General features: G+C 66.2%; 52 protein-coding genes (2 of these 52 only partly in view). 7 read left to right on the top strand and 45 right to left on the bottom strand.

Features of this window, described 5'->3' with window-relative positions:
- The 10 genes from uvrC to A9973_RS07090 form a co-directional block, all read right to left on the bottom strand.
- On the bottom strand, window positions 1–1,036 hold the 5' portion of the coding sequence (gene uvrC / locus A9973_RS07135) for an excinuclease ABC subunit UvrC (protein ID WP_183013026.1). The gene continues 794 nt to the left of window position 1, outside the view; 1,036 of the gene's 1,830 nt are visible here — the first part of the coding sequence; the start codon lies at window positions 1,034–1,036; the stop codon falls past the left edge of the window.
- Window positions 999–2,057, bottom strand: a complete 1,059-nt coding sequence (gene nagZ, locus A9973_RS07130) for a beta-N-acetylhexosaminidase (RefSeq protein ID WP_183013025.1) — start codon at window positions 2,055–2,057, stop codon at window positions 999–1,001. The genes uvrC and nagZ overlap by 38 nt, the downstream gene beginning before the upstream one ends.
- A gap of 82 nt (window positions 2,058–2,139) precedes the next feature.
- Window positions 2,140–2,571, bottom strand: a complete 432-nt coding sequence (acpS, locus tag A9973_RS07125) for a holo-ACP synthase (protein WP_183013024.1) — start codon at window positions 2,569–2,571, stop codon at window positions 2,140–2,142.
- Window positions 2,572–2,592: 21 nt separating this feature from the next.
- Window positions 2,593–3,333, bottom strand: coding sequence for a pyridoxine 5'-phosphate synthase (locus A9973_RS07120; protein WP_183013023.1), 741 nt, complete (start codon window positions 3,331–3,333; stop codon window positions 2,593–2,595).
- Complete coding sequence (locus A9973_RS07115; protein WP_183013022.1) at window positions 3,330–4,847, bottom strand: efflux transporter outer membrane subunit; 1,518 nt, start codon at window positions 4,845–4,847, stop codon at window positions 3,330–3,332. Before A9973_RS07115 ends, A9973_RS07120 begins: the two co-directional genes overlap by 4 nt.
- Complete coding sequence (locus A9973_RS07110; protein WP_183013021.1) at window positions 4,844–8,080, bottom strand: efflux RND transporter permease subunit; 3,237 nt, start codon at window positions 8,078–8,080, stop codon at window positions 4,844–4,846. The genes A9973_RS07115 and A9973_RS07110 overlap by 4 nt, the downstream gene beginning before the upstream one ends.
- Before the next feature lie 65 nt (window positions 8,081–8,145).
- Window positions 8,146–9,405 carry an efflux RND transporter periplasmic adaptor subunit gene (locus A9973_RS07105; RefSeq protein ID WP_183013020.1) on the bottom strand — a complete coding sequence of 420 codons (1,260 nt, stop codon included), beginning with the start codon at window positions 9,403–9,405 and terminating at the stop codon, window positions 8,146–8,148.
- 205 nt (window positions 9,406–9,610) lie between these two features.
- Window positions 9,611–9,952, bottom strand: a complete 342-nt coding sequence (locus tag A9973_RS07100; protein ID WP_183013019.1) for a helix-turn-helix domain-containing protein — start codon at window positions 9,950–9,952, stop codon at window positions 9,611–9,613.
- 146 nt (window positions 9,953–10,098) lie between these two features.
- The gene (locus A9973_RS07095) at window positions 10,099–11,292 is read right to left on the bottom strand and encodes a patatin-like phospholipase family protein (protein WP_183013018.1); all 1,194 of its coding nucleotides are present in this window, start codon (window positions 11,290–11,292) and stop codon (window positions 10,099–10,101) included.
- 14 nt (window positions 11,293–11,306) lie between these two features.
- A complete protein-coding gene (locus tag A9973_RS07090; protein WP_183013017.1) occupies window positions 11,307–11,912 on the bottom strand; it encodes a DUF4136 domain-containing protein in 606 nt (201 codons plus the stop codon).
- 166 nt (window positions 11,913–12,078) lie between these two features.
- Here A9973_RS07090 and A9973_RS07085 point away from each other — a divergent pair, with 166 nt between their 5' ends.
- Window positions 12,079–12,873: a TOBE domain-containing protein gene (locus A9973_RS07085; RefSeq protein WP_183013016.1), complete on the top strand. Its 795-nt coding sequence runs from the start codon at window positions 12,079–12,081 to the stop codon at window positions 12,871–12,873.
- 19 nt (window positions 12,874–12,892) lie between these two features.
- Here the strand turns inward: A9973_RS07085 and A9973_RS07080 are convergent, their stop codons facing one another.
- The 8 genes from A9973_RS07080 to A9973_RS07045 form a co-directional block, all read right to left on the bottom strand.
- Window positions 12,893–13,579: an ATP-binding cassette domain-containing protein gene (locus tag A9973_RS07080; protein WP_183013015.1), complete on the bottom strand. Its 687-nt coding sequence runs from the start codon at window positions 13,577–13,579 to the stop codon at window positions 12,893–12,895.
- On the bottom strand, window positions 13,576–14,262 hold the full coding sequence (modB, locus tag A9973_RS07075; protein ID WP_183013014.1) for a molybdate ABC transporter permease subunit: 687 nt from the start codon (window positions 14,260–14,262) through the stop codon (window positions 13,576–13,578). The genes A9973_RS07080 and modB overlap by 4 nt, the downstream gene beginning before the upstream one ends.
- Before the next feature lie 23 nt (window positions 14,263–14,285).
- Window positions 14,286–15,044, bottom strand: coding sequence for a molybdate ABC transporter substrate-binding protein (modA, locus tag A9973_RS07070; RefSeq protein ID WP_183013013.1), 759 nt, complete (start codon window positions 15,042–15,044; stop codon window positions 14,286–14,288).
- A gap of 115 nt (window positions 15,045–15,159) precedes the next feature.
- On the bottom strand, window positions 15,160–15,510 hold the full coding sequence (gene speD, locus A9973_RS07065; RefSeq protein WP_183013012.1) for an adenosylmethionine decarboxylase: 351 nt from the start codon (window positions 15,508–15,510) through the stop codon (window positions 15,160–15,162).
- On the bottom strand, window positions 15,507–15,674 hold the full coding sequence (locus tag A9973_RS07060; protein ID WP_183013011.1) for a hypothetical protein: 168 nt from the start codon (window positions 15,672–15,674) through the stop codon (window positions 15,507–15,509). Before A9973_RS07060 ends, speD begins: the two co-directional genes overlap by 4 nt.
- Window positions 15,675–15,678: 4 nt before the next feature.
- The gene (locus tag A9973_RS07055) at window positions 15,679–17,148 is read right to left on the bottom strand and encodes a DUF4178 domain-containing protein (protein ID WP_183013010.1); all 1,470 of its coding nucleotides are present in this window, start codon (window positions 17,146–17,148) and stop codon (window positions 15,679–15,681) included.
- A 6-nt stretch (window positions 17,149–17,154) separates the two neighbouring features.
- The gene (locus A9973_RS07050; protein ID WP_183013009.1) at window positions 17,155–18,168 is read right to left on the bottom strand and encodes an SPFH domain-containing protein; all 1,014 of its coding nucleotides are present in this window, start codon (window positions 18,166–18,168) and stop codon (window positions 17,155–17,157) included.
- Window positions 18,169–18,211: 43 nt separating this feature from the next.
- The gene (locus A9973_RS07045; protein ID WP_183013193.1) at window positions 18,212–18,598 is read right to left on the bottom strand and encodes a DUF350 domain-containing protein; all 387 of its coding nucleotides are present in this window, start codon (window positions 18,596–18,598) and stop codon (window positions 18,212–18,214) included.
- An 89-nt stretch (window positions 18,599–18,687) separates the two neighbouring features.
- Between A9973_RS07045 and A9973_RS07040 the strand changes: the two genes are divergently transcribed.
- From A9973_RS07040 to A9973_RS07030, 3 genes are all read left to right on the top strand, one after another.
- Window positions 18,688–20,199, top strand: a complete 1,512-nt coding sequence (locus tag A9973_RS07040; RefSeq protein WP_183013008.1) for a polyamine aminopropyltransferase — start codon at window positions 18,688–18,690, stop codon at window positions 20,197–20,199.
- Window positions 20,199–21,839: an NAD(P)/FAD-dependent oxidoreductase gene (locus tag A9973_RS07035; RefSeq protein ID WP_183013007.1), complete on the top strand. Its 1,641-nt coding sequence runs from the start codon at window positions 20,199–20,201 to the stop codon at window positions 21,837–21,839. The genes A9973_RS07040 and A9973_RS07035 overlap by 1 nt, the downstream gene beginning before the upstream one ends.
- Window positions 21,840–21,921: 82 nt before the next feature.
- Window positions 21,922–23,178 carry an FAD-binding oxidoreductase gene (locus A9973_RS07030; protein ID WP_183013006.1) on the top strand — a complete coding sequence of 419 codons (1,257 nt, stop codon included), beginning with the start codon at window positions 21,922–21,924 and terminating at the stop codon, window positions 23,176–23,178.
- A 58-nt stretch (window positions 23,179–23,236) separates the two neighbouring features.
- Here A9973_RS07030 and gabT read toward each other — a convergent pair whose 3' ends face one another.
- From gabT to A9973_RS06985, 9 genes are read right to left on the bottom strand one after another with little or no spacing between them, the layout of a single operon-like run.
- The gene (gene gabT / locus A9973_RS07025; protein ID WP_183013192.1) at window positions 23,237–24,541 is read right to left on the bottom strand and encodes a 4-aminobutyrate--2-oxoglutarate transaminase; all 1,305 of its coding nucleotides are present in this window, start codon (window positions 24,539–24,541) and stop codon (window positions 23,237–23,239) included.
- Between the two features lie 55 nt (window positions 24,542–24,596).
- Window positions 24,597–24,815: a hypothetical protein gene (locus A9973_RS07020; RefSeq protein WP_183013005.1), complete on the bottom strand. Its 219-nt coding sequence runs from the start codon at window positions 24,813–24,815 to the stop codon at window positions 24,597–24,599.
- A gap of 2 nt (window positions 24,816–24,817) precedes the next feature.
- Entirely contained in the window at window positions 24,818–26,515 is a 1,698-nt protein-coding gene (locus tag A9973_RS07015; RefSeq protein WP_183013004.1) for a hydantoinase B/oxoprolinase family protein, read from the bottom strand.
- Between the two features lie 11 nt (window positions 26,516–26,526).
- Entirely contained in the window at window positions 26,527–28,557 is a 2,031-nt protein-coding gene (locus tag A9973_RS07010) for a hydantoinase/oxoprolinase family protein (RefSeq protein ID WP_183013003.1), read from the bottom strand.
- A 42-nt stretch (window positions 28,558–28,599) separates the two neighbouring features.
- On the bottom strand, window positions 28,600–29,304 hold the full coding sequence (locus A9973_RS07005) for a GntR family transcriptional regulator (RefSeq protein ID WP_183013002.1): 705 nt from the start codon (window positions 29,302–29,304) through the stop codon (window positions 28,600–28,602).
- 7 nt (window positions 29,305–29,311) lie between these two features.
- A complete protein-coding gene (locus tag A9973_RS07000) occupies window positions 29,312–30,358 on the bottom strand; it encodes a branched-chain amino acid ABC transporter permease (protein WP_183013001.1) in 1,047 nt (348 codons plus the stop codon).
- Complete coding sequence (locus tag A9973_RS06995; RefSeq protein ID WP_183013000.1) at window positions 30,358–31,272, bottom strand: branched-chain amino acid ABC transporter permease; 915 nt, start codon at window positions 31,270–31,272, stop codon at window positions 30,358–30,360. Before A9973_RS06995 ends, A9973_RS07000 begins: the two co-directional genes overlap by 1 nt.
- A 9-nt stretch (window positions 31,273–31,281) precedes the next feature.
- Complete coding sequence (locus tag A9973_RS06990; RefSeq protein WP_183012999.1) at window positions 31,282–32,037, bottom strand: ABC transporter ATP-binding protein; 756 nt, start codon at window positions 32,035–32,037, stop codon at window positions 31,282–31,284.
- A gap of 23 nt (window positions 32,038–32,060) precedes the next feature.
- Window positions 32,061–33,242: an ABC transporter substrate-binding protein gene (locus tag A9973_RS06985; protein ID WP_220805365.1), complete on the bottom strand. Its 1,182-nt coding sequence runs from the start codon at window positions 33,240–33,242 to the stop codon at window positions 32,061–32,063.
- 246 nt (window positions 33,243–33,488) lie between these two features.
- Between A9973_RS06985 and A9973_RS06980 the strand changes: the two genes are divergently transcribed.
- Entirely contained in the window at window positions 33,489–34,220 is a 732-nt protein-coding gene (locus A9973_RS06980; protein WP_183012997.1) for an ABC transporter ATP-binding protein, read from the top strand.
- 91 nt (window positions 34,221–34,311) lie between these two features.
- Here A9973_RS06980 and A9973_RS06975 read toward each other — a convergent pair whose 3' ends face one another.
- The 3 genes from A9973_RS06975 to A9973_RS06965 form a co-directional block, all read right to left on the bottom strand.
- Window positions 34,312–35,106: an ABC transporter ATP-binding protein gene (locus tag A9973_RS06975; protein WP_183012996.1), complete on the bottom strand. Its 795-nt coding sequence runs from the start codon at window positions 35,104–35,106 to the stop codon at window positions 34,312–34,314.
- 1 nt (window position 35,107) lies between these two features.
- Window positions 35,108–35,998 (bottom strand): ABC transporter permease, encoded by an 891-nt coding sequence (locus tag A9973_RS06970; protein ID WP_183012995.1) that lies wholly within the window; start codon window positions 35,996–35,998, stop codon window positions 35,108–35,110.
- Window positions 35,999–36,304: 306 nt separating this feature from the next.
- Complete coding sequence (locus A9973_RS06965) at window positions 36,305–37,276, bottom strand: ABC transporter substrate-binding protein (RefSeq protein WP_183012994.1); 972 nt, start codon at window positions 37,274–37,276, stop codon at window positions 36,305–36,307.
- A 279-nt stretch (window positions 37,277–37,555) separates the two neighbouring features.
- On the opposite strand from A9973_RS06965, the gene A9973_RS06960 reads away from it, so the two are divergent.
- Window positions 37,556–38,512, top strand: coding sequence for an aldo/keto reductase (locus tag A9973_RS06960; protein WP_183012993.1), 957 nt, complete (start codon window positions 37,556–37,558; stop codon window positions 38,510–38,512).
- Window positions 38,513–38,524: 12 nt separating this feature from the next.
- On the opposite strand, the gene A9973_RS06955 is transcribed toward A9973_RS06960, so the two are convergent.
- The 14 genes from A9973_RS06955 to A9973_RS06890 form a co-directional block, all read right to left on the bottom strand.
- Window positions 38,525–40,966: a TonB-dependent receptor gene (locus A9973_RS06955; RefSeq protein ID WP_183012992.1), complete on the bottom strand. Its 2,442-nt coding sequence runs from the start codon at window positions 40,964–40,966 to the stop codon at window positions 38,525–38,527.
- A 93-nt stretch (window positions 40,967–41,059) separates the two neighbouring features.
- Window positions 41,060–42,028 (bottom strand): FecR domain-containing protein, encoded by a 969-nt coding sequence (locus A9973_RS06950; protein ID WP_183012991.1) that lies wholly within the window; start codon window positions 42,026–42,028, stop codon window positions 41,060–41,062.
- The gene (locus A9973_RS06945; protein WP_183012990.1) at window positions 42,025–42,525 is read right to left on the bottom strand and encodes a sigma-70 family RNA polymerase sigma factor; all 501 of its coding nucleotides are present in this window, start codon (window positions 42,523–42,525) and stop codon (window positions 42,025–42,027) included. Before A9973_RS06945 ends, A9973_RS06950 begins: the two co-directional genes overlap by 4 nt.
- Window positions 42,526–42,603: 78 nt before the next feature.
- Entirely contained in the window at window positions 42,604–43,575 is a 972-nt protein-coding gene (locus A9973_RS06940) for a tripartite tricarboxylate transporter substrate binding protein (RefSeq protein WP_183012989.1), read from the bottom strand.
- A 161-nt stretch (window positions 43,576–43,736) separates the two neighbouring features.
- The gene (locus A9973_RS06935; RefSeq protein ID WP_183012988.1) at window positions 43,737–45,278 is read right to left on the bottom strand and encodes a malonyl-CoA synthase; all 1,542 of its coding nucleotides are present in this window, start codon (window positions 45,276–45,278) and stop codon (window positions 43,737–43,739) included.
- Between the two features lie 5 nt (window positions 45,279–45,283).
- Window positions 45,284–46,075 (bottom strand): enoyl-CoA hydratase/isomerase family protein, encoded by a 792-nt coding sequence (locus A9973_RS06930; RefSeq protein WP_183012987.1) that lies wholly within the window; start codon window positions 46,073–46,075, stop codon window positions 45,284–45,286.
- Between the two features lie 46 nt (window positions 46,076–46,121).
- Complete coding sequence (locus tag A9973_RS06925) at window positions 46,122–47,438, bottom strand: malonyl-CoA decarboxylase domain-containing protein (protein WP_183012986.1); 1,317 nt, start codon at window positions 47,436–47,438, stop codon at window positions 46,122–46,124.
- On the bottom strand, window positions 47,389–48,141 hold the full coding sequence (locus A9973_RS06920; RefSeq protein WP_183012985.1) for a GntR family transcriptional regulator: 753 nt from the start codon (window positions 48,139–48,141) through the stop codon (window positions 47,389–47,391). The genes A9973_RS06925 and A9973_RS06920 overlap by 50 nt, the downstream gene beginning before the upstream one ends.
- Window positions 48,142–48,306: 165 nt before the next feature.
- Complete coding sequence (locus tag A9973_RS06915) at window positions 48,307–49,077, bottom strand: spermidine synthase (protein ID WP_183012984.1); 771 nt, start codon at window positions 49,075–49,077, stop codon at window positions 48,307–48,309.
- Window positions 49,078–49,135: 58 nt separating this feature from the next.
- The gene (locus tag A9973_RS06910; protein ID WP_255469047.1) at window positions 49,136–50,185 is read right to left on the bottom strand and encodes an acyl-CoA dehydrogenase family protein; all 1,050 of its coding nucleotides are present in this window, start codon (window positions 50,183–50,185) and stop codon (window positions 49,136–49,138) included.
- A gap of 1 nt (window position 50,186) precedes the next feature.
- Window positions 50,187–51,380, bottom strand: a complete 1,194-nt coding sequence (locus tag A9973_RS06905; RefSeq protein ID WP_183012983.1) for an acyl-CoA dehydrogenase family protein — start codon at window positions 51,378–51,380, stop codon at window positions 50,187–50,189.
- Between the two features lie 5 nt (window positions 51,381–51,385).
- On the bottom strand, window positions 51,386–52,354 hold the full coding sequence (locus tag A9973_RS06900) for a tripartite tricarboxylate transporter substrate binding protein (protein ID WP_183012982.1): 969 nt from the start codon (window positions 52,352–52,354) through the stop codon (window positions 51,386–51,388).
- Between the two features lie 54 nt (window positions 52,355–52,408).
- Window positions 52,409–54,493: an acetate--CoA ligase family protein gene (locus A9973_RS06895; RefSeq protein ID WP_183012981.1), complete on the bottom strand. Its 2,085-nt coding sequence runs from the start codon at window positions 54,491–54,493 to the stop codon at window positions 52,409–52,411.
- Entirely contained in the window at window positions 54,490–55,293 is an 804-nt protein-coding gene (locus A9973_RS06890) for an enoyl-CoA hydratase (protein WP_183012980.1), read from the bottom strand. The genes A9973_RS06895 and A9973_RS06890 overlap by 4 nt, the downstream gene beginning before the upstream one ends.
- Before the next feature lie 113 nt (window positions 55,294–55,406).
- Here A9973_RS06890 and A9973_RS06885 point away from each other — a divergent pair, with 113 nt between their 5' ends.
- Entirely contained in the window at window positions 55,407–56,180 is a 774-nt protein-coding gene (locus A9973_RS06885) for an IclR family transcriptional regulator (RefSeq protein ID WP_183012979.1), read from the top strand.
- Window positions 56,181–56,236: 56 nt separating this feature from the next.
- On the opposite strand, the gene bktB is transcribed toward A9973_RS06885, so the two are convergent.
- Window positions 56,237–56,669: the end of a beta-ketothiolase BktB gene (bktB, locus tag A9973_RS06880; protein WP_183012978.1), read on the bottom strand. Its footprint extends 749 nt past the window's final position; only the last 433 of its 1,182 coding nucleotides appear in the window; the start codon falls outside the window, past its right edge; its stop codon occupies window positions 56,237–56,239.

The raw sequence follows: 56,669 nt of genomic DNA, 5'->3' as shown, positions 1-56,669 counted from the left end.
CGCCCTGCGGACGCGTCAGCATCCGGGACGGCCGCCCGCCCGCCTGTTCGACCAGCAGGCCGATCAGGTCCGGGTCGGGCAAGGCGTGCGAACAGACCAGCACGGGCGGCATGGCGTTGTCGGTGTAGTGCTGGGCGATGAACGCCTCCAGCACCTGGGGCGCAGCTTCGCCTTCGGCATGCGACGGAAAGAACGGCTTGTCGCCCAGGTGGCGGCCGCCGCGCACCATCGCCAGGTTGACGCAGACTTTGCCGCCCGCCACGGCCACCGCGATGATGTCGGTGTCTTCGCCGCTGGTGTTCTCCATGGTCTGCTGGTGCAGCACGCGCGCCAGCGACCCCATCTGGTCGCGCAGCGCCGCGGCTTCCTCGAAGCGCAGTTCGCCCGCCGCCTGCTGCATGCGGGCCTCGATCTCGCCCATCACGTCCTTGGCTTCGCCGTTCAGGAAGCGCACGGCGCGCTGCACGTCGCGTTCGTATTCCGAGGCCTCGATGGCGCCCACGCATGGGGCCGAGCAGCGCCCGATCTGATGCAGCAGACAGGGCCGCGAGCGGTTGGCGAAGACGGTGTCCTCACAGGTGCGCAGGCGGAAGACCTTTTGCAGGATCTGGATGGTCTCGCGCACGGCCCAGGCGTTGGGGAACGGCCCGAAATACTGGCCCCGCTTGTTCGTCGCGCCGCGGTAGTAGGCGATGCGCGGCCAGTCATGGCCCGTGATCAGCAGGTAGGGATAAGACTTGTCGTCGCGGAACAGGATGTTGTAGCGCGGCTTCAGGCTCTTGATGAGGTTGTTTTCCAGGATCAGCGCTTCGGCTTCCGAGCGCGTGACCGTGACCTCAAGCCGTGCCACCTTCGACACCATCTGGGCGATGCGGGGGCTGGCGAGGTTCTTCTGGAAATACGACGAGACGCGCTTCTTCAGGTCGCGCGCCTTGCCGACATACATGACTTCGCCCGCTGCATCCAGGTGCCGGTAGACACCAGGAAGATGCGGCAGGTCAGCCAGGAACGATTTTAGATTGAAGTCGTCGGGCATTCTGATAACGGCTTTCCGCTTGCAAGGTATCCCAGTCGGGCGCATCGAAACGCGGCATCAGGCGGCGAATGCGTTCGACCGATTCGGGCGCATGGTCGAACTTCAGGCGCGACAGCAGTTCGTCGGCCAGGTCCGGCCGGTTGCACACCAGCACCATGTCGCAGCCGGCGCGCAGGGCGGCGTTGGCACGGTCCAGGATGTCGCCGGCCACCGACGCGCCTTCCATCGTCAGGTCGTCCGAGAACACCACGCCGTCATAGCCCAGGCGCTTGCGCAGGATGTCCTGCACCCAGCGCTTGGAGAAGCCGGCCGGGTGCTTGTCGACCTTGGGGTAGATCACGTGGGCAGGCATCACCGACGGCAGCACCGCGTCGCCCAGCCAGGCGTACGGGGCGGCGTCGTCCTTGAGGATCTCGTCCAGCCCGCGCGGATCCACAGGGATCTCGTGGTGCGAATCCGCCCCCACGAATCCATGGCCCGGGAAGTGTTTGCCGCAGGCCGACATGCCGGCCAGGGCCAGCCCCTGGATCAGCGCGCGCGAGAGCATGGCGACAACGCGGGGATCCGCGTGGAAAGCGCGGTTGCCGATCACCTTGCTCACGCCGTAATCCAGGTCCAGCACGGGCGTGAAGCTCATGTCCACGCCGCAGGCGCGCAGCTCGGCGGCCAGTACGTAGCCGGCTTCGGTCGCCAGGCGCATGGCCTGCAACGGGTCGCGGTCCCAGAGTTCGCCCAGCGCATGCATGGCCGGCAAGGCGGTGAAACCGTCCTCGCGGAAGCGCTGCACGCGGCCGCCTTCGTGATCCACCAGGATCAGCAGCGGCTCCTTGCGGGCCTTGTGGATCTGGCGCGTCAGCTTGGTCAGCTGCTTGCGGCTTTCGAAATTGCGGGCGAAGAGGATCACGCCGCCCACCAGCGGATGACGCAGGCGGACCTTCTCTTCCTTGGTCAGCGCGAATCCCGCCACATCGACCATCACGGGGCCGGGGGGCAGGACCGCCTTGGATTTTTTCTTGGCCATGAGGCTGTCCTTGTATTTAAGTCAGGAGAAGCCCGTGCCGGGCGGGCTCCGTCAACCGGAGGCCGGTTCGGGGCACGGGGGCTCAGGGCTTGCGTTCGACCACCACGTAAGCGGCGGCCATGTCGGATTCGTCGGTAATCGAGACGTGCGCCGCGCCGAAGCGCTGGTTGTACCAATCCAGCAGCTCGGGCGCGATCACCAGCACCGGACGTCCGCCCGGGGCATTCAGGGTCTGGACGCGGCGCCACGTCATGGGCATGCGCATGCCCAGGCCGATCGCTTTCGAGAACGCTTCCTTGGCGGCAAAGCGCGTCGCCAGGAAGCGAACGCCGCGGACCGGATCCCGGGCGCGGCGCGCATGGAACTTCTGCAATTCTTGCACGCCCAGGATCTTCTCCGCAAAGCGGTCGCCGTGGCGTTGCAGCGCGCGCTCGATGCGGTCGATGCGCAACAGGTCCATGCCGATGCCAGCGATGGCGCCAGCGGGCGCGGGAGTCTTGGGCGTGTCAGACATGGGTTTGCCCCAAGGGCGTCATCACCGGCCGCGCAGCGCTTGCAGGCGGGCCTGCACCATCAGCGCCTTCATGTCGCGAACGGCCTTTTCCCAACCGTCGAACACCGCTTGCGCCACGATGGCGTGGCCGATGTTCAATTCGGCAATGCCGTCGATCGCCGCTACCGGCGACACGTTGCCGACATGCAGGCCGTGCCCGGCATTCACGCGCAGGCCATGGCGCAGGCCTTCCGTGACGGCCAGGCGGATGCGTTGCAGTTCGGCCGGGACGGCGTCGCCTTCGGCTTCGGCATAGGCGCCCGTATGCAATTCAATCACCGTCGCGCCGGCCTTGGCCGCAGCAGAGATCTGCACCGGGTCAGGATCGATGAACAGCGACACGCGAATGCCGGCTTCCGCCAACAGGCCCACGGCGTCCGTCACCGGCCCCATCGCGCCCGCCACTTCCAGGCCGCCCTCGGTGGTCAGCTCGGTGCGTTTTTCGGGCACCAGGCAGACGTCGCTGGGCTTGACCGCGCAGGCGATCTCAAGCATTTCCGCGGTGATCGCGCATTCCAGGTTCATGCGCGTGCGCAAGAGCGGACGAATCGCATAGACGTCCGCGTCCTGGATGTGGCGCCGGTCTTCGCGCAGATGCAGCGTGATCAGGTCGGCACCGGCGTCCTCCGCGCGCAACGCGGCGGCCACCGGATCCGGGTACGCCGTGTGGCGCTGTTGCCGCAACGTGGCAACGTGGTCGATATTTACACCAAGTTCAATCATTGCGCAGTCGTCGTCACTTTGGTCGGTTCTTTCGTGGTTTCTTCCCAGCCGCCGCCCAACGCCTTGTAGAGCTCCACGCGGTTGATCAACGCGGCCAAGCCGGTCTGCACCAGCGACAACTGGGCATTGAAGAAGTCCACCTGTGCCGTCTGCACCTGCAGATAGCTGTCGATGCCATTGGTATAGCGCAGGTTCGACAATTCCAGCGTGCGCGCGGACGAATCCTGCAATGCGCGCTGGGCGTCAAGCTGCGCGCCGTAGGTGGCTTCGCCCGCCAGCGCGTCGGACACTTCCCGGAACGCCTGCTGGATGGACTGTTCGTATTGCGCCACGGCGATGTTGTCGCGCGCTTTCGCCAGGTTCAGCCCTTCGCGGATGCTGCCGCCCGCGAACAACGGGGTCGTGATCGACGGCGAGAAGCTCCAGTAGCCCTGGCCGCCCTTGAACAGGTCGCCCAGCGACGGGCTGGCCACGCCCAGCAGGCCGGTCAGCGAAATGGTCGGGAAGAACGCCGCGCGCGCCGCGCCGATGTTGGCGTTGGCCGCCTTCAACTGGTTCTCCGCCGCGACGATGTCGGGGCGACGCTCCAGCAGGTCGGACGGCAGGCCCGACGGCACCGTGGCCAGCAACTGGTCGCGGCCGAAGGTCGCCGCCGCCGGCAGGTCTTCCGGCAACGGGGCGCCCACCAGCAGCACCAGCGCGTTCAGCGCTTGCGCACGGGCACGGGCCAATTGCGCCAGGTCGGACGATGCCGTGTCCAGCAAGGTCTTGGACTGGTTCAGGTCCAGCTCGGATGCCACGCCGCCGTCGAAACGGCGCTTGACCAGGTTGTAGGACTCCTGGCGCGAGGCCAGCGTGCGCTGCGTCAGTTCCAGCTGGACTTCGGCGGCGCGCAGGTTGAAGTACGACTGGGCGATTGAACCGACCAGCGTGATCTGCACGCTCTTCTGCGCCTGTTCGGTCGACAGGTATTGCTGATACGCCGCCTCGGACAGGTTGCGCAAACGGCCGAACAAATCGATCTCGAAGGTCGTCAGGCCGATGCCGGCCTGGTACGAACTGCTGATCGAGCTGGAATCCGGACCGCCTGCCCGCATATTGCTCGGCAGGTGCTGGCGCTGGCCCTGGATGCCGGCGCCGATGCTGGGCCATTGCGCGCCGCGCTGCACGCCGTACTGGGCGCGCGCTTCTTCGACACGTTGCACGGCCACGCGCAGGTCGCGGTTGTTGACGAGCGACAGCGAGATCAGGCTTTGCAGGCGCGGATCGCGGAAAAATTCACGCCAGCCCAGGTCGGCGGCGGGCGTGCCGTCCTGCGGCATCACCGACGTCGAAGGCTGCGACCCCAGCGACGTGGGATTGGCATAACCGCCGTACTGGACCTTGGGCTGGTCGGGCCAGGCGCCCGTCACCGGGGCGTCGGGTCGCTTGTAGTCAGGAGCCAGCGAGCAGCCAGCCAACGCCACCGCCACGAAGGCGGACATGGCGGTCTGTTTGAACATCAGGGCTTTCATACCTTGCCCTCCGGGCCACCGTTAGGTTGTGCGGGAGTGTGGGGAGCGCCGGACGCCTCAGGCGTCGATTCGCCGGCAGCCTTCTTGGCCGCCTGCTCTTCTTCCCAGGCGCGCAGTTCGGCGCCCAGCAGACGCGGACGGGTCTTGAACAGCCCCAGCACCACGACGAAGAACGTCGGCACGAAGATCACGGCGAACGGCGTGGCGGCCAACATGCCGCCCAGCACGCCCAGACCCACCGCGCGCTGGCTGGCTGCGCCGGCGCCCGTGGCCATCGCCAACGGCACCACGCCCAGGATGAACGCCAGCGACGTCATCAGAATCGGCCGGAACCGCAGGCGCGCGGCTTCCACCGCGGCCTCGTGCAGGCCCATGCCCCGCGCGTACTGGTCCTTGGCGAACTCCACGATCAGGATGGCGTTTTTGGCCGCCAGCCCGATCACTGTCACCATCCCCACCTGGAAGTACACGTCGTTGGACATGCCCAGCGCGCTGACCAGCGCCACCGCGCCCAGCATGCCCAGCGGCACCACCAGCATGACCGAGATCGGGATGGCCCAGCTTTCATACAGCGCGGCCAGCACCAGGAACACGATCAGCAGCGACAGGCCCATCAGGATCGGGGCCTGGTTGCCGGCCTGGCGCTCCTGGTAGGACAAGCCGGTCCATTCGTAGCCGAAGCCTTGCGGCAACTGGGCCACCAGGCTCTGCATTTCCTCCATGGCCTGGCCCGTGGTGTAGCCGGCAGCAGCGCTGCCGCCGATACGCATGGACTCATAGCTGTTGTAGCGCACCACCTGGACCGGACCCTGGACCCATTCCGCCGACACGAAGGTCGACAACGGCACCATTCCGCCCTGCGTGTTGCGCGCGTTCAGCTTCAGGATGTCGGACAGCTGCATGCGGTAAGGCGCATCCGCCTGCACCCAGATGTTCTGCATCCGGCCCATGTTCGGGAACTTGCTCAGGTAAGCGGAACCTACTGCGGTCGACACCAGCGATGCCGCCTCGTTGAAGTCCACGCCCAAGGCGGCTGCCTTGTCGCGGTCGATGTTCAGGGTCAGCTGCGTACCCGCAGACAGGCCCGTGATCCGGACCTGCGACAGCACCGGGCTCTTCATCGCCATGCCCATCAACTGGCCGGTTGCCGCCGCCAGGGCTTCCGAGCCGCCCGACCCGCGATCCTGCAAGCGCAGGTCGAAGCCGGTGGCGTTGCCCAGGGACGAGATCGCCGGCGGCACCAGGGTGAACACCATCGCGTCATGCACACCCATCAACTGCTTCTGGAACGCGTTGAACGAGATCGCGCCCGCGGAATCCTCGCGGCCCTTGCGCTCCTTGAAGTCCTTCAGCGTGGTGAACGCGATAGCGGCGTTCAGGCCGTTGCCGTTGAAGCTGTAGCCTTGCACCGTGATGATGTTCTCAACCGCGGGAATGCCGCGGAAGTACGCTTCGACCTCTTCGATCACCTCGATCGTGCGGTTGGCGCTGGCGCCGGTAGGCAGCTCGATGTTGCTGATCACGTAGCCCTGGTCTTCCTCGGGCAGGAACGACGACGGCAGGCGCAGGTACAGCCAGCCCAGCAGCACGACCAGCACCAGGAAGGCCAGCATCATGCGGCCACCTTTGTGCAGGATGCGCGACACCCAGTTCTGGTAACCGTGGGTGGTGGCGTCGAACTTGCGGTTGAACCAGCCGAAGAAGCCCTTCTTGTCGTTGTGATGCCCCTTGGGCACCGGCTTCAGGATCGTGGCGCACAGCGCCGGCGTGAACGTCAGGGCCAGCAGCGCCGAGAAGAAAATCGACACGGCCATGGCCACCGAGAACTGCCGGTAGATCACGCCCACCGACCCGCTCATGAAGGCCAGCGGCAGGAACACCGTCACCAGCACCAGCGTGATGCCGATGATGGCCCCGCTGATCTGCGGCATGGCTCGCTTGGTGGCTTCCTTGGGCGGCAAGCCTTCCGTCGCCATGATCCGTTCGACGTTCTCGACGACCACGATGGCGTCGTCCACCAGAATCCCGATGGCTAGCACCATCGCGAACATGGTCAGCACGTTGATCGAGAACCCCAGCCCCAGCATCACCGCGAACGACCCCAGCATGGCCACCGGCACGACAAGCGCCGGGATCAGGGTGTAGCGCACGTTCTGCAGGAACAGGTACATCACCAGGAACACCAGCACCATGGCTTCGGCCAGGGTGTGCAGCACCTGCTCGATCGACACCTTCACGTAGGGTGCGGTGTCATAGGGGATGGAGTACTTGATGTTGCCCGGGAAGTACTTGGACAGTTCTTCCATCTGCTGGCGCACGCCCTGCGCCGTGGCCAGGGCGTTGGCGTTCGGCGACAGCACGACGGCGAATGCCGCCGTGGGCTTGCCGTTCAGGCGGGCCCCGAACTGGTAGTTGTCGGCGCCCACTTCAATGCGGGCGACGTCGCGCAACAGCACCTTGGAACCGTCGGTATTGGCGCGCAGGACGATCTTGCCGAAACCGTCGACCGTGCTCAGCTGGCCGTTGGCCGTCACCGTGGCGGTGATGCGCTGCGTATCGGGGTTGGGCGGCGCGCCGATGCTGCCGCCGGAAACCAGCACGTTCTGCCCGGCGATGGCCTGGTTGACCTCGGACATGCTCAGGTTGAAGCCCACCAGCTTGGCGGGATCTACCCACACCCGCATGGCGCGCGGCGCGGCGAACAGCTGGAACTGGCCCACGCCGGCCACCCGCGACACCGGGTTCTGCACGTTGCGCGTGATGTAGTCGGCCAGCGCGGTCTGATCCAGCGAGCCGTCGGTGGACGACAGCGTCACGATCATCAGGAAGCCGGTACTGGTCTGCTCGTACTTCAGGCCCTGCTGCTGCACGGCGGACGGCAACTGCGCGATCACGTTCGATACGCGGTTCTGCACGTCAACCTGCGCCAAGTCGGGATCCGTGCCCGGCGCGAAGGTCGACGTAATCGTCGAGGTGCCGTAGGAATCGCTGACCGACTCGTAGTAGATCAGGCCCTTGGCGCCGTTGAGCTTGTCTTCGATGATGCTGGTGACCGATTCCGCCACTTCCTTGGCAGACGCGCCCGGGTACGTGGCAGTGATCGTGATCGCCGGTGGCGCCACGTCCGGATACTGCGATATCGGCATGTTCGGGATGGCCAACACCCCTGCCAACAGAATGAACAGGGCGACTACCCAGGCGAAAATTGGTCGATCAATAAAAAATTGCGGCATGTGGGCTGACTCTGAAAGCGATGCTCACCAAAGGGGAACGCGGCGCTTGCTGCGCCGCGTGCCGCTTACGATTTCTGGCCTGCTGCCTTGTCCTGCTGGGCAGGCTCGGCAGGTTTGGGCGATTCGGCGGGGGCAGCCGGCTTGGCGCCGGGTTGCGCCGCCGGCTGGCCACCGGGTGCAGGCGTGCCGTTCTTGCTCCATTGGCTGACTTGCACGGGCGCACCGGGACGGATCTTCTGGAAACCTTCCACCACGACGACGTCGCCGGCCTTCAGGCCGCTGGTGATCAACCAGTTGTTTTTGATCGCGCCGCCGGTCGTGACGGGCAACTGTTCGATCTTGTTGTCCTTGACCAGCATCAGGCTCTGCGAACCGTCGGCGGTGCGCTGCAGCGCCTGCTGCGGCACGACCAGCGCCTTGTCGTTCACGCCCTGTTCCAGCCGGACGCGCACGTACATGCCGGGCAGCAGGATGCCGTCGGGGTTGGGCACTTCGGCGCGCAGGTTCACCTGGCCCGTGGACGGATCCACGGTGATGCCGGTGAACAGCAGCTTGCCGGCATGCGTGTATTCCGAGCCGTCTTCCAGCACCACGGTAGCGCGCGCGGTGTCCTTGCCCACTTGCTGCAACTGGCCGCTGGCGAATGCGCGGCGCAGCGTGGCCAGCTCGGCGGTGGACTGGGTGAAGTCCACGTAGACGGGATCCAGCTGCTGCACCGTGGCCATTTGCGTGGCGGAGGTGGATTCGACCAGCGCGCCTTCGGTGACCAGCGGCTTGCCGATGCGGCCCGTGATGGGCGAGGTGACATCGGTGTAGCCGAGGTTGATGGCGGCGTTGTCCTGCGCGGCCTTGGCGGCGGCCACGGCCGCGTCTGCCTGCCGGAACGACGCAACGGCGTTGTCGTATTCCTGCTTGCTGACCGCGTTGGCCTTGACCAGCGGCGCGTAGCGGTCGGCCAGCAGCTTGGCGCTGAACAGGTTCGCCTGCGCCTGCTTCAACTGCGCCGTCGCCTGATCGTAGGCCGCCTTGTAGGGCGCCGGATCAATCTTGAACAGCAGTTGGTTTTCCTTGACGTCGCTGCCCTGATCGAAGGTGATCTTCTGGACGATGCCGGTCACGCGCGAACGGATTTGCGCGTCGCGCACCGCGTCCACGCGGCCCGGCAACTCGGAGACGATGGGGGCACGCTCGGGTTGCACGGTAATGACGCTGACCTGAGGCATGCCGGGGTTCATCTGGGGCTTTTCGCCGCATCCCGCCAATATCAGCGCGAGGACGCCACCGGAAAAAGCCAGACCTGAAACACGTTTAGGCGAAAACCGCATTGAAACCCCCGCGTAGCGTAGTTAACCGCTTCAATTGACCGCATCCTGCCTGCGCACGGGCAATCGCGCCAACGATGCGCGATCAGGATAAGCCATGCGTCGGTCTTGACACGTGAATAGCCCGATAATGTAACTCAGTTATTGGGGAAATTACGTACTTTCGGGCCTTGACTCGATGCGCGGAGGCGACAAATAGGTAACAAGCTCAGCAGTTCGAAATATTCCGGAGATTGCCCAGGAACACATAGCCCACGCCGTGCACGGTATGCAGCGGCAAGCGCACGCCCGTCTGCAGGACCTTGTGGCGCAGGCGGCAAATAGCCACATTCAGGGTTCGCATGCTGGTGCGGCTGCGCAACGCCATCAGCTCGTCGCGCAGCAGCTCGCGGCTGGCGTTTCCAAGCAGGCAAAGGAAACAGGCGCGCTCCATCCCGGTCAGGTCAATGCGGACACCGGCGGGCGTCATCAACGTCCACCCTTGGTAGAGCAGGCTCCACCAGCCGTCGATACGGTCGGGAGCATGGGGCGCGGGCGGCTGGGCATTCATGGCGTATCTCCACCAGGACTGCCGCCGCCAGGCCTGCCGGCGGCGAGATCCGGGAACAAGGTTTCAGGTTGTCCCGAAAGCCTACCGGGGTCTCCGGCATCTGGCGGCGTTATGCGGCAACTATCAGACCGGTCCTACCCCAGCCCCTAACTGTGTTTTCCGTTGCGGTGGATATCGTGGGTCACGAAGCAGCTGTCCTCGGTGGGGCGGGCCAGGATGCCGGGCTTGGCAAGCGTCTGGCGGATGTCGGACAAGCCGGATTCCCAGTGTTCGCGCATGGCCTCCGTGCCGAACTCGTAGTCCTTGGAGAAGCGCTCAAGGTGCTTGGACTCGTAGATCAGGTTGACGATGTTGGTGGCGGGCGTATGCGACAACTTGCGGATTTCAGCCAGATCGGGGGCGCCGCGCTCGTCTTCGGGCAGGCGCTCAAGCAGGCGCTGCAGGCCATGCCTCAGCTTCAGCACGCGCCGCAGCTGATCCGTGACCAGGCGGGTCCGGCTGGAATACTGGATGTCTTTCTGGCGCTCGGCCACTTCTTCCAGCGAGGTCGGCAAGCCGCCGCGCGCCGGCCACAGGTCCACCTGGAACGCCAGGGTGTCGCGCATGTTGTCGGTGGTCAGCACTTGCGCCAGCGGCGTGTTCGACACTACGCCGCCATCCCAATAGTGCTCGCCGTCGATCTCCACGGACGGAAATCCGGGCGGCAAGGCGCCGGACGCCATGATGTGCTCCGGGCGAAGCGTGTCTTTCAGGCTGTCGAAATAGGCGAAATTGCCGGTGCGCACGTTCACCACACCGAAACTGGCCCGTACCGCCCCGCTATTGAGCAGGTCGAAATCCACGAACTGGCGCAACGTGGCGGCCAAGGGCGTGGTGTCGTAGAAGCTGGTGGAGGCGGCGCCGTGCCCGTGCACCCAATAGGGCGGCGGAAAGCGCGGCTTGAAGAAGCCCGGCTGCCCGGAGAACAACGCCTGGAACGCGGACATCTGGCCGTTCATGGCCGGCGACCCGAATCCGAAGGGGATGCCTTCAAACATGCCTGCCAGGGTGTCGCCCCATGGCACCGAGGCGAATCCCGCCGGCCGGCAGATGCTTTCCCAGAATCCGCGCAGCCGATCAACGCGTTCATCTTCGCGAGAGCCTGCGATGATGGCCGCGTTGATCGAGCCGATGGAGATGCCTGATATCCAGTTGGGCCGAATGCCCGCTTCGTGCAAGCCCTGGTACACCCCCGCCTGGTAGGACCCCAGCGCGCCCCCGCCTTGCAGCACCAGGGCGACGGTTTCGTAGGGAGGCGTATCGCCGGTGTCTTGGGACTTGGCCTTGCGGCGAGTGGTCATTCGGCTACCTCAGGCTAACGTTTGCTTTTGTCCGGCACTTGCGGGGCGGCGACGCCCGCGCGGAACGGGTACTTGGCGAAGATCTCGGCGACGGCCTTGTCCACGTTTTGCGGCGAGCCGGCGGTTTCGGGATTCTGGACTTCGCCCACGGCGACGCCCTCCCATACCAGCTGCTTGCGGCGCGTATCGACAAGATCGATGTTGAGCGTGCCTTCAGTGTACTGGTAGACATCGTCGCCCCAGCCGTAGCCGGGCCAGCCGCCGTAGAAGCCCGACCGATAGCCGTAATAAGGCCCCATGGGCGGCGGCGACGGCGTGACCTGGGTCTTTTGCTGGAGCTTGGCGCTGAAGTTGACGAGGAGGTCGGGATTGGTGGCGCTATAGGCGTAGCCGCGCATTTCCATCTGGCCGCGCGTCGCGTCCTTGAGCCGTTCGGTCAAGAGGCTGCTGTAGCCCGCCTTGTCCGTGCCCAAGGGGTTCATGTAGCCGAACGTCCGGTATTGCGCGAAGTCGGCCTGATGGTCGTAATCGCCTTTCACCGTGGGGCCCGATGCGCAAGCGGCAAGCAATGCCGTCATGGAACCCGCCGCCACCCATTTCAACGCTTCAAACGCTTTCATGTCGTCCTCTCCGAGAGCTCAGGGCCTGAACATAGTGCCGCGAACCCCGTAAAGTTTCAACAGAATCTCATTCGCATCCCGCACTTTCCACGCGGCCGCGCCTGGGTTCCGCCAGCGCCTGTCCATTACACTCTGGCATGACTTCTGACCCGATGCACACTCGACCATGTTGGAACTAGACGGCTCGATCTGGTTTCGTTCCGGCGCCCAGACCTGGGGCGGAAAGAACCGCATAGACCTGTTGGCGCAGATTGACGCCACCGGCTCGATCACGGCCGCCGCCCGCGCGGTCGGCATGAGCTACAAGGGCGCCTGGGACGCCATCGACGCCATGAACAATCTGGCGGGCGAACCCCTTGTGGTGCGGGCCGCAGGCGGCAAGGGCGGCGGCGGCACGCAGTTGACCGATCGCGCGCGTCGCCTCATCGCGACATTCCGGGCATTGGAAGGCGAGCACCGCAAATTCATGGACAACCTGACGCGCGCCGGCCTGGACGCCAGTGGCGATATCGACCTTATGAGGCGTTTCATGTTGAAGACCAGCGCACGCAATAAATTCCTGGGCACCGTCATCGAAGTCCGCGCGGGCGCCGTCAACGACGAAATCCTGCTGCGCATCGCGGGCGGCCACACCATCGCCGCCACCATCACGCGCGAAAGCACGGCGGAACTGGGCCTTGTGTCCGGCAAAGAGGCGATCGCGCTGGTGAAGGCGTCCAACGTCATCGTCGGCGCCCCCGGCCCTGGCCTGCGGCTGTCGGCCCGCAACCAGTTGCAGGGCAAGATCAGCGCCGTGCGCCCCGGTGCCGTCAACAGCGAAATCCTGATCGGCATGGATGGCGGCACGACGCTGGTGGCCATCGTCACCAACGAAAGCGCCACGGACCTGGGACTGGCCGTGGGCGCGCCGGCCGTGGCGATCTTCAAGGCCTCCAGCGTGATCCTGGGCGTGCTGGACTAAGGCCGCACAAGCCTGGCGTTCAAACGCCCAGGTCCTCGTCGCGGCGGCGCACCTTGCCGTCGCGCACTTCAAAGACCTCGTCGGCCAAGGCGTCGACATCCGCCGGATCATGGGTGATCAGCAGCATCGGCACGTCCAGTTGCCGCTGCAAGGCATTCAATTCCTGGCGCATCTTGCCGCGCAATTGCGAATCCAGCGCGGAAAACGGCTCGTCCAGCAACAGGATGTCGGGTTGCAGCGTCAAGGCGCGCGCCAAGGCCACCCGTTGCTTCTGCCCGCCCGAGATCTCGTTCGGATAGCTGCCCACGATGGCGCCCAGCTCGAATGCGTCCACCCAGCGTTGCGCTTCGCGCCCGACGCCGCGCTTGGGCGGATTGAGCCATCCGCGCCGCAAGCCGAATGCGATGTTCTGCGCCACCGTCAGATGGGGAAACAACGCGTAGTCCTGGAACAGGTACGCCACCCGGCGGGATTGCGATGGCAGGCACACCCCCGCCTGCGCATCGAACAGCACCCGGCCGTTGATCTCGATGCGCCCGGCATCCGGCCGCAGCAGGCCCGCCACCGCGCGCAGCGTCAGGCTCTTGCCCGCGCCGGACGGCCCGAACAAGGCGATGCGCTTGGACGACGACGTGAACGCGACGTCCAGTTCGAAATGCCGGTCGCCCGAGACCATGCGCTTATTGACCTGGATGCTGACGCTCATCGCCCGCCTCCGTTGCGCTGGCCGGTGCCGATGGGCACCAGCTTGCCCGCCACCAGCAGGACCACGACGCAGGTCACCGAGGTCACCAGCACCAGCAGGTTGGCGGTGCGGTCGTCTCCCGCCTGCACCGCTTCGTAGATGGCGACAGACAGGGTCTGGGTGCGGCCCGGCAGATTGCCGGCGATCATCAGGGTCGCGCCGAATTCGCCCAGGGCCCGGGCAAACGCCAGCAGCACGCCCGCCGCGATGCCGCGGGCCGCCAGCGGCAAGGTCACGCGGAAGAAGACGCCGGCTTCGCCGACGCCCAGCACGCGCGCCGCGTTCTCGAGTTGGCTGTCCACGTTTTCGAAAGCGGCCCGGGCCGACTTGAACACCAGCGGAAACGCCACGACGGACGCGGCGATCACGGCACCTTGCCAGGTGAAGACCAGTTCGATGCCCCACCCCGCCAGCGTTTCGCCGATGACGCCGCGCCGGCCCAGCAAGACCAGCAGGTAGTAGCCCAGCACGGTGGGCGGCAGGACCAGGGGCAAGGTCAGGATGGCGTCGAGCAGGTCGCGGCCCGGCCAGCGCCAGCGCGACAAGCCAAATGCCGCGGCGGTGCCGGCCACGGTCGCCAACAGCGTTGCCCAGCCTGCGACTTTCAAGGAAAGCAGCAGCGGCACCCAAACCGGATCAGTCATCAGTTCCTGCGATTCAACAAGACTCAGGGCTTCTGGAAGCCGTAGCGCGACAGGATAGCCTGACCGGCGGGCGACAGCACATAGGCCACGAAGCTGGCGGCTTCCTTGGCGGCGGCTTCGCGCGCCGTCACGGCGATGGGATAGGTGACGGGCGTCTGCGACGGCACGCGCACGGCGACCTTGACCTTGTCCGGCATGATGGCGGCGTCGGTCGCGAACACGAATCCGGCGTCCACTTCACCGCGCGACACGTAATCCAGGCTTTGGCGCACGTTCTGGGCCAGCACGCTCTTGGCCTGGACGGCCGCCCACAGCCCGGCGGCTTCCAGCGCGCCTTGCGTATAGCGGCCCACCGGCACCGACGCCGGGTTGCCGTAGGCGATGCGCTTGACGTCGTCGCGCGTCAGGTCTTTCAGCGCCGTGATGTTGGCCTTGCTGTCCGTCGGGACGATCAGCACGATCTGGTTGGACGCGAAGTCCACGCGGGAAGCGGGCTTGACGGCCTTTTCTTCGACCGCCTTGTCCATCGCCTTCTGGTCCGCCGAGGCGAACACGTCGGCAGGCGCGCCCTTCACGATTTGCTGCAGCAGCACGTCGGACGCGCCGAAGTTCAGGACAACCTTGGTGCCGGGGTTTTCCTTCTCGTAGCCCTGGGCCACTTCCTTGAAGGCGTTGGTCAGGCTGGCGGCGGCGGACACGACCAGGTCGCCGGCATGGGCGCTGGCGCCCCACAAGGCGGACAGCGCAAGAGACAGCGCCAGAAGCGGGCGTTTGCAGGACATGATCTTCTCCTCGGGAATGGCGATGACGGTAACGAAATATATATAGGTATATAACGCTAGTCAATTTGCCGCCAAAGGGCAAATTGAGCCAGATCAAACGCGGGAAAACGCGGGTTCAGCCGCGGGCGACCGTGGTGACGCGCACCGACTCCGGCGCCAGCGCGGTTTGCAGGCATGCCAGCGCCAGTTCAGGCTGCGCCGCGCCGCACATGAAGATGTCCAGCGCCGCGAACCGGTGTTCGGGCCAGGAATGGATGCTGATGTGGGACTCGCTCAGCATGACCACGCCGGTCACGCCGGCGCCTTCGCCGAAATGATGGAAATGGGCGCTCAGGACGTGGGCGCCCGCGGCCTGGGCGGCCGCGATCATCTGCGCTTGCAGCGCGGCGGGATCCGTCAGGCGTTCGGCTGCGACGCCGCGGAAATCCGCCAGCACGTGGCGGCCCGGAGTGGCATGCACGGTCACTTGTGCGAACCGCCCGAGGACCAGCCCGAACTGCCGGACGAACTGCTGCCCCAACTGCTGCTACTGCTGCTGCTTCCGCCCGTCATGCGGACGCCGGGCGAGCTGGCGCCGGTGGCGGCCATCACCACGACCAGGGCATAGATGGCATACAGGAACTTGCCCATCGTCCTATTCGTCCTTTCCGGAAAGCTTGTCCGCCAGCTTGGCGGGGAACCACAGGAACGCCAGGCCGATCAAGACCGGCACGAAGCGGCCGTTGAAGATGTTGCCCATGTTCAAGAAGACCATTCCGATCGTCGCGAACCAGGCCCATTTGCCGTACCCACCCCGCTTGCCGCCCAGGGGCAGGGATTTCTGCTTGGCCAATTGGGCGTCGCCGAACCATTCCGCCAATTGCGCGGGCGCGACGGGCGCCGCCGCCGACCAGCCGAGTTCGGCGTCGCCCAGTTCGCGCGTCAGCTTCAGCGTGCCGGCCTTGTAGTCGGTGATCTTCGTCGTGTCGCCCGCCTTGACGCGCCAGTTGAACGCGCCCAGCGGCATCTCGACCCGCGAGGTGTAGTCGTACAGCTTCTGGTACAGCTTGGAGCGCCAGCGCACGCTGGTCGGGTTGTTGTAGCTGGGCCAGGTGTCGCACACCTGCACGCGCTCCCAGCCCTCGTCCGTCTCGACCAGCCAGATAAAGCCCTTGACCGGATTGAACAGCAGGTATTCGATCCAGTCGGACGGTTCTTCGGGGTCGGGATCGGCGCATTTCATCAGGCCGATCAACGTGTAACTGGCGCCGTCGATCTTGGCGACCGCGCCGAGCGACAGCGTGGTCTTGATGGCCTTGACCTTGCGGGCCTTCTCGATCACTTCGGCGGTAGGGCCCGAGCAATCGACCGCGGCCGCGCAGGACGGGCAGACCACCTGGGTGGCCATGGCGGCCACGAAGCTGATGGGGCCGCCGCAATTCGGGCAGTCCAGCGCCTTGATCTGGCCGCGGAACCGGCCGGCCGTTTCCTCGACCTGCTCGTTGGTGCGCAACGACCCCGCCTGCATGGCGGACAGGTCGAACGCCTTCCCAATATAAAGCTCGGGCTCGGGGCCGTCGGAAAAATCCAGCGTCAGGAAGGCGTCCAGGCTGCGGAAGTCCGCCACCTTGGCTTCCCAGCCGTCGCCGGGCACGAACGGCAGTTCGCCCTGCGCCCCGCCCGCCTTGCAGGCCCGCACGTCGGCGGCGATGAAGCGCTGGCCGTCCAGCTTCAATTCGTCTCCGGGCGCGATGTCGGCAAAGGCCGGCAGGCCCTGCGTGGTCTTGACCTTGCGCCGGCGCGTCAGGGCGTACTGGCCCGAGGCGTCCGACAGCCAGCCGTCGGTGCCGTCTTCGAACCAGACGTACCACTCGTTCCAGAAACCTTCGTCAAAGCGCAGCTGGATGCGGCCGACCACGTCGAAGCGCTTGCTGTCGTACTGGCCTGCCGCCCCCAGGCACAAGGGCGAATAGTCTTCCAGCACGTCGGCCATTTCGCCAATGCGCCTGACCGAATCGGCATCCTTGAGCAAGGTGCTGCGGCAAGCGCCGCACACCGCCATGACCGAGGCCGTGGACGTGAACTTGACCGGAGCGCCGCACTGCGGACACAGAACCTGCTGCATGGGGCCTTAGCTGGTGAGTTTCTTCAGCACTTCCGCCTTGGCCGTGTCGTAGTCGGCGGCGGTGATCAAGCCCTTGTCCAGCAGGTCTTTCAACTGCTGCAGGCGCGCGACCGGGTCGACGGCGGCGACGGGCGCCACCTGCTGCGCCGGCTGCTGGCCCTGGCCTACGCCCAGGCCGGCCGCCATGGTCTGGCCCAGCGCGGCGCCGGCCGCCAGGCCTGCGCCGATGCCGGCGATGCCGCCTTCGTTCTGCGCCGCCAACGGGATCGAGGTGGCCGTCTGGTACTGGGTGAACTTGCCCAGATCGCCCGCCATGCCCATCGAAATCCGCGTGTCCAGCGCCTTTTGCAGCTCTTCGGGCAACGACACGTTTTCAACGGTGAAGTTGTCCAGCTTGACGCCATAGCGGTCGAACACGGGCGCCAGCTGTTCGCTGATGCTCTGCGACATCAGCCCCTGGTTGCCGGCGATGTCCAGGAACGGCACCTTGGAGCCGCCCAGCGCCGTCGTCATCGCCGCGACCACCATGTTGCGCAACTGCGCTTCCAGGTCGTCCACGGTGTATTCGTCGCGCGTGCCGCTGATTTCGCGGTAGAACTTGGCCGGGTCCGAAATCTGGTACGAATACACGCCGAACGCGCGCAGGCGGACCATGCCGAATTCGCTGTCGCGCAGCGTCACCGGCTGCGCCGTGCCCCAGCGGCGGCCCAGTTGCAGGCGCGTGCTGAAGAAAATCACGTCCGATTTGAAGGGCGACTCGAACAGCTTGTCCCAGTTCTTCAAGTACGTCAGGACCGGCAGCGTCTGCGTGGTCAGCTTGTACATCCCGGGGCCGAACACGTCGGCCACCTTGCCTTCGTTGACGAACACCGCCATCTGCGACTCGCGCACGGTCAGGCTGGCGCCGTACTGGATTTCGAAATCCTGCATCGGATGGCGCCAGGCGAGCACGCCGTCGCGATCCTCGTTCCATTGCAGGATGTCAATGAACTGCTTGCGGATAAATGAACCGAGACTCATGGATTGTCCTCCCGTGTCAGATCGGATGCGGCGCCTGCCTGCCTCAGGTCAGGCAGGCGGCGTTGACGACGCCCGCGGACAGCGAGATCGCGCCGATCAGGCCGCCCATGGCGATATTGTTCTGTTCGATGGCTTCGTTCATGCCCCGGACGGTCTGGGCGACCACCACGTACACGACGATCTGCACCGCCATGGCGGCCGCGCCCCAGACCAGGAACATCACGAAGCTGGCGTGGACGGCAATGCTGGAGCACAGGGTGAAGCTGAATCCGACCAGCGCGCCGCCATAGGACAGCACGGCGGCAATGTTGCCTTCGCGGATCAGTTCGAATTCCTTGTAGCGCGTCACGGCGGTGTATACCGCGGTGAAAATGCCCAGCATGACAAGCGCCGAGACGATATAGATCAGATAGGTCACCGCCGGATGCATCGCTTCTCCCATTGCCACCCTCCCAATTGCGCGCAGTATATACGCGGCGTTCGATATACTGCGAACGCATTTTTCGAGTCGGACACCCCATGCGCGACCGCGTTCTCATCCTATCGGTATTGATCGTTGCTTCCTGCGGTTTGGGCTATGAGCTCATCAGCAGCGCGCTGGCCAGCTATTTACTGGGCGATTCGATACTTCAGTTCTCATCCGTCATCGGCTGCTATTTGTTCGCCATGGGCATCGGCTCGTGGTTGTCAAAATATGTAAGAGACGAAGACGTTTTGAATCGGTTTATCGACGTCGAGCTGCTCGTCGCATTGTTGGGAGGGGTTTCCGCCGCCGTCCTGTTCCTGGTGTTCGCCTGGCTGTCGGCCCCGTTCCGCGCCGCCTTGTACGTGGGCGTTTTCGTCATCGGCCTGATGGTCGGCATGGAAATCCCCCTGGTGATGCGCGTCTTCAACCAGCGCAAGGCCGAATTCCGGGAAATCGTCAGCCGCGTGCTGACGTTCGACTATCTGGGCGCGCTGGCCGTGTCCCTGATCTTCCCCTTGCTGCTGGCGCCCAAGCTGGGCCTGCTGCGCACCAGCTTCCTGTTCGGCATCATGAACGCCAGCGTGGCGCTGTGGACGACCTGGCTGTTCCGCGCCGAGATCCGCCGCCCCGGCGAAAAAGCCATCCGCGCCTGCGTGGTGATCGGCTTCCTGGCGCTGGGCTTCATCTATTCCAGCGCCATGACGGCCTGGGCCGAGAAAGGCCTGTACGGCGATGACGTCGTGCACGCCGAAACCACGCCCTACCAGCGGCTGGTGGTGACGCGCTGGCACGACGACCTGCGCCTGTACATCAACAACAACCTGCAATTCTCGTCGCGCGACGAGCACCGGTACCATGAATCGCTGGTGCATCCCGGCCTGCAGACGCTGCCCTGGGCGCGCAATGTGCTGGTGTTGGGCGGCGGCGACGGCCTGGCCGTGCGCGAAATCCTCAAGTACAAGAACATCGAGCACGTGACGCTGGTGGACCTGGACCCCGCCATGACCGGGCTGTTCTCGCGTTCGGAACCGCTGGTCAAGCTGAACCAGGGGGCGTTGAAGGACCCGCGCGTCACCGTCATCAACGACGACGCCGGCCGCTGGCTGGAAACCCACGCCGAGGTCTACGACTTCATCGTGGTGGACTTTCCCGATCCGTCCAACTTCGGCCTGGGCCGGCTGTACTCGGTGCCGGTCTACCACCTGATGGCGCGCCATCTGGCCGAGAACGGCTACATGGTGGTCCAGTCCACCTCGCCCTATTTCGCGCCGCGCTCGTTCTGGAGCGTGGACGCCACCTTGAAGGAAGCCGGGTTGAACACGTGGCCGTACCACGCCTACGTGCCCTCCTTCGGCGACTGGGGCTTCATCCTGGCCAGCAAGCGGCGCGACTACACGCCGCCCGACAAGATCACCGTGCCCACCCGCTACCTGGACCCGGCGACCACGCGCGAGCTCTTCCACTTCCCGGCCGACATGCCCGCGCTGGCGATGCCGCCCAACCGTCTGAATGAGCAGTCGCTCGTGCGCTATTTCGACGAGGACTGGCGCAAGGTCATCCGCTGATGCAGCGCCGCACCTTCCTGCTGGGCGCGGCCACCGCCGCGGTGGCGGGCACGGCCGGCTACTACCGGTCGCGCCTCGTCGAAACCACGCCGGACGTCCACTACCCCGGCATGCAGGCCGGCCATGCCCTGCGCGATGGCGCCGCGCTGCCCGTCCCGTCCGCCAGCTACCGGCACGACGTCGCCATTCTGGGCGCCGGCGTCGCCGGCCTGTCCTGCGCCTGGAAGCTGGCGCGTGAAGGCCACACCGATTTCGTCGTGGTCCAAGGCCCGGAATTCGCCGGCAACGCGGCGGCCGGACGGCAAGGCGAGCTGGACTACCCGCTGGGCGCGCACTATCTGCCGCTGCCGTCCATGGCGTCGACCCATGTACGCGAGATGCTGGCCGACTTCGGCATCATCGAACGCGGGGCGGGCGAGCTGCGCCCGTACTACGACGAATCCATCCTGGTGCATTCGCCGCAAGAGCGCCTGCTGCGCAACGGGCGTTGGGAAGACGCGCTGCTGCCCATGACCGGATTGCCCGACGCCGACGTGGCACAGCACCGCCGCTTCCTGGCGCTGATCGACCGGCTTCACACGCAGGCCGGCAACGACGGCCGCAAGGTATTCAGCATTCCGATCGCGCTGTCGTCGCACGACCCCGCGTGGCGCGCGCTGGACGCGATGACGTTCAAGCAATGGCTGGAACGCGAGGGCTACACCTCGCCGGCCCTGCACTGGTACTTGAATTACTGCTGCCGCGACGATTACGGCGCGCAGTACGACGTGGTGTCAGCCTGGGCCGGCCTGCACTACTTCGCCAGCCGCGACGGCCACGCCGCCAACGCGGGCGAAGGCGCTGTGCTGACCTGGCCCGGCGGACTGGCCGCGCTGACGGACCGCATGCGCGACGCCATCAACCAGAAGTTGGGGCACACGCGATGGCTGCTGCCGGGCACGGCGGTCCGCGTCAACGAGACGCCCGGCGGCACCCTCACGACCTGCGTCACCATGGGCGCCGCCCCCGACGCCTACACGCTGCAAACCCGCCGCACGGTCTGCGCCATGCCGCTATTCGTCGCGCAGCGCATCCTGCCGGACATCCGCGCTTACGGCTACGATCCGGCGGCGCATGCCTCGCCGCACGCGGCGTGGCTGGTGTCGAACTTCGTGCTGGAAGGCTATCCGCTGGAAGCGCCCGGCGAACCGCTGTCGTGGGACAACGTGGTCTACCAGGGCCAGGCATTGGGCTACGTCGTATCCACGCACCAGTTGCTGCGCGTCACCCGGTCGCCGCGCACGGTGTTCACCGCGTACCACGCGCTAAGCGGGCAGCAACCGAACGCCGCGCGCCAATGGCTGGCCACGGCCAGCCCGCAAGACTTGCGCGACGAAGCCGCCGCCGACCTTGTCGCCGCCTATGGCCGCGAGTTCTGGCGCAATGCGCGCCAGCTGGACATCACGGTGCGCGGCCACGCGATGGCCTCCCCGGTGTGCGGCTACCTGTCCAATCCGGGCTTGGCCGCGCTGCGCGACGTCGACGGGCCCGTCCTGTTCGCGCATGCGGACTTGTCGGGATATTCCGTCTTCGAAGAGGCCTCGTGGTGGGGCGTGGTGGCGGCCGGCCGCATCCTGGGCGGCAAGCCTGCGCAAGCCTGACCCGGCCCGCGGGGCGAATTCCCGCCTGCGCCGGCATCCGCTGCCCTACAATTCCCGGCCTTGACGCTTCGAATAAAAAATCATGGGAAAGCACGTCATCGTCTTGGGCGCGGGGATTGTGGGCGTTTGCTGCGCGCTGGAGCTGTTGCGCCGCGGCGCGACGGTCACCTTGGTCGACAAGCAGGACCCGGGCATGGAAACGTCCCTGGGCAACGCCGGCGTGCTGGCGCGCAGTTCGCTGATGCCGTTCAACCATCCCGGCTTATGGCGCCAACTGCCCCGTCTGCTGAAAAACGACACGGTCCAGTTCCGCTATCGCCCCCGGTACCTGGCGCGGAACCTGGGCTGGGCGGCGCGCTTCCTGCTGAATGCGCGGCCGGCCGTCTTCCGCGAAACCGTCGAGGCGCTGGACGGCCTGATCCGGCTATCCGCACCCGAGCATTTGAAACTGCTGGACGCCGCCGGCGCGCGCCATCGCCTGCGCGACACGGGCTGGGTGTTCCTGTACCGCAGCGAAGCCGCCTGGAACGGCAGCGGACTGGCCCGCCAGACCTTTGCCCGGCACGAAGTCCCGACACAGATGTTGAGCCCCGCGGAGCTGGCGGAAATGGAGCCCGCGCTGTCACCGATCTTCCATCGGGCGCTGTGGATCCAGGGGTCGTATTCGGTGGATGACCCGCATGCGGTCGTTGCCGCCTATGCCGATCTGTTCCTGCGGACGGGCGGCACGTTCAAACGCCTTACCGCCACCGCCATCCGCCGCGACGGCCAGCGCTGGACGGTACGGGGGGCCCAGGATTCGGAATCGCTGTCGGCGGATCAGCTCGTCGTGGCGCTGGGGCCGTGGTCGAAAAGCCTGCTGAACACCACGGGCATCGACTTGCCCATGGCGTTCGAGCGCGGCTATCACATGCACTACGCCGGCCAGGACGGCGCCCGCGTGAGCCGGCCCGTCTACGACACCGGCGGCGGCTACGTGCTGTCGCCCATGGCGCGCGGCCTGCGCCTGACCACCGGCGTCGAACTGGACGATTGCGACGCGCCCGCCCGCCCGGATCAACTGACGCTGGCGGAATCCCGGGCGCGCGAAGCATTCCCGCTGGGCGAACGCCTGGATCCGGCCGCCTGGCTGGGACGCCGCCCCACCCTGCCCGACAGCCGCCCGATGATCGGCGAAGCGCCGCGCCATCCCGGACTATGGCTCGCGTTGGGGCACCAGCACATCGGCTTCAGCACGGCGCCCGGCACGGCGAAGCTACTGGGCGAACTGATGGTCGACGGGGCAGACGGGGTAGCCGGCTCCCGCTACCGGGCCTTCCGGCCCGGCCGGTTCCTCTGACGCCCTGCGATTGCAGCTACGGGGCGCCCTTGGGAACAGAGGACGTCACCCGGCGGCTTCAGGCCGGCTCCTGCAACTCGGCCAATGACGCATGCAAGGCGGCCTCGAAGATATCCAGGCCTTCCTCCAGCTGGTCGAACGGGATCGTCAGCGGCGCCAGGACCCGAACGACGTTGCCGTAGACCCCGCAGGTCAGGAGGATCAGCCCGCGGTCGGCCGCCACCCGCGTCAGGGTCTTGACCACCTCCGGCCACGGTTCACGCGTTTCCCGGTCCTTGACGAATTCCACCGCCACCATCGCGCCCAACCCGCGCACATTGCCCACGCAGCCGAAACGCTCGTCGTCCGACCAGGCCTTGAAACGGCGCATCACGCGTTCGCCCACCTGCACGGCGCGCTCGGCCAGTTTTTCCTCGGCAAGCACGTCAATCACCGCCAGCGCGGCCGCGCAAGACAAGGGATTGCCGGCGAACGTGGAGCCCAATCCCCCGGCGGGGATCTTGTCCATCACGCTGGCGCGGCCCGTGATCGCGGCAATCGGAAAGCCGCCGCCCAGGCCCTTCGCCATCGTAATGATGTCCGGCGCAACGCCCAGGTGATCCATGGCGAACATGCGGCCCGTGCGGCAGAAGCCCGTCTGGATTTCATCGGCGATCAGCAGGATGCCGTGCGTGTCGCATAGCTGGCGCAGGCTTTTCATGAGGGACGCGCTGGCGGGATTGAAACCGCCCTCGCCTTGCACCGGTTCGATGATGATGCCTGCGACGCGACTGGGGTCGACCTCGGACTTGAACAGCGTATCCAGGGCCCGCAGGCTGTCGGCTTCCGTGATGCCCCGGTATGGCGTGGGAAAGGGCACGTGGTAGACGTCAGGCACCAGGGGGCCGAATCCCGCTTTGTACGGCACCGTCTTGCCGGTCAGGCTCATCGTCATCAGCGTGCGCCCATGGAATGCCCCGGAGAACGCCACAAAGGCCGAACGGCCCGTCGCCGCCCGCGCCACTTTGATGGCGTTCTCATTGGCTTCCGCGCCGGTGTTCACCAGAAACGTCTTCTTCGGAAAATCGCCCGGCGCCAACGCATTCAGTCGCTCGCACAATGCCAGATAGCCCTCATAGGGCGTGGTCTGGAAAGACAAGTGCGTATAGCGGTCCAGCTGCAATTTGACGCGCGCGATGACTTTGGGATGCCGATGGCCCGTGTTGGCGACCGCGATGCCCGCACCGAAGTCGATGTAGCGCTTGCCGGCTTCGTCCCAATACTCGGCGTTTTCGGCCCGGTCGATCATCATGTCCAGGTGCTGCGCCAAGCCGGCAGGAATCGCTGCCTTGCGGCGTTCGTTGAAAGTATTTTGCTGGGACATCATCCCCTCCTCCAGATAAGCCGACGCCGCCCCGCGCCCGCGGGGCGGCGATCCCTCATGCCTGCGCCGTCTCGCGCTCTGCGGCGTGCTTGGCCGCGCCATGCCGGACGTCACGTTCGTGCGCCCAGTCGACGCACCACGACGAGCAGAAGATTCGCCCGTCGGGCTCCACCCGTTTCGCCGTGTCGTCTTCGGTGCCTTCGTAGATGAGCACGCCGCAATTCACGCACTTGATGTAGCGCTCGATATACAGGCCGTTCTGGGAGAACTTCATGCTCATGCTCCTTGATAGTCGTAGTGGCGGCGCGCCGCGACAGCGGACACGTAGCCTTCGCGCACGTCTTCCTCGACGGCCTCCGGCGCGCGGTCCTTGGGATCGCCGTAGCCACCGCCACCGGGCGTGACCAGCCGCACGCGGTCGCCGCGCCGGATCACCACGTTGGAATACCGGCTGGACGAGGCCTTGCCATACGCTTCGCACATGGTTTCCCAAGCCTGTCCGCCGGCCTTTTGCACCAGCGTGGCGCCCAAGCCTCCTTCCGTGCCGCCGTGCAGGCCCCACGGCGCGAACTCGTGCCGGTCCGTCATCTGCGAGCACGTAATGCTTTCGTTCAGGCAGAGCATCTGCTTGGAATAGCCCACGCCGCCGCGATACTCCCCGGCACCGCAAGAGTCTTGATTGAAGGCCAGGCTCTCGATGCGCCACGGGAAGCGCGTTTCGTAGACTTCCACAGGCGTGATGCGACAATTGCCGTTGATGGAATCCACGGCGTCGTTGCCGTCGGCGAATGCGCGGCCGCCCCAGCCCACGGCCTCCAGGTCATAGCACGCGAAGTATTCCCCTGAGTCCGCCGCCACGCCGCCGAACACGAAATTGCAGTGCGTGGCGCCTTCGGCCGCCATGACGCGGTTGGGCACAGCCTTGGCCATCGCCCCCAGGATGGTCCCGACGATGCGCGGGTGCGTTTCCGTGTTGCCGCCCACCTCGGGCGCCGGGAAATCGACGTTGACAATGGTTCCGGGCGGCGCCACGACGCGAATCGGACGGAAACATCCGGAATTGCGGGGAATGGACGGGTCCGTCATATGCAGGACGGCGTTGTAGGCGGCCGACGTCGCCACGCCCAGGGTGGCATTGATGGGGCCGGCCGCCTGCGGCGACGACCCCGTGTAGTCGACGATGATTTCGCCGCCGCGCTTGTGCACTTCCACCTGCACCAGGTACTTGCGGTCGGCATCGATGCCGTCGCTTTCGATCAGGTCGTTGAAGGCGTAGATGCCGTCGGGAATCGCTTCCAGCTCGGCCCGCATGCGACGTTCGGAATACAGCAGCAAGTCATTGACCGTGCTCAACATCTTTTCTTTGCCGTACTTGGCATAGACCTGCTTCATCTGGCGTTCGCCCAGGTCGACCGCCGCGATCAGCGCGCGCAGGTCGCCATAGTTGCTGCGCGGCGTGCGCACGTTGGCCAGCAGCAGTTTCCAGACGTCGCGGTTGTCCTTGCCCCGCGACTTGATCTTCACCGGCGGTATGCGCAGCCCTTCCTGGAAAATCTCTGTGGCCTCGCCGCAGAAGCCTCCGGGCGCCATGCCCCCCACTTCGGCCAGATGGCCGATGGCGACCGCCCAGCCCACCATGTCGCCTTCCACGAAAATGGGTTTGAAGAAGGTGTGTTCCGGCGTGTGCAGCCCGCCCCGGTAGGGATCGTTGTGCAGGATGATGTCGCCGTCCTCCAGTTCGTCCAGCGGCATTTCCCGCATGCACGACTTCACCAGCAACGGCATGCCTCCGATCTGCGCGGGGCAGTAGTCCGCCACCGCGATCATGTCCCCATTGCGGTCCGCCAGGCCGCAAGTGAAGTCCAGCGCCTCGTTGAAGATCGTCGAATAAGACGTCTTCATGAGCGTGATGCCCATTTCCCTACAGATGGAAACCATGGTGGATTCCAGGATGTTCATCGTTACCATATCCATCGTGGTGCCCCTTATGCCGAAATGATCAGGTTGCCGTACGGATCCACGCGCAAGGTCTGGTTTGCGCGCAGTATCGTGACCGACGCGCTTTCCTCGATGACCGCGGGGCCCGTCAATACCTGGCCTTGCTTGAAGGTCTCGCGGTCGTAGGTCGGCGTCTCGACCCATCCCTCGTCATGCCGCACGCGGCGGCTGCCGGAGGCGGACGGGCTGCCTTCGCCGCGCGGCAATTCACGCAGCACCGGCTTTTCCGAAACGGCCACGGCGATGACCTTCAGGTTCACCATCTCGATCGTCTCTCCCGGAATGGCGAAGCCGAAGCGGGCCTCGTGCTGTTCATGGAAACGCGCCCACAGCGACGCGACGCTGGCATCGCTGAATTCGTCGCCGTCCAGCATGACTTCCAATTCGTGGTTCTGGCCCAGGTAGCGCGCCTCGACTGAGCGGTACACCTCCACGCCGGCGCCGTAGCCTTGCGCATGCAGCTCGCCTACGGCGTCCTGCACCAGGGACTTCAGCGCCGTCGTTACGCGCGCCTGCTCGAACCGTGTGGACACCTGCTGCACGGTCCGGTGCCGGTCCACGCGCGCGTCGGTCATGATGAAGCCAAACGCCGAGAACTGGCCCGGATAGTTCGGCACCATGCCCTGCGGGATGCCGCTGATCTCCATCAAGTCGCAAATATGCACCGGCCCCGCGCCACCCGACGCCACCAGCGTGAAATCGCGCGGGTCCAGCCCGCGTTGCAGCAATACCGCCCGCAACGCCCCCAGCATGTTGTTGTTGGCGATCTGCACCATCGCATAGGCCGTCTGGTCGACGGCCATGCCCAGCTCGGCCGCGATCCGCGCGACGGCCTGGTGCGCGGCGTCGGCGTCCAGTTTCATGCGGCCGCCCAGGAAGTAGTCGGGGTTGATGCGGCCCAGCACGACATTGGCATCGGTGACAGTGGCCTGATCGCCTCCCCGGCCGTAGCAGGCCGGCCCGGGATCGGCCCCCGCCGACTGCGGGCCCATGCGCAGCATGCCGCCCTTGTCGATCCAGGCGATCGATCCGCCGCCTGCGCCGATGGTGTGGATGTCGATCATCGGCACCTGGATCGGCAGCCCCCATTCGATTTCGAAGTTGGTCGTCACGTTCTCCATGCCGTCCACGACCGTGGAGCAGTCCGTCGACGTCCCGCCCATATCGAACGTGACCAGGTTGCGCAGCCCCGTCAATTGGGCCACCGCCCGGGTCGCGACCACCGCGCCGGTCGGCCCGGACAACGTCATCTGCACCGGCGCGGCCGCCGCGCCCTTCAGCGTGGATTCGCCGCCATTGGACTTGATGACGCCGACCTTGCCTCCCACCCCGATCTCGTCCAGGCGCTTCTGCATGCGCTCGAAATTGCGCGATACGATCGGCTTCAGATAGGCATCGGCGATCGTGGTGGACGCGCGGTCGTATTCCTTCCACTTGGGCAATACGTCGTACGACACCGATACCGGCAGGCCGGGAAGCTCCTCTGCAAGGATCTCGCGGATGCGATGCTCGTGCGCCGGGTCGATGTAAGAGAACAAGGTGCAGACGGCGACGGCCTCGATGTCGCCGCTTTCCCGGATGCGCGCGGCGACCTCGCGTACGGCGGCTTCGTCCAACGCCTGCACGATATCGCCGCTCGCCGACAGGCGTTCCACGACCTCGTAGCAATCCGCGCGTTTGACCAGCGGCTTGGTCTTGATCCAGGTGATGTCATAGTGGCTGCGCCGGTCGCCGCGCTGGATGAAGGGGACATCCCGGAAGCCCTGCGTCGTGATGTAGGCGACCTTGGCGCCGCGCCGCGTCAGCAGCGCATTGGTGGCGATGGTGGTTCCCAGTCGGATCTTGGATACGGAGTCCAGGTCCTCGTGTTGAGAAAGCCCTTGCAGAACGCCTTCGATGGGCTCCTTGGGCGTGGTCAGGTTCTTCCAGTTCCGTATGGTGCCGGTCTCAGCGTCATACGAGACAAAGTCGGTGAATGTGCCACCTATGTCGATACCGACGATGTTGATGTCCTGCATTGCTTTCTCCCTTGAATTCCGCCGGTTCATGCCGGCGGCGAACTAGTGATCGCTATAGGCCGCCGCGATCCGGCGCCAGGAATCCTGGATGTGGTCGCGCAGGGCCTTGGCCGCCCTGTCCGGGTCACCCGAGGCCAGCGCGTCCACCACCGGATAGTGGTCGGCCGCCGCCTCCTCCAGGCTTTCAAAACGGTGTTCGACCAGCGTGATGAAGATCTGCACTTCGGCATGGAGATTGTTGAAGGCCCGCAGCGTCTGCGAATTTCCCGACAATTCGCAGATGCGCTGGTGAAAGCCGATGTCTTTCTGGACCAGCTCCATTTCCTTGCCCGCATTGGCGGCCTCGACCATGTCGTCGACCATCTTGCGCAGGCCGTCCACATCGGCCGGCGTCATGCGCGTCAAAGCCTGGCGGACCGCAAAGTCTTCGACCATCGTGCGAAACGAGAACACGTCTTCGATGTCCTGCCTCGTGAAAGACCGTACGAAGGTCCCGCGGCGCGGCGACGACACCAGCAGCCCGCGCTCCTCCAGCTTGCGTATCGCCTCCCGGATGGGGTTGCGGCTGATCCCCAAGGTACGCGCCAGTTCGGCCTCGTTGATGCGTTGCCCGCCTCGCAGCCGCCCCGACACCAGCTCGCGGAACAAGTGCTCCGCGACCTGGTCCGACAGCATGCGGCTGTCGATCAGGACGTTGCTGAGCAAGGGCTCGCCGGGGGATGCCGTGTGCGGATAGGACGAAGTCATGAGTGGTTTATTCCTTTTTTTCGGACCGCGCGGGCCAGGTGAACTCTCGTCCACCCATCAGGCCATCTCGCCGGTAAATGAGGATGAGCAACATCGCAGCGGCCAGCACCAGTTCCTGGACGCCGCTTGGCAACGTGAATTGTGCTCCTCCCAGCGAAATGCCGCTTTCGAACTGGCGGAAGACATCGATGACCAATTGCACGAAAACCACCCCCACCACGGCGCCGGCCAGGCTGCGCATGCCGCCTACCACCAGCATCGCAAGCGTGATGAACGTCAGGTTCAGGAAAAAGGAATCGACGGAGATCGTGCCGACGAAATGCGCTTGAAGCACACCGGCCATGCCCATGACCGCGCCGGACAAGGTGAAGGCGATCAGACGACTGCCGTACAGCGACACGCCTGCTGCCCGCGCCGCGACCTCGTCTTCGCGTGCGGCCCGCAACACCAGTCCCCAGCGCGAGCGCTGATACGTGTAGGCGGCGACGATGCTTGCGGCGGCGGCGCCGAAGGCCACGCCAGGTGTCACGAAGGTGGGCAGGCCCACCACCGAGGCCGTGCCCATGGTCACGCTGTCCCAGTTCGAATACACCACGTTCAGGATGAAGAGGATCGCCAGGGTCGAGATGGAAGCCGCCAGCCCCGACAGCCTCATCAGCACCAGCCCGACCGCAAGGGCCGCGACCGTGGCTGCCGCGACCGACGTCGCCGCCGACGTCCAGATCGGCAGCGACTGCCCCAGCAGGAAATCGGGCAAGCCCGGCATGACGATGGGTTTCAGGGCTTCGCAGCAGGTCTGCCAGGCCGCGGCGTAGGCGGCGACCGCCATGAAAGACACATGGCCGAACGAGACGATGCCCGAGTTGCCGATGAAGATGTACATCCCCACCACCGTGACGATGCGGATCAGCGCCAGGGTCACGCTGCTTTGCAGCGACAAGCTGCCGTATTCGGCGGCCAGCATGCTGGCCAGGCCCAGCGGCACGATCAGCGCCAGGACCGGCACGGCGCCTTGCCATCCGCGCCGGCGGGTTGCAGATGTTTGAGCATGCATCACACGCGCTCCCGGTTCGCGCTGGTGGAGATCAGCCCGGACGGCCGCCATAGCAGCGTCAGGATGACCAATGTGAAGACTCCGGCATCGCGGAAAGGCCGCAAATCCGCCGGCAGATAGGATTGCAGCAGCACGCTGGCCGCCCCCACCAGGAACCCGCCCAGCGCCGCCCCCGGCAATGAACCCATGCCGCCGATGACGGTCGCGAAGAAGGCATAGATGACCGGCATCATGCCCATGCGCATGTCCAGCGTGCCGGTCTGCATGATCAGCAGCAGCGACACCGTGCCCGACAGCACGCCGCTGACCGCGAAGGCCACGGCGATCACGCGGTTGGCGGGCACGCCCAACAGCCGCGCCATCTGGAAGTTCTCGGCCGCCGCACGCATCTGCACGCCGATGGACGTGCGCTTCAGGAACAGCACCAGCGCCACCAGCAACACCGCGGCGACCCCCATGGTGAGCAGTTGCGTGCCGGGCAGGCGCAAGCCACCGATGTCGATCGCGCGCCCCATCCCGCCGCTGATGTCGATCGATTTCGGCCGCCCGGTATGCACGAGCATGATCAGGTGCTGAAGGAAATAGCTGACGGCGAACGACGACACCAGCAAGGTCGCCGGGTTGGTCTGCCGCAAGGGCCGGAACGCGATGCGTTCGGTGGCGAGCGCCAGGATGACGACGGTCAGCAGCACGGCGACGACCATCAGCGGCGCCGGCAAGGCGCCGAAGAGCAGCGGCGGTGCCACGCTGGCCGTCGGTACCACCAGCGCGTATGCCCCGACGGTGATGTAGTCGCCCTGCGCGAAGTTGATCAGACGCATGATGCCGAAGACGAAGCCGATCGCCAGCGACACCAACGCGTACAGGCTGCCCAGCGCGGCGGCGTCGACCAGGGTTTGAATGAAGCTCATCATGGCGGCCCCCTAGATGTGCAAGGCCGGGTTGTCGGACTTGTGGCCCAGGTAGGCGCGCCGCACCTCCGGATCCGCCTGGATTTCCTGCGGCGAGCCTTCGGCCAGGCTGCGTCCGCCGTCCAGCACATGGATGCGGTGGCAGGCGCCCATGATCACCTGCATGTTGTGTTCGATCAGCAGCACGCCGCAGCCGAACCGGTCGGGGATGCCCGCGATCAAATGCATGAGGTCATCGCATTCGGCGTCGTTCATGCCCGAGGCGGGTTCGTCCAGCAACGCGAACGACGGCGCCAGGGCCAGCGCGCGGCCGATGCCGATGCGCCGCTCGTAGCCATACGACAGACTGTCGCAGCGCTGCCCCGCCATGTGGCCGCAACCGATCCAGTCCAGGACGTCCTGCGCCCGCTGCCTCGCCGGCTTGCTGCGCAGCCCGCTGCCCAGCGCCGCGACCATCAGGTTTTCCAACACCGTCAGGTCTTTGAACAGCCGGCCGGCCTGGAAGCTGCGCGCGATGCCAGCGCGGGCGGCATGGCTGGGACCGGACGCCGCCACGGGGCGGCCCGCCAGCCGCACGGTGCCGCGGGTGGGCCGCTGAAACCCGCTGAGCACATTCACCATGGTGGTCTTGCCTGCGCCGTTGGGGCCGATAAGGCCGAACACCTTGCCAGGCGGGATCGTCAGATTCACCCCGGACAGCGCCGAGATGCCGCCGAAAGCCACGTGCACGTCACGCGCCTCCAGCACCGTTGTCGCATCGATGGACATGTTCCGTTCTCCGGCCATCGCGCTCAGGCGCCTACCCGGAACAACAGCTTCAGATCCGGCGTGAATTGGTTCCGGTACATCTCGACCGCGCGGAACGACCCGTCCTTGACGGTCATGATGAGCCACGGCCGGTTCACCTGTACGTGCAGATCCTTCGTGTAGCTGGTGGGCCCCACCAGGAAGGGCTGGTCCTTATAGCTGTTCATCACCACCAGCGTCTTGTCGGCGTCCGTGCTCTTGGCTTCGGCCACGGCGTGCGCCCACTGTTCGATCAGGCTATAGCCCAGCACGGAATAGGAAGACACGGGCGGTTCGCCCCAGCGCGCCTTGAAATCCTGGACGAACTTGTTCATCTCCGGGCGCGGGTCGTCGCCGTACAGCGACATGAATCCCGGCAGATAGAAGTCCTTCAGGTTCGGCACGGCGTTCAGCCAGTAGTTGTCCACCATGGCGGTCGTGCCGAGGATGGGCATGTCCAGCCCTGCCGCGCGAAGCTGGCGGATGGCCGAAGCGCCGCCCGGCGTATAGCTGCACAGGAACACCGAATCCGGCTTGGTCTTCAACCCTTGCAGGCGGGTGATCTGCGCGGCGATGGACGGGTCGTCATTGCGAAAGACATCGCCCCCAAGGATGCTCTCCTTGCCGTTGGTGCGCGCCCACGCCGCGCGGAATCCCGCGCAACCGGACTTGTTGTATTCGATCGAGACGTCCTCCAGCACATAGGTCGTCTTCACCCCCAGTTTCTGCTGCGCGTACTCGGCAATGGCGATGCCCTCCGACTGCGCGGCGCTGTTGGCCGTGAAGGCCATATTGCCCACTCCTTGCACGCCCATCTTGGGATCCGCCGCGCAGAGGCTCATCGAAATGACTTTGGCCTTCTGGGCCGCCAGCGCCGCCGGTGCGCCGAAGTCGTAGTCGCAAGACACCACCAGCATGTCGACACCGGATTGCACCAGTTCCGCACCGGCGCTGGCGGACCGCTCGCGCTCGGTTTTGGTGTCCAGGACGCGGATCTTCACCTCGCGCCCCAGCAGGCCGCCCGCCTTGTTGATTTCGTCGATTTTCATGACGGCCGCGCGAAACGGCGCGGCGTCGTAGTTGTGCAGCCACCCGGATTGGGCGATGGCGAACCCGATGACGATGGGCTTCTCGGCAGCCTGCCCGGGCCCGCCGAAAAGTGCCCCGGCGCCGACGGCGATAGCCAAGCAGGAGGTCTTCAGAAATTTGGACAACGTGCGCATCACTTCCCCTTGCGGAGCGCGCTCTTGGTCGCACCCCGGTTGTGTTTATGAACCACGACTCAATTTTCTGACCACTGTTAACTGCAGACTGTGGACAGTTCGCATATTGGTCTCTAGAATTTGCAGCGTCAACCGGATTCACCCTAGTAACTTCCCTTACCCGTTCCGGGCCGCTCAGGCGTCGGCCCCGCGCTCATCAAGAGGTGGTTCATGCTGGAAATCAAGAATCTGCACGCGGCCTATGGCCGGCTGGCCGCGCTGAAAGGCGTGGATATCCATGTGCCGGCAGGCAGCATCGTCTTCGTGGTGGGTCCGAACGGAGCAGGTAAATCGACGCTGCTGAAGTCCATCGCCGGGGTCGTCAAACCGGCAGAGGGTTCGATCGATTTCGAAGGGGTCCGCATCAATGGACGCCCGCCCGAACGCCTGTGCCGGGACGGCCTAGTGCTGGTGCCGGAAGGCCGCCACATCTTCGGCACGTTGACGGTCGAAGAAAACCTCAAGCTGGCGATGAGCGCCCGCAAAAACAAGGCCGAAGCCGCTACGGATCTGGCGCAGGCGCTTGACGCCTTCCCCATCCTGCGTGAACGCTACCAAGGCGCGGCCGGCTACCTGTCTGGCGGCGAGCAGCAACAGCTGGCGATTGCACGCGCGATGCTGCTCAGGCCCCGCCTGTTGATGATCGACGAGCCGTCGTTGGGCCTGGCGCCGCTGGTCATCGACCAGGTCTACGACAAGTTGCGGATGCTGAACGCATCCGGAATGACGTTGCTGGTCGTCGAGCAATCAACCGCGCGCGTGATGGATCTAGCAACCCACGTCTATGTGCTGCGCAACGGCAAGGTCGCGTTGGATTGCGAGGCGCGCCAGATCGGCGACGGCCGTGCGCTGGAAAACGCCTACTTCGGCTACGAGACGACGGCAGAGGCTGAAGCCGCCTGATAGGCGGCCGGCATTCGCGCATGAAAAAAGCGCCAGGCGCCTGCCCTCTTGCAGGGCAGGCGCCGGGCGCTTAATTCGCCTATGGCCGGACTCAGCCCAGCAGCAGCGCGTCGTCGGACAGCTTCTCGCCGCGCACGCGTTCGAACATGGCCAGCAGGTCCGGCACGTCCATGCCGCGGCGTTCGTCGCCGGACACGTCCAGCACCACCTGGCCTTGATGCAGCATCACCGTGCGGTCGCCCACGTCAAGCGCCTGGCGCATGCTGTGGGTGACCATCATGGTGGTCAGCTGATTCTCGGCGACGATGCGGGCCGTCAACTGCAGCACGAAGTCGGCGGTGCGGGGATCGAGTGCCGCGGTGTGCTCGTCCAGCAGCAGGATGCGCGACGGCTGCAGGGCCGCCATCAGCAGACTGACCGCCTGGCGCTGGCCGCCCGACAAGAGGCCGATGCGGTCGGTCAGCCGGTTTTCCAGCCCGAGGCCCAAAGTGGACAGGCGTTCGCGGAAACCGTCCTTCATCGATGCCTTGACCGCCCGGCTGTAGCCGCGGCGCGCGCCGCGCATTTGCGCCAGCGCCATGTTCTCTTCGATGGTCAGGTCTTCGCAGGTGCCGGCCATCGGGTCCTGGAACACGCGGGCCACGCGGCCGGCGCGCGCCCAGACGGGCTGGCGCGTGACGTCCACGCCATTGATGTCGATGCGGCCCGAATCCACGGGCAGGTCGCCCGACACGGCGTTCAGGAACGTGGATTTGCCGGCGCCGTTGGAACCGATGACGGTCACGAACTGACCCGACGGGATCTCCAGCGACATGCCGCGCAACGCGCGGGTTTCGATGGGCGTGCCGGCGTTGAATGTGATTTTCAGATCTTTTGCGGACAACATATCAGCGCCCTTTTTTGCCGACCAGGCGGCGCTTGAGCATCGGGATGACCAGGGCGACCGTGACCAGAACAGCGGTGACGAGGTTCAGGTCCTGGGCCTTCAGGCCGATGAAATCGCTGTTCAGCGCCAAGGCGATGAAGAAGCGGTAGACGATGGCGCCGATGATGACGGCAAGCGTCGCCAGCACCAGTTTGCGCGACGGCAAGATGCTTTCACCGACGATCACCGCGGCCAGGCCGATCACGATGGTGCCGATGCCCATCGAGATGTCCGAGCCGCCTTGCGTCTGCGCGAACAGCGCGCCCGCCAGGGCGACCAGCGCGTTGGACAGCGCCATGCCGCCCAGGATCATGCGGCCGGTATTGACGCCTTGCGCACGGGCCATGCGGCCATTGGAACCGGTGGCGCGCACGGCCAGGCCGGTCTGCGTGGCGAAGAACCAGTCCAGCGCCAGCTTGGCCAGGATCACGATCACGATCAAGATCAGCGGGCGGGCGACGTAGTCGGAAATCCAGGCCGGCTGCAGGATCGTGAAGACGGTGGATTCGGTGATCAGCGGCACGTTGGGCTTGCCCATGATGCGCAGGTTGATCGAGTACAGCGCGATCATCATCAGGATGCTGGCCAGCAGATCCATGATCTTGAGCTTCACGTTCAGCCAGCCGGTGACCAGGCCCGCGGCCGCGCCGGCGAACGTGGCGATGATGGTGGCCAAAAACGGATCGGTGCCCGAGGCGATCAGCGTGGCACAGACGGCGCCGCCCAGCGGGAAGCTGCCGTCAACGGTCAGGTCGGGGAAGCGCAGCAGGCGAAAGGAGATAAACACGCCCAAGGCCACCAGGCTGAAGATCAGCCCGATCTCCAACGCGCCTAACAACGAGAACAATGACATGGGTCAAATCCAATCAGGGTAAGGAAGGTGCATATTAAAGATTTGAAACGTCGGATTTCTTGCGTTTGGGGGTCAGTTTTACCCCAGCTTTCGCAATAAACGTTTCCCGGCCCGCCATTTTCGCTTGTTTCCTGCCAAAGCGTCTCCACGCGTGCCGGCAATGCCGCAAGCGGAGTCGAAGATGAAGGTTCTGGGAGCGAAAAAACGTCCGGAAGCGGCGCACGCCGCCATGGCGAGACACTGAAAAAACCTAACAAAAACCCCGCGCACGCCGGACAGGCGTGGCGGGGTCCGTGCGGAACCGCTTTACTTCACGACCACCGCAGCCGACTTGATGATGGCATCCGACAAGGTCACGCCTTGCTTGGCGGCAGCGCCCGGATTCACATACAGCTCAAGCTTCGAGATGGTTTCCGACGGGATCGCGCCAGGCTTTTCGCCCTTCAGGATGCGCACGACCACCTTGCCGGTCTGCACGCCCAGATCACGGTAGTTGATGCCGAGGGCGGCGATGCCGCCGCGCTTGACGCTATCGGTATCGGACGCGATCAGCGGGATCTTGGCGTCGTTGCCGACCTTCACCAGCGATTCGTAGGCCGACACGACGTTGTTGTCGGTGTTGGTATAGATGACGTCGACCTTGCCGATCAGGCTGCGCGCGGCGGAAGCCACGTCGACCGAACGCGGGGCGGCGGCTTCAACCAGGCTCATGCCGTACTTGGGCAGGATTTCCTGGAGCTTCTTCACGACCACGACCGAATTGGCTTCGCCCGGGTTGTAGACGATGCCCACGCGCTTGGCGTTCGGGATGATTTTCTTGATCAGGTCGACCTGCTTGTCCAGCGCCAGCAGGTCCGACACGCCGGTCACGTTGGTGCCCGAGGCGTCCATGCTGGCGACCAGTTGGGCGGCGACGGGGTCGGTCACGGCGGAATACACCACCGGCACGTCCTTGGTGGCGGCCACGACCGCTTGGGCCGACGGGGTGGCGATGGCGACGATGGCGTCGGGGCGGTCGCCCACGAACTTGCGGGCGATCTGCGCGGCGGTGCCGTTGTTGCCCTGCGCGCTCTGGTATTGCCACTTCAGGTTCTTGCCCGCTTCATAGCCGGCTTGCTTGAGCGCGTCCTGCACGCCGTCACGCACGGCATCCAGCGCCGGGTGCTCGACGATGGCGGTGATCGCCACCGATTTCTGCTGCGCAGCCACCGGCGCGGCGATAGCCATCGCCAGCGCCATGGCGCCAACCGTCAGAAAATGTTTTTTTCCGATCAGCATACTAAGCTCCTTGAACCCTTGGTCGTTGTTCGTTGGGGGTTGTCGTGGGGGTTTCTTGGGGGTTTCTTGGTTATGGCCATATCGGCGGCTTCCCGCCAGTTCAGCTAGCCATAAAGCCGTATAGTCTAACTTGCCGCCAGCCAAAAGAACTTGGGGGGAATCCCTGAAATGGTGCATGCCGCAACCTGCATGCCCCACGCCGGAGCACGCGGCGCCAATATACTAAACCGGCGTGGCCGCCCTTCCCTGCAGCCCGCCGCCGCACCCAAAGGCCACACCATGATCAAACGCGCTCTAGGCCGTTCCGGCCTGCAAATCCCCCCGCTCACCTTCGGTGGCAACGTCTTCGGCTGGACCGTCGACGAGGCCGGCACGTACTCGCTGCTGGACGCCCTGGTCGACGCGGGCCTGAACTTCATCGATACCGCCGACGTCTATTCGCGCTGGGTCCCCGGCAACCAGGGCGGCGAATCCGAAACGCTGATCGGCAAATGGCTCAAGCGGTCCGGCAAACGCGACCGCGTGCTGATCGCGACCAAAGTCGGCATGGAGATGGGGCCCGACGCCCGCGGCCTGGCGCCCGCCTACATCCGCCGATCGCTGGACGCGTCGCTGGCCCGCCTGCAGACGGACCATATCGACCTGTACCAGTCCCACCAGGACGATTCCCATACCCCGCTGACCGACACGCTTGCCGAATACGCCAAGCACATCGAATCGGGCAAGGTGCGCGCCATCGGAGCGTCGAACTACACCGCCGTGCGCCTGTCCGAAGCGCTGATCACCGCCGAACGGCACGACCTGCCGCGCTACGAAAGCATCCAGCCGGAATACAACCTGTATAGCCGCGAAGCCTTCGAATCCGGCCTGCAAAGCCTGGTGAAGACGCAGCAGATGGGCACGATCAACTACTACGCGCTGGCCAGCGGCTTTCTCAGCGGCAAGTACCGCAGCGCGGCCGATGCGGGCAAAAGCGCGCGCGGCCAAAAGATTGTCGACAATTACCTGACCGATCGGGGCTTGCGCATCCTGAAGGCCCTGGACGAGGTTGCCGAGGACGCGGCCTGCACGCCGGCGCAGGCCGCGCTGGCCTGGCAGATCGCGCAGCCCGGCATCACTTCGCCCATCGTCAGCGCCACGTCCATCGCGCAGCTGGACGAACTGGTCAAGGCCGCCACCCTGACACTGACGCATGACCAGCTGACCCGGCTGAGCCAGGCCAGCGAGTGGCGCTAGGCGGCCGTCGCGCTAGAAGCGCTGGGTCAGCGTGACCAGCGCGGCGCGGCCTTCGCCGTAGAAAACCGAGTTGTAGAAGCCCATCGAGCGGTAGTACTGCTTGTCGGCCAGGTTGCGCACGTTCAACTGCAACTGCGTCTTGTCCGAAAAGTCGTAGCGGGCCATCAGGTCGAACAGCGCATAGGGTTTCTGCACGATCGAGCCGGACTGCAAGCCGTAGTAGGTCTGCGCGCTGGTCTGGCTCTGCCAGCGCACGCCGCCGCCCACCGTCAGCTTGTTCCACGCGCCCGGCAGCCGGTACGCGGTGCTCAGTTTCAGCAACTGTTCCGGCTGCGTGGTCTGCACCTTCTTGCCGGTGTTGTCCTTGGACTGGCGGTACGTATAGCCCAGGAACACGTTCCAGCCCGGCAACACTTCACCGGCCACCTCGGCCTCGAAGCCGCGCGTGCGGGTCCCGTCCAGGATGTAGTACCAGCCGTCGTCGTGCGCATAGTCGTAGCCGCCGTACTCGGCGACGTCCTTCTGGTCGGTCTGGAACACCGCCACGGACGCGTTCAGGCGGCCGTCCAGGTACGACGCCTTCAAGCCCGCTTCGTAGTTGTGGCCATACGCCGGTCCCGCCATGTCCCACGTCTGCGTCTTCACCATCTGCGGCTGGAAGATGTTGGTGTAGCTGGCGTAGGCGGTGTAGGTGTCGTTCAGGTCATAGGTCACGCCCACGTAGGGCGTGACTTCGGAATAGGTATGCGAATAGCCCGTCACGCCCCAACTGGTCTCGGTGGATTCCCAACGGGTCCAGCGCGCGCCGGTCAACAGGTGCAGGCGGTCGGTCAACCCCAGGCGCAGCGTGCCGTAGACGCCGGTCTGCTCATTGCGGTTGGTCTGCGACAACGCCAGGATGTCCCAGTTGGGCGCGGGCCAGTCGCCCGTCCAGTTCTTGACGTCGGGAATGGGATAGGTCGCCTGGTCGGAGGTGTCCCAGCTTTGGTTCCACGCCTTGATGACGGAATGGGAGAAGCCCATGCTGAACTGGTGGCGGCGGCCGAACGCATTGAAATCGCCGTCCATGGAGCCGCCGACCACGTCCTGGTCACTGCCGCCGACGAACTTGCGCAGTAGCGGCGGCGTCGAAAAGCCGTCGATCGTCACCGGCACGTCGGACGTGAACAGCAGCGGCGCGTCGAACTTGTTTTCCAGGCGCGTGTACGACAGGCGCGCATTCCAGCCGTTGGCGAATCCGTGGTCCAGTTGCGCGAAGTACTCGTGCGAATCCGTGTCCCAGCGCGACCAGTTGGCGCCCATGGCCTGCCCCTTGGGCCAGTCGATCGGCTTGCCGTTGGCGTCCAGGGCGGGCAAGCCGCCCCAGCTGATGCCGCTGGGCCGCGTGCGCTGCACCGAACCGCCGATGCTGATGGTGGTGGCGTCGGCCACGTCCGCCTCGATGATGCCGTACAGCACATCGCGCTTTTTCTTGTAGAGATCCATGGTGTCGCCGCGCCGCTCCTTGGCGCCGACGATGCGCCCGCGCACCGAGCCGGATTCATTGAACGGCGTAGACAGGTCGACTTCGCCGCGGTAGGTGTCTTCGGTGCCGGCCGACAGCTTGATGTCGCCCTGGAATTCGCGCGAGGGGCGCTTGCGGATGAAGTTCACGGAGCCGCCGGGATTGCCGGTGCCGCTCATCAAGCCCGTCGCGCCGCGGATGATCTCGACGTGGTCGTAGATGACCGGGTCCAGGTTGCCGTCGCCGAACTGGTAGAGGCCGTTCAGCGGCTTGACGACACCGTCGAACTGGAACGTGTCCATGGAAAAGCCGCGCGAGTAATACGTCAGGCGCTCGGACTCCGCTTGCTGCACGTTCATGCCGGTGGCGTTTTCCATGACGTCGCGCACCGACGTGATGGAGCGGTCGTCCATTTGCTGGCGGGTCAGCACGCTGGTCGATTGCGGCGTCTCGCGCTGCGACAGCACCAGGCCGTTGGCCGAACGCATCCAGTCGGCCGTGTACTGCCCCGTGCCTTCGGTGGTGGCGCCCGCGCCCAGCACCATCACCGGCGACAGCAGAGTGGCTTGGCCGCCCGCGCGCTGCAACAGGTAGTCGCCATCGGGGCGGCGCACGGCTTCAAGGCCGGTGCCCGCCAGCAGCGCGGCAAAGCCCTGGTCCACGCCGTAGCCGCCCTGCAAGCCGGCGGTCTGCATGCCCGCAGCCAGTTCCGGGTCGAAAGACAGCAGCACCTGTGTTTGCTGGGCAAAGCTGGACAGCGCCACGCCCAGCGCGCCCGCCGGCACGTTCACGGCGTGGCGGACCGGGGATGCGGCGCCAGCGGACTGGGCCCGCGCCGGGACGGGCGATAGCGCGGCGCCGGCCAGCGCGGCCAGCACCAGCGCGGTGAACGCCTTCATGCGCAGGCCCGCAGGCGCGGCGGGATGAGAGGGGAAAAAAGGCAGAGACATATCGTTGGGTTCCAGGCGAAGTCATTCGTTGCTTCACCCGTATGCCAATCGAGAACGCAAAAGTGACAGTACTGCCCTCAAAAATTCTGGCCATCACCCTCTTGGGCCAAGCACGACCCAATAGCGGGTGTAGCGGCGGGCCTGCACCGGAAGCGCGCGCTCGACGGCCGCCAGGACGCGGTCGGTGTCGCCCAGCGGGAACGATCCTGATATGCGCAGGCCTGCCACCGAGGGATCACACGCGAGCCTGCCTTTGCGGTAGCGGCCAAGTTCCTCGATGAACGCGTCCAGCCGCATCGCATCGGCGAACAGCGCGCCCCGCACCCACGCGTCGGCGTGCGGCGCGGGCCTTGCCGCCTGCACGGCGTGCTCATTGAAATAGGTGCCGGCGCCCGCCTCCAGGATCCGTGCGGCGTCCTGGCCTCCCGCCGCGGGTTCGATCCGGACGGCGCCTTCCGTCACGGCCACCCAGGCCTCGCCATCCCGCAGACGCACCACGAAGCGCGTCCCCAGCGCGGTGATCCGGCCCATCGGCGTGGCGACGGTGAACGGCCGGGGTGGAACCTGCGAATCCGCATGGGACGCGATATGCAGTTCCCCCCGGCGCTGCACGATCAGCCGCAGGGCAGCGTCGAACCGCACGTCCGCGGCGCTGTCGGTATTCAGGGTAAGCATGGTGCCGTCGGACAGCGTGGCGTCGCGCCGTTCGCCGACGACCGTGCCGAAGTCCGAGGACCAGGCCCGCCACGGCAGGCCCGCTGCCGCCGCGCCGCCCACGCCCAACGCCAGCGACAGGGCCTTCAGGGCCTGGCGTCGGCCCCGCGAAGGAACGCGGTCCAGCACCGTCAGGCCAGCTTGCGGTTCGACCTGGCCGAATTGGCGCCCCAGCATTTCCACGCGGTCCCACGCCAACCGATGCAAGGGGCTTGCGTCGATCCAGCGGCGACAGGCGGCGCCGTCCTCCGGGGTCGCCTCTTCGGCGCCCAGCCGGACGAACCAGATACTGGCTTCGCGGATGACCGATTGCGGCAGTTCGGGCCGGGCCGTGGCGCGCCGGCTCACCAGGCCGCCAGGCAATGTTGCATGGCGCGGGCCAGATACTGGCGCACTGAACTGACCGACACCTGCATGCGTTCGGCGATCTCGCCATGGCGCAGGCCTTCCAGCTGCGCCAGCAGAAACGCCTTGCGCACCTTGGCCGGCAGCCCGTCAAGCAGGCGGTCGATCTCGATCAGGGCTTCAAGCGCCAGCGCGCGGCGCTCGGGCGACGGCGCAAAGGCGTCTTCGACCAGCGCCAGACTATCCAGATAGGCGCGTTCGATGTCGCGGCGGCGGAACAGGTTGACCATCAGGCCGTGCGCGATCGTTGTCAGATAGGCACGCGGCTCGCGCAAGACGCGCGCGTCGTCCTCGCGCACCAGCACTTTCAGATAGGTATCGTGGGTCAGGTCGGCCGCGTCGAACGGACACCCGGTCTTACGGCGCAGCCAATCGCGCAACCATGACTGGTGCTGGATGTAGAGCCCCTCGACGGGCGCTGGGGAACCGCTTTGATTCATGGCATTCGACGGACCGGAGAGCAGACTTACCAATGATAACGATTATCAATAGTAATCCGAATCCGGTCCGCGAGTGCATCAATCCAGCTTGACGCCGGAATCCTTCACGACTTTGGCCCAGCGATCCACCTCGCTATCGACGAATTTGCCGAAATCGGCGCCCGTCAGCGTGGGAATCGACGAACCGTTGCCGGCCCAGGTTTCCTTGATCTTCGGCGTGTTCAAGGCCTTGGTGATTTCGACGGCCATCTTGTCGACCGCCTCTTTCGGCGTACCGGCCGGCGCCCAGATCGCGTACCAGGTCGACACGACGTAGTTGGGCACGCCCGCTTCGGCGGCGGTCGGCACGTCAGGCAATGACGCCGACCGCTCGGTGGCCGCCACCGCCAACGGCTTGATCACCCCGGCGCGGATGTGGCCGGACGACGAGCCCAGGCCGTCGAACGCCAGGTCCACCTGGCCGCCGATCAGCGCCGACAGCATCGGGCCCGCCCCCTGATAGGGCACGTCCACCAGCTTGATGCCCGTCTGCATGGCGAAGAGTTCGCCGGCCAGATGGTGCGTGCTGCCCTTGCCGGCGGTGCCGTAGTTGATCTCGCCAGGGTGCTTCTTGGCGTAGTCGATGAATTCCTGCAACGTCTTCACCGGCAGCTTGCTGGCATTGATGACCACCACCTGCGGCGGCTGCGCCACCAGCGCGACCGGCACGAAATCCTTCTGGATGTTGTAGTTCAGGCTTTTATAGAGCGACGGGGCCAGCGCATGGTGCGCGCCGCCCATGAAGAAGGTGTAGCCGTCAGGCCGGGCCTTGGCTGCCACGCCCGCGCCCACCGTGCCGCCCGCGCCGCCTTTGTTGTCGATGACCACCGCCTGACCCAGTTGCGTGGTCAGTTGCTGGGCCAGCGGGCGGGCGAACGTGTCCGTGCCGCCGCCTGCGGGGAACGGGACGATCAGCGTGATGGGGCGCTCGGGCCATTGGGCGGCGGCCGCGCCGCCGACACTCAGGGCTGCCACGGCGAATACGGCCGAGGCGGTCGTGCGAAATTTCATAATGTCTCCTCTTGCTGCATCATGGGGACGGCGCGTTTCTGTGCGTCTCGTCTCTTGAAATTCTTATGGAATGAAGCTGCCAGGACGGCGTCGCGTTATGTGGGGATGGACCTCCTTGGAAAAAAAATGCCGGCCCCTGGGGACCGGCATCCTGGCTGGCGTCAAAGCGCCTTGTAGGTTTCGCGCAGCACGTTCTTCTGCACCTTGCCCATGGTGTTGCGCGGCAGCTGGTCGACGATGTGCACGCGCTTGGGCACCTTGAAGTTCGCGATGCGCGACTTCAGCTCAAGCTGCATGGCGCCCGCGTCCAGCGACACGCCGTCCTTGGGTACGACGACCGCCACCACGGCCTCGCCGAAATCCGCGTGCGGCACGCCGATGACCGCCGATTCCGCCACGCCGGGCATGTCGTCGATCAGGGTCTCGATCTCTTTCGGGTAGACGTTGAAACCGCCGGAGATGATCAGGTCCTTGCTGCGGCCCACGATCGACAGGTAGTCGGCCGGCACGTCGCGCCCGGCGGATTCCCCGCCCCAACGGCCCACGTCGCCCGTCTTGAACCAGCCGTCTTCCGTGAATTCCTCGCGGGTCTTTTCCGGCATGCGCCAGTAGCCCGAGAACACGTTGGGCCCGCGCACCTGCACGTTGCCGATCTCGCCCGGCGCCAGCGCGATGCCGGCGTCGTCCACCACGCGCACCTGCACGCCCGGCAACGCGCGGCCGACCGTGCCGGCCAGGCGTTCGCCCAGCTTGGCGTCATACGGGTTGGACGTCAGCATGACGGTCTCGCTCATGCCGTAGCGTTCCAGGATGGCGTGGCCGCTACGCTTCTGGAAATCGGAGAACGTCTCGGCCAGCAGCGGAGCGGAGCCCGAGATGAACAGGCGCATGTTGGCGCACACCCCGCGGTTGAACCGCGGGTCGGCCAACAGGCGCACGTAGTACGTGGGCACGCCCATCATCACCGTGCAGCGCGGCAGATAGTGCAGCGCCTGATCGGCGTCCAGCTTGGGCAGCCAGATCATCTTGGCGCCGGCCAGCAGCGCCCCGTGCGAGGCCACGAACAGGCCGTGCACATGGAAAATGGGCAGCATGTGAAGCAGCACGTCGTCTTCGCGCCAGCCCCAGTATTCATGCAGCACCCGCGCGTTGGCTGCCAGGTTGCCATGCGACAGCATCGCGCCCTTGCTGCGGCCGGTGGTGCCGGACGTGTACAGGATGGCGGCCAGGTCGTCGGGCTGGCGGACGGCGGTCTTGAAGGTTTGCGGCAAGCCGCCCGCGGCGGCCAGCAGCGTGCCGGTGCGGTCTTCGTCCAGGGTGTAGACGTGCGCACATCCCGCCTTGTCGGCGGCGCGCTGCACCCAGTCCCGGTTCTTGCTGGCGCAGACCACCACGGCCGGCTCGGCGTTGCCCAGGAAGTACTCGATCTCGGATTCGCGGTAGGCCGTGTTCAACGGCAGATACACCAGCCCGGCGCGCAGCGTGGCCAGATACAGCAGCAGCGCTTCCGGCGACTTTTCGACTTGAACCGCCACGCGCGAACCGTCTGGAAGATCCAGCGACGTCAGCAGGTTGGCCAGGCACGCGGTGGCGCGGTCGATGTCGTCCCAGGTGTATTCAAGGTCGGGCGTTTCCAGCGCGACTTTGCTGCGGTCTTTGGGAAAGCCGCCTTGCAGGACAGCATAGAGATTGGCGTTGCTCACCTTGGTCAGTCTCCGGAAAAGGAAGGGTCTACGCCGGCCAGGAAGGCGCGCACGCCTTCCTTGTGGTCCCGGCTTTCGGCATAGGAGAAATAATCCTGATACTCGTCCTCGGTCAAGGCGCCACCTTGGGTCAGCCTTGCGGACAAGCGTTTGTTGATGCGGGCCGCCAGCGGCGCGCCCTGGGCGATGCGCCCGGCGCTGCGGCGTACGGCGTCGGCGACCTGATCATCGGGCACGATGCGGGTCAACAGGCCCAGGCCAAGCGCTTCTTCGGCGCCGAACACGCGGCCTTCCAGCAGGATGGCCAACGTGGCCGCGCGCCCGGCCAGCGCAAGCAGCCCGCGCATCTCGTCGGGCGCCATGGGGAAGCCCAGGCGATTGATCGGCACGCCGAAGCGCGCGGATGCCCCGGCGATGCGCAGGTCGCACTGGCTGGCGATCTCCAGCCCGCCCCCCACGCACACGCCGTCGATCTGCGCGATGACGGGATGCGGGCATTGCGCCACGGCCTGCAAGGCGGGGGCCAGGATCTCGCGGTGATAGCGCTGCACGCCCGCCATGTCGGCCCGCTGGGCGGGAAATTCGCGGATGTCCGCGCCGGCCGCGAAATTGCCGCCCTCGCCGCGCACGACCACGCAGCGCACGGCGCCGTCGGCGGCAAGCTGCGTGAACACGTCCTGCAGCTCGCGCCACATGCCTACCGTTATCGCGTTCAGGCGGCCCGGGTGCGACAGCGTCACCCAGGCCAGCGCCCCGTCGCGTTCCAGCCGCACGCGGCCAGTCACGTCTTCCGTCATGTCCCCTGCCCTTTCTTATTGATGGTTGGCGCCGTGTATCCGGCGGTCAGGCCACGCGCCCCACGCTCCGGCTGACTTGCGGGCGGCCTTCGCCCAGCTTGGCCAGATTCGTGTCCAGTTCATCCAGGTCGTACAGATAATTGACCATCAGCCCGCATGACTGCTTCAGGCCTTTCTGGGACGTATCGGCCGCCCAGTTCAGGCGTTCGATGCGCGCGCCGTTGCCCAGATGGAAACGCGCCACGGCATCCAGCGGCAAGCTGTTCTTCATGGACTGCAGATAGCTGGCGGCCAGGCGGAAACCCGCGCGCTTGACGACGTCGGGTGCGCGGCCCTGGGCGGCCTTGGCCAGGCGCGACACCCAGCGCTGCCCGTCCGGCACGCCTTCGCGCTTGCGATCCTTGGCCCGCGCCTTGTCTTCGCGCACGATGCCCTCGACGGCCTCGGCGTCCAGCTTGCCCAGCCAATCCGAAAACCCCGGAATCGGCGACAGGGTGGCAAAGGACTTCAGCTTGGGCAGTTCGTCCAGCAACTGCTCAACCACGCGCTTGAGCAGGAAGTTGCCGAAGCTGATGCCCTTCAGGCCGGGTTGCGTATTCGAGATGGAATAGAAGATCGCCCAGCGGGCCTTGTCCAGATCCTGCGGCGGCAGCGTGCTGTCCAGCAGCACCTGCACGTTGTCGGCCATCTGGCTGGCGAACGCCACTTCCACGAAGATCAGCGGCACGCCCGGCATCTGCGGATGGAAGTAGGCGTAGCAACGGCGGTCGGGCGACACGCGGCGGCGCAGGTCGTCCCAGGACGTGATTTCATGGACGGCTTCGTACAGGATCAGCTTTTCCAGCAACGACGCCGGCGAATCCCAGGTCAACGGGCGCAGTTCCAGCAGACCCACGTCGAACCAGGCCGACAGCAGACCTTCCAGCTCTTTGTCCAGGCCCTGGATGCCCGCGACCTGCTTGCGCCAGCGCAGCATGTCGGCGCGCAAATCCACCAGGAAGCGCAGGCCCTGCGCCTGCGCATTGAAGCGCTTGAACAAGCGCGTGCCCTCCCCGCCGTCGCCCGCGTACGTAGCGCGGACTTGCGCCAGCGCGGCCAGCATCAGCCGGCGGTCCTTGCCGTCAGCCGCGGTGTATTGCTCGCACCAGCGGCGCGCCAGCTTGTTCGCGGCGACGTCGGTCAACCGGGCTTCGAACAGGCGCCGCACTTCGGATTCGCTGGGCAGGCGCCCGCGCTCCCACAGGCGGCCCAGCCGCGTGATCAGGCTGGCGCCTTCGGCGGCCGACGCGGCGTCGATCGCTTCGGCCTCGGGCTCAGGCGTGCGTGCGCCCCGCGCGGGCGCGAGATTGGCGGGTACGGACATGGGCGGGCTCCTGGATGACGATGGGATCGGATAACGCCGGATCGGCGGCGTCTTCATTGGCTAATGCGCGCAGCGCTTCCAGCTGCCGCATCAAATGGGTGTGCGCCAGCGCCTGCGCGGCGTCGCTGTCATGCGCCTTCAGGGCGGCGAAGATGGCCAGGTGTTCGGCGCAGGACTGGTCGATGCGCCCTGGCCGCGCCAGGCTGCGGTGCCGCGACAGGCTCAGCACCTTGCGCAGATTGCCCACCATGTCGTTCAGCCACTGATTGCCGGACAAGGCCTGCACGGCCTCGTGGATCAGATAGTTGGTCTGGTAATAGGCATCGATGCGGCCGGCTTCGGCGTGGCCCGCCAGTTCGGCATGCAGGGGTTCAAGCGCGGCCAGTTCGGCGTCGCTGGCCTTGCGCGCGGCCTCGAAGGCGCAGCGCCCTTCCAGCATCGCCATCAACGGGAAGATGTCTTCCAGGTCTTGCGTGGACAGTTCGTTGACGAAGCAGCCGCGCCGCGGCTCAAGCCGCACCAGCCCTTCGGTGGCCAGCACCTTCAACGCCTCGCGCAAAGGCGTGCGGGAAATACCCAATTCGCCCGCCAGCCGCAGCTCGTCGATCCATTCGCCGTTGGTCAGCGCGCGCGCATGGATCATGGCGCGCAGCCGATCCGCGACTTCCAGGTACAGGGCTTGACGGACGATGGGTTGGCTCATGGGGGGCAACGGTTCGGACTACACCGTAATTCATAATTATGAATAAGCCCATGATAGATCCCGACCAGGGCAAAGGTAAACCCCCGCCCGCCCCGTGACTACCCTAATAAGAATTGAGGGTCCGGCCCCCAACGGCCGGCCCCGACAGCCGCCTTCCGGGGGCTTTTAGAAATGCAGCACGCCGTCCACGGCGTGGCGGGTCAGCGCGCGGGCCCAGCGGCGGGCCGGCAGCCCATATTTGGATTCCACGACTTCGGCCCGCTCCAGCAGTTCGGCCGGCGTGATCGCCAGGCTCGGCCCCGAAAAGGCCAGCACGATCTGGTTGCCCGCATCGACTTCAGGCAGCAGCACCACGCGGTCGTCGAACGCCTTGGACAGGTTGTCGATGTTCTTGCCGAAGCTGTCGTGACGGCCGAACAGGTTCACCGCCAGCACACCCACATCGCCCAGCACGCGACGGCAGTCGCGGTAGAACTTCACGCTGTCGCGCACCGGCCCTTCGGCCGCGGCGTCGTACAGGTCGACCATCAGCACCGGGCAGCGCCCGGCGTTCAGCGGGTCGGCCGCCCAGGCGCCGGCGTCGGCGTGTTCGACCTGCAAGCGGTTTTCACCCGGCAGGCGGAAGAACATGTGGCACGCCGCCGTCACGCGGGGATTCCATTCCACCGCCAGCAAGGGGCTGCGCGTGTGCTTCACGCAGAACCGCACGAGCGACCCCGCGCCCAGGCCGAGCATGCCGATGGCCTCTTCCTTGGGCGGTTCCAGGAACAGCAGCCAGGCCATCATCTGGCCGGTGTATTCCAGCACCAGTTCCGACGGGTTCTTGATGCGCATGGCGCCCTGGACCCATTCGGTGTTGAAGTGCAGATAGCGGACGCCGTCCACTTCGGACAGCGTGGGCTGGTCCAGCTCAGAGGGGAAGTTCGATTTATTCATGGCGGGATTGTAGGTCGGACGCCGCCAGCCGTCAGACCGGCCCCGCGCCTGCCTTGCTTCAGCCCGTGAACACCGCCACCCCGTCGGCGGCGCCCTCCCAGATGCGTTCCAGCCGTTCCGCGCAGGACGCCTCGACATGCAGGCTGGCCGACAGGCGCAGCACGCGCTTCAGGTACAGGTGCGCGTCGCACTCCCACGTCACGCCCATCGCGCCATGCGCCTGGATGGCGTTCTGGGCAGCGCGGCGCCCGCCCTCCACGGCCAGCAAGGGCACGTACAGGCTGTCGCGGTCCGCCGAGACGGCGCCGGCATCGTGCGCGGATGCCGCCGCCATCCCGGCGAGCCGCGCGTCGTCCAACGCCATCCAGTCATCGGCCAGGCGGTGCTTGATCGCCTGATTGGCGCCGATGGGCCGGTCGAATTGGCGGCGTTCGCGCGCATAGGCCGCCGCCATGTCCAGCGCGGCGGTCGCCGCCCCCAGCAGCTCGGCCGAACGCAGCAGGCATAGCCGCGTGCGCAGCCGCCGCCACATGCCGGCATCGACAGGCAGATCGATACGGTCCAGCAGTTCGGGGCGCGCCACGTGCGCCACCGGCATCGTCGGGTCCAGGCCGGCGGCGCCGGGCACGGGCGCATACCGTTCCAGCCGCAACGCCTGCGGCCCGATGTTGCGCACCGCCAGCGCAGCCACGCCCTCGCCCGCGCCCTCGATAAAGGCCGACCCGTCCGGACGCAAAGCGGCGTCGGCGAAATAGGCGCCGCCGTCCATCATCGCCCGCGCCCATTGCGCAGGCGCGCCGTCGATGCCCGCTTCGCACAAGGTGGGCAGCACGACCATGTTGGCCACCAGCGGCAAGCTCAACAGATGCCGCCCGGCAGCTTCGGCCACGATCCAGGCCTCGCGCAGGCCCAGCCCCAGTCCGTCGGATGCGGCAGGCGCCAGCAGTGCTGGCCAGCCCTGCGCCGCGATGTCGGCCCATAGCGCCAGCCGGGCATCGGCCGGCCGCTTGACCGCGCCGCGCGCCACGGCAGGAGGATGGCGCTCGGTCAAAAAGCGCTGCGCCGCGTCTTGCAGCATGCGCTGGTCTTCGTTCAGAGACAAAGTCATGTCAGCCTTTGGGCAAGCCCAGCATCTGCTCGGCGATGATGTTGCGCTGGATCTCGGACGTGCCGGCCAGGATGGTTTCCGCGCGCGACCACAGATAGGCATGCGCCAGCGCCGCCGCCTGCTCGTCAGCGCCTTCGCCGTTTTCGGCCACGCAAGCCGTTTCACCCAGCAGTTGCATGGACAGTTCCAGCAGGCGCTGGTGCGCTTCGCTCCAATGGATCTTGGTGGACGACCCTTCGGGGCCGGGCGGGTCGCCCCGCATGGCGCCGGCCAGCGCGCGCTGCGACTTCAGCGCCAGCACATGGCTATCCGCCGCCAGCCGCGCCCACTTGTGACGCACGGCGGATGACGAGGCGGGCACGTGCCCGTAGGCGTCGGGGCGCAGCGCCAGACGCCGCACCAGGTCCAGTTCCTGCGCGAAGCGCACCAGGCGCGGAATGAAGTAGGTGCCGCGTTCGAAACTGGCCGCGGCCATCGCCACCTTCCAGCCCTGGTTCTCTTCGCCCAGCAGCAAGTTCTGCGGCACGAAGACGTCTTCGAAGAACACTTCGCAGAATTCGGCCTCGCCCGTGATCTGCCGGATGGGTTCCACCCGCACGCCGGCGCTGCCCATGTCCACCAGCAGGAAACTCAGGCCACGGTGCTTGGGCGCCTGCGGATCGGTGCGCGCCAGCACGAAGCACCACTGCGCGCGGTCGGCGAACGACGTCCAGATCTTGTGGCCGTTCAGCCGGTAGCCGCCCGCCACGGGTTCGGCGCGCGTGCGCACCGACGCCAGGTCGGATCCGGCGCCCGGTTCCGAATAGCCCTGGCACCAGACCTCGCGGTTGGCCAGGATGCCGGGCAGGAAACGGCGTTTTTGCGCCTCGGTGCCGAAGTGCAGCAGCGTGGGCGCAAGAATGCCGTGTCCGATCAGGTTCACGCCCAACGGCGCGCCGCAGCGCGCATGCTCTTCGTGGAACACCGCCTGCCGCGACAACGGCAAGCCTTTGCCGCCGTAGGCTTCGGGCCAGCCCAGGCCGGACCAGCCTTGGGCGCACAGGGTGTCTTCCCAGGCGCGCCGGAAATCCAGATCGCGCGGGGCCGCCCCGCCCGGCCAATCCCGGGCGAAGGCGGCATAGGCCGAGGTCAGCCAGCCGCGCAATTCCAGGCGGAAGGCGGCGTCATCCTGCGCCGCGTTCTCCAATCGGCTCATGCGCCCTACTCCAGACGGATGTTGGATTCGCGCGCCACCTTTGCCCAGGTGGTCACGTCTTGCCGGATAAACGCCGCGAACGCCTTGGGATCGCTGCCGATGATGTCCAGCCCCAGGCCAACGAACTGCGCCTTCACATCGGGCTGCTGCAGGATCTGCGCCAGGTTCTGGTAGAGCTTGTCGATCACCGGCTGCGGCGTGCGCGCGGGCGCCACCAGTCCCAGCCACGGCATCGCCGAATAGCCCGGCAGGCCCGAAGACGCCACCGTCGGCAAATCCGGCACGGACGCCGACGGCTGCGTCGTGGTCACGGCCAGCGCGCGCAGCTTGCCGTCCTTGACGAAGGGGCCCGACGACGCCCAGGCGTCGAACATCACCTGGATGCGGCCGGCGACCAGATCGTTCAGCGCGGGCGCGCTGCCCTTGTACGGGATGTGCGCCATCTGCACGCCCGCCATGCTGTTGAAGAGCTCGGCTTCCAGATGGGTCGAACTGCCGGTGCCGACCGAACCGTAGCTGACCTTGCCCGGATTGGCCTTCAGGTAGGCAATCAGTTCGCCCACGTTCTTGGCCGGGATCGACGGATGCACCTCCAGCACATGCACCACCGACGCCACCTGGCTGACCGGCGCGAAATCCTTGATGGGGTCGTAGTTGACCTTGGCATAGATGCTGGGCGCGATGCCCAGCGACGACGCCGCCATCAGCAAGGTATAGCCGTCCGGTTCGGCCCGCGACACATAGTCGGAGGCGATCATCGTCCCGCCGCCCGGCTTGTTTTCGACGATCACAGTCTGCCCCAGCTTCGCGGTCAGCCGCTCGGCCAGCAAGCGGCTCATGATGTCGGCCGCGCCGCCGGGCGAGAACGGCACCACGATGCGCACGGGGCGGCTGGGAAAGGGGTCCTGGGCAAGCGCCGGATTCGCGGCGCCGATGCAGGCCAGCGCGACGCCGGCCAATAGTCTCTTCATCATGCTTGTCTCCTCCTGGGGATGCGCTGCGCGCGGCCGCGTGATTGCGTGTGCGCGCTACGGGGTTGCGGGCAGGATCAGCGCGTCCAGTACCGCGACGCCTTGTCCCGCCTCTTTGATCAGCAATGGGTTGACTTCGATTTCCGCCACGTCCGCGGGCGCCGCCAGCAAGGCGTTGCCCACGGCCACGATGCCGCGGCAAGCCGCCGCCAGATCGGCGCGGGGCTTGCCCCGGTAGCCGTCCAGCAACGGAAACGCCTTCAGTTCGCGCAGCATCTGCAGGGCGATGTCCTCGTCGACCGGCAGCAGGCGATGGCTGGTGTCCTGGTACAGCTCGGTCAGCACGCCGCCCAGGCCTACGGTCAGGACCGGGCCAAACACCGGATCGCGCGTGGCGCCCACGATGATCTCGGCCGCGCCGCGCTCCATCTTCTGCACCATCACGCCGTCGATGCGCGCATCGGGCTGCGCCTGCCGGGCGGACTGGCTCACGTGGCCGAAGGCCGCCTGCACCGCCGCGTCGTCGGCCAGACCCAGCGCGACGCCGCCGGCCTCCGTCTTGTGCGCGATGTCGGCGCTAAGGATCTTCAGCGCCACGGGATAGCCCGCCGCGCGCGCATCGGCCACGGCTTCGCCGGCGTCGCGTGCGGCATGCGCCTGCGCCTGCGGCAGCCCGAAGGCGGCGACATAGGCGCGCGCATCGACTTCGTTGCAGGGCAGCGCCGGCACCGGCACGGCGTCCAGGCGCGGCATCGGCGCGATGCGCTTGGCGCCGCGCGCCTCGCACCAGAGCAGATACGGCGCCAGCGCAGACACGGCTTGGCCCAGGTCTTCGAACACGGCGACTTCGGCGGCGCGCAGGGCGGCGCGGCTTTGCGCCAGGCCGGTGTCGATCGCGACGAACAGCCGCGGATGCTGGCGCGAGGCCTCGGCCAGCGCGTCCGCCATGCGGTCCAGCATGTAGCCGGGGGCATAGACCACCACCGCGTCGATCGCGTCAGTTGTCGCCAGGGCCTGCAGCACCGTGCGCACGAAGTCGGGATCGTTGACCACGTTGCCGGTCACGTCCACGGGATTGCCGACCATGCCGTAATCGGGAATGCCGCCGCGCAGCACGGCTTGCAGGGAATCGGGAAGGTCGGGCAGGTCCAGCCCCGCGCCGATGAACTTGTCGGCCAGGATCGCGCCCAGCGCGCCCGACATCGTCAGAACGGCCACCCGCTTGCCCGCGCTGCGGTGACGCAGCGTCGCCAGGCTGGCCAGATGCGCCATCTGCGCGAAGTCCGAGGCCTCGATGACGTTCAGCTGGCGGAAGGCCGCCGCGTACACGCGCCGGTCTCCGGCCAATGCCGACGTGTGCGACCGCACGGCTTGCGCGCCCTTGTCCGTGCTGCCCGCCTTCAGCGCGATCAGCAGCTTGCCCTGGCGCTCAAGTTCGCGGCAGGCGCGCACGAAGCGTTCGCCGTCGCGCAATTGCTCGATATAGCCCAGCACGATTTCCGTCTGCGGATCGGCGGCCAGGTATTCCAGGTATTGCGAGAAATCCAGGCAGGCTTCGTTGCCGGTGTTGATGAAGTGCGAAAACGGCAGGTCCAATCGGCGCGCAATGGCGTACACGGCCGCGCACACGTTGCCGCTCTGCGTCAGCAGGCTGACGACGCCCGGCCCGGTCTGCGCCGGCGCGGTCTTGAAGACCGAGGCGAACGCCGTATGCGCCTGCGTGTTCAGGTTGGCGAAGCCCATGCAGTTCGGGCCCGCCACGGCCATGCCGCTTTCCAGCACGAACGCTTCCAGCTCGTCCTGCAAGCGCGCGCCGTCGCCGCCCGCCTCGGCGAATCCGGCAGCGTAGACGATGGCGGCGCGCACGCCCCGGGCGTGGCAGCGGCGCAGCATGGGCGTGACCTCGGCGGCGGCGATCGCCAGCACCGCCAGGTCCACCGATTCGGGCACGGCTTCGATGTCCGGCCAGCAGCGCTTGCCGAACACTTCCTGGTACTTCGGGTTCACGGGATAGATGCCGCCGGCGTAGCCGAAGCGGGTCAGCAGTTCCAAAGGCATGCCGCCGATGCGCCCGGCGTTCGCGCTGGCCCCGATCATGGCGATGGAGCGCGGGTTCAGCAGGCAATCCAGCGCCGTCCTCATGCCGTTTCGCCCTTCTTGTTGCGCTGGATGGCCTGGGCCAGCCCGCGCTCGCGCACCGCCTGGAATTCCTCGCTCAGGTGCGACAGCTGATGCGTGTCGAAGTGCGCCGACAGCGCGGTGCGGAACCCCTGGGCGTCCGCCGTGCGGTTCAGCGACCGCTTGATCAGGCGCAGGCCGAAAGGCGGCGCCTGGGCGATGCGCCGCGCCAACGCCAGCGTCGCCTCGTCCAGCTCGGCCTCGGGCACGACCCGGTTCACCATGCCGATGCGCAGCGCTTCCTGCGCGTCGACCTTCTCGCCGGTGTAGAGCATTTCCTTGGCTTTGCGCAGGCCCATCACCCACGGGTGGATCAACACTTCAGTCGCGGCGGCGGCCAGGGTGTGGCCCACCGGGTCGGAAAAATACGCCGTGTCCGAACACACCACCAGATCGCACATGTTGGCGATCATGAAGCCGCCTGCGACGCAGGCGCCCTGCACTTGCGCGACGGTCGGCTTCGGAAAATCCCAGATGCGCAGGCAATAGCCGTAGTAGCGGCGCGACTCGTAGTCCCAGCGCTCTTCCACCGTGAAGTCCGCGCGCTTGGCCTGCGCCTCTTTCAGGTCGTGCCCCGCGGAGAAATGCGCGCCGCGGCCCGCCAGCACGACGACCCGCACGGCATCGTCTTGCTCGGCGCGCGTCAGGGCGTCGTCCAGTTCGTCCAGCATCTGCTGGCTTTGGGCATTGCGCGCGGATTCGCGCGCCAGGCTGATGCGGCATACCGAGTCAAGCCGTTCGACGGCCAGGGTGGCGTATTCCATAGTCTCCTCGTCTCTTGCTATGTCCGCGCTCGACACCGGCGCGGATCGACTGGATTGAATTAACGCACCCTAAATCCTAGAATACAAAATATTCAATCAATATTTCCCACAATATGAACAAATCACCGGCCACTGGCGGCACGCAAAGCATGCGCCGCGCCTTAGGGCTGCTGCGCGTGCTGGCGCAGCACCAGGAAGACGGCATCGACCTGCAGGGCGTGATGAGCGCGACCGGGCTGGAACGCTCGACCGCGCACCGCCTCTTGAGCTGCCTGCTGGAAGAACAGTTCGCCGAACGCGACAACGGCACCCGGCGCTACCGCCTGGGCGTGGATTCCATGCAATTGGGATTTGCCGCGCTACGGCGCACGCCCTTGCTGGACGCGTTGCGGCCGTTCGCGCAAAAGCTCGCGCGCCTGTCGGGCGACACCGTTTTCCTGGTCATCCGCCAGGGCGATTACGCCTTGTGCCTGCTGCGGGAAGCCGGCTCGTTCCCGGTGAAGGTCTTCACCATCGACCAGGGCGAACGCCGCCTGCTGGGCGTGGGCGCCGGCGGGCTGGCGCTGATGGCCAGCCTGCCGGACGAGGACATCGCGTCGCTGTACGCCAGGCACGCGGCAAGCTACGCGCAGATCGGCGTCACCAGCAGCGCCTTGATGAAGTCCGTGAAGCAGACGCGCGCGGCCGGATACTCCGAGATCGTGGATACGATCACGCCGGGCGTGTCAGGGGTGGGGGTGGCGTTCCCGGTGTCGGAACTGACCTGGGTCGCATTCAGCTTCGGGGCGATCAGCAGCCGGCTCGATGGCCCGCGCCGCGTGCAGATGGGCGCGCTGCTGCGCGCCGAATGCCTGGCGTGGGCCCAGGATTACCTGGGCCACGCCTGAGGCTGCGCGACGCGGTCCTGGCAACGCGCCAGGACCGGTCAGGCTTGCGGCTGGCCTTAGATGCGCTCGAAGATGGCGGCGATGCCTTGGCCGCCGCCGATGCACATCGTGACCAGCGCGTAACGGCCGCCGACGCGTTGCAATTCATGCAGCGCCTTGACGGTGATGATCGCGCCAGTGGCCCCGATGGGATGCCCCAGGCCGATGCCGCTGCCGTTCGGGTTGACCTTGGCCGGGTCCAGCTTCAGCTCGCGCGACACGGCGCAAGCTTGCGCCGCGAAGGCTTCGTTGGCCTCGATGACGTCCAGCTGGTCTACGGTCAGGCCAGCGCGCTTGAGCGCGGCCTGCGTGGCCGGCACCGGGCCGATGCCCATGATGTCGGGGTCGACGCCCGCGTGGGCGTAGGCCACCAGACGGGCCAGCGGCTTGATGCCGCGCTTGGCGGCCACCGAGGCGTTCATCAGCACCACGGCGCCCGCGCCGTCGTTC

The sequence above is a fragment of the Achromobacter sp. UMC46 genome (genome assembly GCF_014170335.1).
Taxonomy (GTDB): Bacteria; Pseudomonadota; Gammaproteobacteria; order Burkholderiales; family Burkholderiaceae_B; genus Achromobacter.
Note: the sequence above shows the minus strand (reverse complement) of the source record. Positions and strands in the feature narration are given on the sequence as shown.

Excerpts from the sequence above, each read along its gene's own strand:
- nagZ (WP_183013025.1), bottom strand. The coding sequence starts at position 2,057 with ATGGCCAAGAAAAAATCCAAGGCGGTCCTGCCCCCCGGCCCCGTGATG.
- acpS (WP_183013024.1), bottom strand. The coding sequence starts at position 2,571 with ATGTCTGACACGCCCAAGACTCCCGCGCCCGCTGGCGCCATCGCTGGC.
- A9973_RS07120 (WP_183013023.1), bottom strand. The coding sequence starts at position 3,333 with ATGATTGAACTTGGTGTAAATATCGACCACGTTGCCACGTTGCGGCAA.
- A9973_RS07115 (WP_183013022.1), bottom strand. The coding sequence starts at position 4,847 with ATGAAAGCCCTGATGTTCAAACAGACCGCCATGTCCGCCTTCGTGGCG.
- A9973_RS07110 (WP_183013021.1), bottom strand. The coding sequence starts at position 8,080 with ATGCCGCAATTTTTTATTGATCGACCAATTTTCGCCTGGGTAGTCGCC.
- A9973_RS07105 (WP_183013020.1), bottom strand. The coding sequence starts at position 9,405 with ATGCGGTTTTCGCCTAAACGTGTTTCAGGTCTGGCTTTTTCCGGTGGC.
- A9973_RS07100 (WP_183013019.1), bottom strand. The coding sequence starts at position 9,952 with ATGAATGCCCAGCCGCCCGCGCCCCATGCTCCCGACCGTATCGACGGC.
- A9973_RS07095 (WP_183013018.1), bottom strand. The coding sequence starts at position 11,292 with ATGACCACTCGCCGCAAGGCCAAGTCCCAAGACACCGGCGATACGCCT.
- A9973_RS07090 (WP_183013017.1), bottom strand. The coding sequence starts at position 11,912 with ATGAAAGCGTTTGAAGCGTTGAAATGGGTGGCGGCGGGTTCCATGACG.
- A9973_RS07085 (WP_183013016.1), top strand. The coding sequence starts at position 12,079 with ATGTTGGAACTAGACGGCTCGATCTGGTTTCGTTCCGGCGCCCAGACC.
- A9973_RS07080 (WP_183013015.1), bottom strand. The coding sequence starts at position 13,579 with ATGAGCGTCAGCATCCAGGTCAATAAGCGCATGGTCTCGGGCGACCGG.
- modB (WP_183013014.1), bottom strand. The coding sequence starts at position 14,262 with ATGACTGATCCGGTTTGGGTGCCGCTGCTGCTTTCCTTGAAAGTCGCA.
- modA (WP_183013013.1), bottom strand. The coding sequence starts at position 15,044 with ATGTCCTGCAAACGCCCGCTTCTGGCGCTGTCTCTTGCGCTGTCCGCC.
- A9973_RS07060 (WP_183013011.1), bottom strand. The coding sequence starts at position 15,674 with ATGGGCAAGTTCCTGTATGCCATCTATGCCCTGGTCGTGGTGATGGCC.
- A9973_RS07055 (WP_183013010.1), bottom strand. The coding sequence starts at position 17,148 with ATGCAGCAGGTTCTGTGTCCGCAGTGCGGCGCTCCGGTCAAGTTCACG.
- A9973_RS07050 (WP_183013009.1), bottom strand. The coding sequence starts at position 18,168 with ATGAGTCTCGGTTCATTTATCCGCAAGCAGTTCATTGACATCCTGCAA.
- A9973_RS07045 (WP_183013193.1), bottom strand. The coding sequence starts at position 18,598 with ATGCATCCGGCGGTGACCTATCTGATCTATATCGTCTCGGCGCTTGTC.
- A9973_RS07040 (WP_183013008.1), top strand. The coding sequence starts at position 18,688 with ATGCGCGACCGCGTTCTCATCCTATCGGTATTGATCGTTGCTTCCTGC.
- A9973_RS07035 (WP_183013007.1), top strand. The coding sequence starts at position 20,199 with ATGCAGCGCCGCACCTTCCTGCTGGGCGCGGCCACCGCCGCGGTGGCG.
- A9973_RS07030 (WP_183013006.1), top strand. The coding sequence starts at position 21,922 with ATGGGAAAGCACGTCATCGTCTTGGGCGCGGGGATTGTGGGCGTTTGC.
- gabT (WP_183013192.1), bottom strand. The coding sequence starts at position 24,541 with ATGTCCCAGCAAAATACTTTCAACGAACGCCGCAAGGCAGCGATTCCT.
- A9973_RS07020 (WP_183013005.1), bottom strand. The coding sequence starts at position 24,815 with ATGAAGTTCTCCCAGAACGGCCTGTATATCGAGCGCTACATCAAGTGC.
- A9973_RS07015 (WP_183013004.1), bottom strand. The coding sequence starts at position 26,515 with ATGGATATGGTAACGATGAACATCCTGGAATCCACCATGGTTTCCATC.
- A9973_RS07010 (WP_183013003.1), bottom strand. The coding sequence starts at position 28,557 with ATGCAGGACATCAACATCGTCGGTATCGACATAGGTGGCACATTCACC.
- A9973_RS07005 (WP_183013002.1), bottom strand. The coding sequence starts at position 29,304 with ATGACTTCGTCCTATCCGCACACGGCATCCCCCGGCGAGCCCTTGCTC.
- A9973_RS07000 (WP_183013001.1), bottom strand. The coding sequence starts at position 30,358 with ATGCATGCTCAAACATCTGCAACCCGCCGGCGCGGATGGCAAGGCGCC.
- A9973_RS06995 (WP_183013000.1), bottom strand. The coding sequence starts at position 31,272 with ATGATGAGCTTCATTCAAACCCTGGTCGACGCCGCCGCGCTGGGCAGC.
- A9973_RS06990 (WP_183012999.1), bottom strand. The coding sequence starts at position 32,037 with ATGTCCATCGATGCGACAACGGTGCTGGAGGCGCGTGACGTGCACGTG.
- A9973_RS06980 (WP_183012997.1), top strand. The coding sequence starts at position 33,489 with ATGCTGGAAATCAAGAATCTGCACGCGGCCTATGGCCGGCTGGCCGCG.
- A9973_RS06975 (WP_183012996.1), bottom strand. The coding sequence starts at position 35,106 with ATGTTGTCCGCAAAAGATCTGAAAATCACATTCAACGCCGGCACGCCC.
- A9973_RS06970 (WP_183012995.1), bottom strand. The coding sequence starts at position 35,998 with ATGTCATTGTTCTCGTTGTTAGGCGCGTTGGAGATCGGGCTGATCTTC.
- A9973_RS06965 (WP_183012994.1), bottom strand. The coding sequence starts at position 37,276 with ATGCTGATCGGAAAAAAACATTTTCTGACGGTTGGCGCCATGGCGCTG.
- A9973_RS06960 (WP_183012993.1), top strand. The coding sequence starts at position 37,556 with ATGATCAAACGCGCTCTAGGCCGTTCCGGCCTGCAAATCCCCCCGCTC.
- A9973_RS06955 (WP_183012992.1), bottom strand. The coding sequence starts at position 40,966 with ATGTCTCTGCCTTTTTTCCCCTCTCATCCCGCCGCGCCTGCGGGCCTG.
- A9973_RS06945 (WP_183012990.1), bottom strand. The coding sequence starts at position 42,525 with ATGAATCAAAGCGGTTCCCCAGCGCCCGTCGAGGGGCTCTACATCCAG.
- A9973_RS06940 (WP_183012989.1), bottom strand. The coding sequence starts at position 43,575 with ATGAAATTTCGCACGACCGCCTCGGCCGTATTCGCCGTGGCAGCCCTG.
- A9973_RS06930 (WP_183012987.1), bottom strand. The coding sequence starts at position 46,075 with ATGACGGAAGACGTGACTGGCCGCGTGCGGCTGGAACGCGACGGGGCG.
- A9973_RS06925 (WP_183012986.1), bottom strand. The coding sequence starts at position 47,438 with ATGTCCGTACCCGCCAATCTCGCGCCCGCGCGGGGCGCACGCACGCCT.
- A9973_RS06920 (WP_183012985.1), bottom strand. The coding sequence starts at position 48,141 with ATGAGCCAACCCATCGTCCGTCAAGCCCTGTACCTGGAAGTCGCGGAT.
- A9973_RS06915 (WP_183012984.1), bottom strand. The coding sequence starts at position 49,077 with ATGAATAAATCGAACTTCCCCTCTGAGCTGGACCAGCCCACGCTGTCC.
- A9973_RS06910 (WP_255469047.1), bottom strand. The coding sequence starts at position 50,185 with ATGACTTTGTCTCTGAACGAAGACCAGCGCATGCTGCAAGACGCGGCG.
- A9973_RS06905 (WP_183012983.1), bottom strand. The coding sequence starts at position 51,380 with ATGAGCCGATTGGAGAACGCGGCGCAGGATGACGCCGCCTTCCGCCTG.
- A9973_RS06900 (WP_183012982.1), bottom strand. The coding sequence starts at position 52,354 with ATGATGAAGAGACTATTGGCCGGCGTCGCGCTGGCCTGCATCGGCGCC.
- A9973_RS06895 (WP_183012981.1), bottom strand. The coding sequence starts at position 54,493 with ATGAGGACGGCGCTGGATTGCCTGCTGAACCCGCGCTCCATCGCCATG.
- A9973_RS06890 (WP_183012980.1), bottom strand. The coding sequence starts at position 55,293 with ATGGAATACGCCACCCTGGCCGTCGAACGGCTTGACTCGGTATGCCGC.
- A9973_RS06885 (WP_183012979.1), top strand. The coding sequence starts at position 55,407 with ATGAACAAATCACCGGCCACTGGCGGCACGCAAAGCATGCGCCGCGCC.